The organism is Microcoleus sp. T2B6 (assembly GCF_036700475.1).
Classification (GTDB): Bacteria; Cyanobacteriota; Cyanobacteriia; order Cyanobacteriales; family Microcoleaceae; genus Microcoleus.
Window position 1 is genome coordinate 1 of sequence record NZ_JAUBOZ010000011.1, and the last position, 57,671, is coordinate 57,671.

Annotated in this window: 50 protein-coding genes (1 of these 50 running past the window's edge); 22 read left to right on the forward strand and 28 right to left on the reverse strand. The window is 45.8% G+C overall.

Features of this window, described 5'->3' with window-relative positions; genetic code table 11:
- Positions 1-79: 79 nt before the first annotated feature.
- The 3 genes from QUA00_RS07205 to QUA00_RS07215 all read right to left on the reverse strand — a co-directional run bounded on the left by QUA00_RS07205 (position 80) and on the right by QUA00_RS07215 (position 3,705).
- Positions 80-1,834: a DUF3352 domain-containing protein gene (locus QUA00_RS07205; protein WP_333409201.1), complete on the reverse strand. Its 1,755-nt coding sequence runs from the start codon at positions 1,832-1,834 to the stop codon at positions 80-82.
- A 69-nt stretch (positions 1,835-1,903) separates the two neighbouring features.
- Complete coding sequence (locus tag QUA00_RS07210; RefSeq protein WP_333409202.1) at positions 1,904-3,064, reverse strand: flagellar assembly protein H; 1,161 nt, start codon at positions 3,062-3,064, stop codon at positions 1,904-1,906.
- A 35-nt stretch (positions 3,065-3,099) separates the two neighbouring features.
- Positions 3,100-3,705, reverse strand: coding sequence for a pentapeptide repeat-containing protein (locus QUA00_RS07215; protein ID WP_333409203.1), 606 nt, complete (start codon positions 3,703-3,705; stop codon positions 3,100-3,102).
- 137 nt (positions 3,706-3,842) lie between these two features.
- On the opposite strand from QUA00_RS07215, the gene purL reads away from it, so the two are divergent.
- The 9 genes from purL to QUA00_RS07260 all read left to right on the forward strand — a co-directional run bounded on the left by purL (position 3,843) and on the right by QUA00_RS07260 (position 16,536).
- Positions 3,843-6,404 (forward strand): phosphoribosylformylglycinamidine synthase subunit PurL, encoded by a 2,562-nt coding sequence (gene purL / locus QUA00_RS07220; RefSeq protein ID WP_333409204.1) that lies wholly within the window; start codon positions 3,843-3,845, stop codon positions 6,402-6,404.
- Positions 6,405-6,653: 249 nt separating this feature from the next.
- Positions 6,654-8,480 carry a bifunctional serine/threonine-protein kinase/formylglycine-generating enzyme family protein gene (locus QUA00_RS07225; RefSeq protein WP_333409205.1) on the forward strand — a complete coding sequence of 609 codons (1,827 nt, stop codon included), beginning with the start codon at positions 6,654-6,656 and terminating at the stop codon, positions 8,478-8,480.
- A gap of 353 nt (positions 8,481-8,833) precedes the next feature.
- Positions 8,834-9,193 carry a DUF433 domain-containing protein gene (locus tag QUA00_RS07230; RefSeq protein ID WP_333409206.1) on the forward strand — a complete coding sequence of 120 codons (360 nt, stop codon included), beginning with the start codon at positions 8,834-8,836 and terminating at the stop codon, positions 9,191-9,193.
- A gap of 4 nt (positions 9,194-9,197) precedes the next feature.
- A complete protein-coding gene (locus QUA00_RS07235; RefSeq protein ID WP_333409207.1) occupies positions 9,198-9,545 on the forward strand; it encodes a DUF5615 family PIN-like protein in 348 nt (115 codons plus the stop codon).
- A gap of 214 nt (positions 9,546-9,759) precedes the next feature.
- On the forward strand, positions 9,760-11,757 hold the full coding sequence (locus tag QUA00_RS07240; RefSeq protein ID WP_333409208.1) for a bifunctional serine/threonine-protein kinase/formylglycine-generating enzyme family protein: 1,998 nt from the start codon (positions 9,760-9,762) through the stop codon (positions 11,755-11,757).
- A gap of 223 nt (positions 11,758-11,980) precedes the next feature.
- Positions 11,981-12,229, forward strand: a complete 249-nt coding sequence (locus QUA00_RS07245) for a type II toxin-antitoxin system ParD family antitoxin (protein ID WP_333409209.1) — start codon at positions 11,981-11,983, stop codon at positions 12,227-12,229.
- Positions 12,226-12,552: a type II toxin-antitoxin system RelE/ParE family toxin gene (locus tag QUA00_RS07250; protein ID WP_333106495.1), complete on the forward strand. Its 327-nt coding sequence runs from the start codon at positions 12,226-12,228 to the stop codon at positions 12,550-12,552. The genes QUA00_RS07245 and QUA00_RS07250 overlap by 4 nt, the downstream gene beginning before the upstream one ends.
- Positions 12,553-13,250: 698 nt before the next feature.
- Positions 13,251-14,717, forward strand: a complete 1,467-nt coding sequence (gene purF, locus QUA00_RS07255) for an amidophosphoribosyltransferase (RefSeq protein ID WP_333409210.1) — start codon at positions 13,251-13,253, stop codon at positions 14,715-14,717.
- 733 nt (positions 14,718-15,450) lie between these two features.
- Complete coding sequence (locus QUA00_RS07260) at positions 15,451-16,536, forward strand: DUF3474 domain-containing protein (protein ID WP_333289140.1); 1,086 nt, start codon at positions 15,451-15,453, stop codon at positions 16,534-16,536.
- 226 nt (positions 16,537-16,762) lie between these two features.
- On the opposite strand, the gene QUA00_RS07265 is transcribed toward QUA00_RS07260, so the two are convergent.
- From QUA00_RS07265 to QUA00_RS07305, 9 genes are all read right to left on the reverse strand, one after another.
- Positions 16,763-17,440 carry a cysteine hydrolase gene (locus QUA00_RS07265; RefSeq protein WP_333144908.1) on the reverse strand — a complete coding sequence of 226 codons (678 nt, stop codon included), beginning with the start codon at positions 17,438-17,440 and terminating at the stop codon, positions 16,763-16,765.
- Positions 17,431-17,793: a cupin domain-containing protein gene (locus tag QUA00_RS07270; protein WP_333144907.1), complete on the reverse strand. Its 363-nt coding sequence runs from the start codon at positions 17,791-17,793 to the stop codon at positions 17,431-17,433. The genes QUA00_RS07265 and QUA00_RS07270 overlap by 10 nt, the downstream gene beginning before the upstream one ends.
- A gap of 17 nt (positions 17,794-17,810) precedes the next feature.
- Positions 17,811-19,400 carry an ABC transporter ATP-binding protein gene (locus tag QUA00_RS07275; RefSeq protein ID WP_333409211.1) on the reverse strand — a complete coding sequence of 530 codons (1,590 nt, stop codon included), beginning with the start codon at positions 19,398-19,400 and terminating at the stop codon, positions 17,811-17,813.
- Positions 19,401-19,846: 446 nt separating this feature from the next.
- Positions 19,847-20,536, reverse strand: a complete 690-nt coding sequence (gene biuH, locus QUA00_RS07280; RefSeq protein WP_190735225.1) for a biuret amidohydrolase — start codon at positions 20,534-20,536, stop codon at positions 19,847-19,849.
- Positions 20,537-20,564: 28 nt separating this feature from the next.
- Positions 20,565-21,491 (reverse strand): ABC transporter permease, encoded by a 927-nt coding sequence (locus tag QUA00_RS07285; protein WP_333203544.1) that lies wholly within the window; start codon positions 21,489-21,491, stop codon positions 20,565-20,567.
- Between the two features lie 188 nt (positions 21,492-21,679).
- On the reverse strand, positions 21,680-22,792 hold the full coding sequence (locus QUA00_RS07290) for an ABC transporter permease (protein WP_333144901.1): 1,113 nt from the start codon (positions 22,790-22,792) through the stop codon (positions 21,680-21,682).
- Between the two features lie 226 nt (positions 22,793-23,018).
- On the reverse strand, positions 23,019-24,200 hold the full coding sequence (locus tag QUA00_RS07295) for a BMP family ABC transporter substrate-binding protein (RefSeq protein WP_333307393.1): 1,182 nt from the start codon (positions 24,198-24,200) through the stop codon (positions 23,019-23,021).
- 970 nt (positions 24,201-25,170) lie between these two features.
- The gene (locus QUA00_RS07300) at positions 25,171-25,761 is read right to left on the reverse strand and encodes a hypothetical protein (RefSeq protein WP_333307395.1); all 591 of its coding nucleotides are present in this window, start codon (positions 25,759-25,761) and stop codon (positions 25,171-25,173) included.
- Between the two features lie 238 nt (positions 25,762-25,999).
- Positions 26,000-26,389 carry a DUF1830 domain-containing protein gene (locus tag QUA00_RS07305; RefSeq protein ID WP_333140261.1) on the reverse strand — a complete coding sequence of 130 codons (390 nt, stop codon included), beginning with the start codon at positions 26,387-26,389 and terminating at the stop codon, positions 26,000-26,002.
- Positions 26,390-26,764: 375 nt separating this feature from the next.
- Here QUA00_RS07305 and QUA00_RS07310 point away from each other — a divergent pair, with 375 nt between their 5' ends.
- The 3 genes from QUA00_RS07310 to QUA00_RS07320 all read left to right on the forward strand — a co-directional run bounded on the left by QUA00_RS07310 (position 26,765) and on the right by QUA00_RS07320 (position 30,099).
- Positions 26,765-28,345, forward strand: a complete 1,581-nt coding sequence (locus tag QUA00_RS07310) for a photosystem II high light acclimation radical SAM protein (RefSeq protein ID WP_333140259.1) — start codon at positions 26,765-26,767, stop codon at positions 28,343-28,345.
- A gap of 565 nt (positions 28,346-28,910) precedes the next feature.
- A complete protein-coding gene (locus tag QUA00_RS07315) occupies positions 28,911-29,360 on the forward strand; it encodes a hypothetical protein (protein WP_333140257.1) in 450 nt (149 codons plus the stop codon).
- 139 nt (positions 29,361-29,499) lie between these two features.
- Positions 29,500-30,099 carry a hypothetical protein gene (locus QUA00_RS07320; RefSeq protein ID WP_333101970.1) on the forward strand — a complete coding sequence of 200 codons (600 nt, stop codon included), beginning with the start codon at positions 29,500-29,502 and terminating at the stop codon, positions 30,097-30,099.
- Positions 30,100-30,178: 79 nt separating this feature from the next.
- Here the strand turns inward: QUA00_RS07320 and QUA00_RS07325 are convergent, their stop codons facing one another.
- The 4 genes from QUA00_RS07325 to ntcA all read right to left on the reverse strand — a co-directional run bounded on the left by QUA00_RS07325 (position 30,179) and on the right by ntcA (position 34,983).
- Entirely contained in the window at positions 30,179-30,589 is a 411-nt protein-coding gene (locus QUA00_RS07325; protein WP_333409212.1) for a pre-16S rRNA-processing nuclease YqgF, read from the reverse strand.
- 494 nt (positions 30,590-31,083) lie between these two features.
- Positions 31,084-32,208: an SUMF1/EgtB/PvdO family nonheme iron enzyme gene (locus QUA00_RS07330; protein WP_333140253.1), complete on the reverse strand. Its 1,125-nt coding sequence runs from the start codon at positions 32,206-32,208 to the stop codon at positions 31,084-31,086.
- Positions 32,209-32,572: 364 nt separating this feature from the next.
- Positions 32,573-34,240 (reverse strand): DUF3084 domain-containing protein, encoded by a 1,668-nt coding sequence (locus QUA00_RS07335; protein ID WP_333140251.1) that lies wholly within the window; start codon positions 34,238-34,240, stop codon positions 32,573-32,575.
- Between the two features lie 77 nt (positions 34,241-34,317).
- Positions 34,318-34,983 carry a global nitrogen regulator NtcA gene (gene ntcA, locus QUA00_RS07340; protein ID WP_006634020.1) on the reverse strand — a complete coding sequence of 222 codons (666 nt, stop codon included), beginning with the start codon at positions 34,981-34,983 and terminating at the stop codon, positions 34,318-34,320.
- 328 nt (positions 34,984-35,311) lie between these two features.
- Between ntcA and fabI the strand changes: the two genes are divergently transcribed.
- On the forward strand, positions 35,312-36,088 hold the full coding sequence (gene fabI, locus QUA00_RS07345; RefSeq protein ID WP_333101974.1) for an enoyl-ACP reductase FabI: 777 nt from the start codon (positions 35,312-35,314) through the stop codon (positions 36,086-36,088).
- 405 nt (positions 36,089-36,493) lie between these two features.
- Positions 36,494-37,132 carry an imidazoleglycerol-phosphate dehydratase HisB gene (gene hisB / locus QUA00_RS07350; protein ID WP_333289160.1) on the forward strand — a complete coding sequence of 213 codons (639 nt, stop codon included), beginning with the start codon at positions 36,494-36,496 and terminating at the stop codon, positions 37,130-37,132.
- Positions 37,133-37,177: 45 nt separating this feature from the next.
- On the opposite strand, the gene QUA00_RS07355 is transcribed toward hisB, so the two are convergent.
- The 4 genes from QUA00_RS07355 to QUA00_RS07370 form a co-directional block, all read right to left on the reverse strand.
- Entirely contained in the window at positions 37,178-38,128 is a 951-nt protein-coding gene (locus QUA00_RS07355; RefSeq protein WP_333409214.1) for a PmeII family type II restriction endonuclease, read from the reverse strand.
- A gap of 34 nt (positions 38,129-38,162) precedes the next feature.
- The gene (locus QUA00_RS07360; protein WP_333409215.1) at positions 38,163-39,338 is read right to left on the reverse strand and encodes a DNA cytosine methyltransferase; all 1,176 of its coding nucleotides are present in this window, start codon (positions 39,336-39,338) and stop codon (positions 38,163-38,165) included.
- 49 nt (positions 39,339-39,387) lie between these two features.
- A complete protein-coding gene (locus tag QUA00_RS07365; RefSeq protein WP_333409216.1) occupies positions 39,388-40,227 on the reverse strand; it encodes a TdeIII family type II restriction endonuclease in 840 nt (279 codons plus the stop codon).
- Between the two features lie 132 nt (positions 40,228-40,359).
- Complete coding sequence (locus tag QUA00_RS07370) at positions 40,360-43,569, reverse strand: glycoside hydrolase family 15 protein (protein ID WP_333409217.1); 3,210 nt, start codon at positions 43,567-43,569, stop codon at positions 40,360-40,362.
- Positions 43,570-43,680: 111 nt separating this feature from the next.
- Here QUA00_RS07370 and QUA00_RS07375 point away from each other — a divergent pair, with 111 nt between their 5' ends.
- Positions 43,681-43,818: a hypothetical protein gene (locus tag QUA00_RS07375; RefSeq protein WP_333038037.1), complete on the forward strand. Its 138-nt coding sequence runs from the start codon at positions 43,681-43,683 to the stop codon at positions 43,816-43,818.
- 207 nt (positions 43,819-44,025) lie between these two features.
- A complete protein-coding gene (locus tag QUA00_RS07380; RefSeq protein ID WP_333409218.1) occupies positions 44,026-44,757 on the forward strand; it encodes a WecB/TagA/CpsF family glycosyltransferase in 732 nt (243 codons plus the stop codon).
- 293 nt (positions 44,758-45,050) lie between these two features.
- On the opposite strand, the gene QUA00_RS07385 is transcribed toward QUA00_RS07380, so the two are convergent.
- A complete protein-coding gene (locus QUA00_RS07385) occupies positions 45,051-47,378 on the reverse strand; it encodes a S8 family serine peptidase (protein ID WP_333409219.1) in 2,328 nt (775 codons plus the stop codon).
- Between the two features lie 285 nt (positions 47,379-47,663).
- The gene (locus QUA00_RS07390) at positions 47,664-48,062 is read right to left on the reverse strand and encodes a transcriptional regulator (protein WP_333140236.1); all 399 of its coding nucleotides are present in this window, start codon (positions 48,060-48,062) and stop codon (positions 47,664-47,666) included.
- Between the two features lie 327 nt (positions 48,063-48,389).
- On the opposite strand from QUA00_RS07390, the gene QUA00_RS07395 reads away from it, so the two are divergent.
- The 3 genes from QUA00_RS07395 to grxD all read left to right on the forward strand — a co-directional run bounded on the left by QUA00_RS07395 (position 48,390) and on the right by grxD (position 49,841).
- A complete protein-coding gene (locus QUA00_RS07395) occupies positions 48,390-49,013 on the forward strand; it encodes a hypothetical protein (RefSeq protein ID WP_333140235.1) in 624 nt (207 codons plus the stop codon).
- Between the two features lie 42 nt (positions 49,014-49,055).
- A complete protein-coding gene (locus QUA00_RS07400) occupies positions 49,056-49,316 on the forward strand; it encodes a BolA family transcriptional regulator (protein ID WP_333042760.1) in 261 nt (86 codons plus the stop codon).
- Positions 49,317-49,517: 201 nt separating this feature from the next.
- On the forward strand, positions 49,518-49,841 hold the full coding sequence (gene grxD, locus QUA00_RS07405) for a Grx4 family monothiol glutaredoxin (RefSeq protein WP_333140233.1): 324 nt from the start codon (positions 49,518-49,520) through the stop codon (positions 49,839-49,841).
- A 293-nt stretch (positions 49,842-50,134) separates the two neighbouring features.
- Here the strand turns inward: grxD and QUA00_RS07410 are convergent, their stop codons facing one another.
- Positions 50,135-50,389 carry a DUF6761 family protein gene (locus tag QUA00_RS07410; RefSeq protein ID WP_333146016.1) on the reverse strand — a complete coding sequence of 85 codons (255 nt, stop codon included), beginning with the start codon at positions 50,387-50,389 and terminating at the stop codon, positions 50,135-50,137.
- A 595-nt stretch (positions 50,390-50,984) separates the two neighbouring features.
- On the opposite strand from QUA00_RS07410, the gene QUA00_RS07415 reads away from it, so the two are divergent.
- Positions 50,985-51,716: a response regulator transcription factor gene (locus QUA00_RS07415; RefSeq protein WP_333140230.1), complete on the forward strand. Its 732-nt coding sequence runs from the start codon at positions 50,985-50,987 to the stop codon at positions 51,714-51,716.
- Between the two features lie 26 nt (positions 51,717-51,742).
- Here QUA00_RS07415 and QUA00_RS07420 read toward each other — a convergent pair whose 3' ends face one another.
- Positions 51,743-52,195: a 4a-hydroxytetrahydrobiopterin dehydratase gene (locus QUA00_RS07420; RefSeq protein ID WP_333140229.1), complete on the reverse strand. Its 453-nt coding sequence runs from the start codon at positions 52,193-52,195 to the stop codon at positions 51,743-51,745.
- 74 nt (positions 52,196-52,269) lie between these two features.
- Between QUA00_RS07420 and QUA00_RS07425 the strand changes: the two genes are divergently transcribed.
- Positions 52,270-52,422, forward strand: coding sequence for a hypothetical protein (locus QUA00_RS07425; protein ID WP_333409220.1), 153 nt, complete (start codon positions 52,270-52,272; stop codon positions 52,420-52,422).
- A 187-nt stretch (positions 52,423-52,609) separates the two neighbouring features.
- Here QUA00_RS07425 and QUA00_RS07430 read toward each other — a convergent pair whose 3' ends face one another.
- Positions 52,610-53,977, reverse strand: a complete 1,368-nt coding sequence (locus tag QUA00_RS07430; RefSeq protein ID WP_333409221.1) for an aldehyde dehydrogenase — start codon at positions 53,975-53,977, stop codon at positions 52,610-52,612.
- A gap of 178 nt (positions 53,978-54,155) precedes the next feature.
- On the opposite strand from QUA00_RS07430, the gene QUA00_RS07435 reads away from it, so the two are divergent.
- A complete protein-coding gene (locus tag QUA00_RS07435) occupies positions 54,156-55,076 on the forward strand; it encodes a glycine betaine ABC transporter substrate-binding protein (protein WP_333140223.1) in 921 nt (306 codons plus the stop codon).
- Between the two features lie 61 nt (positions 55,077-55,137).
- Here QUA00_RS07435 and QUA00_RS07440 read toward each other — a convergent pair whose 3' ends face one another.
- From QUA00_RS07440 to QUA00_RS07450, 3 genes are all read right to left on the reverse strand, one after another.
- A complete protein-coding gene (locus QUA00_RS07440) occupies positions 55,138-56,142 on the reverse strand; it encodes an AAA family ATPase (RefSeq protein ID WP_333140221.1) in 1,005 nt (334 codons plus the stop codon).
- Complete coding sequence (locus QUA00_RS07445; protein ID WP_333140219.1) at positions 56,139-57,332, reverse strand: ATP-binding protein; 1,194 nt, start codon at positions 57,330-57,332, stop codon at positions 56,139-56,141. The genes QUA00_RS07440 and QUA00_RS07445 overlap by 4 nt, the downstream gene beginning before the upstream one ends.
- A gap of 145 nt (positions 57,333-57,477) precedes the next feature.
- Positions 57,478-57,671, reverse strand: the 3' portion of a protein-coding gene (locus tag QUA00_RS07450; RefSeq protein ID WP_333409222.1) for a bifunctional (p)ppGpp synthetase/guanosine-3',5'-bis(diphosphate) 3'-pyrophosphohydrolase. It continues 2,080 nt past the right edge of the window; the window shows 194 of its 2,274 coding nt (coding positions 2,081-2,274); the start codon falls outside the window, past its right edge; it ends in the stop codon at positions 57,478-57,480.

Consider the following 57,671-nt stretch of genomic DNA (forward strand, 5'->3'; position numbering starts at 1 on the left):
TCTTCCTTCTTCCTTCTTCCTTCTTCCTTCTTCCTTCTTCCTTCTTCCTTCTTCCTTCTTCCTTCTTCCTTCTTCCTAACTAATTGAGCCGCATAAATATAGTAGCTTTGCGAATTCCTGTTATTTCTCCCGTACTGGTGACAGTGAGCGATCGCAAGTGGTCGAACAATGGTCTTGCCGAAAGTTCAATTAACCTCAACAGCGGGATTTGTTTTTCCCAAATTGCCCTGCTGGAGGGCCAGTCTAAATAAAAATAGCCGTCGTTAGATGGCGGTAGCGGTTCAATGCTGGTTTGAAAATCTTGATTGGCAACTAAAGAGCCTGTTTCTGCTGCTTCTAGTGCTGCGTCCATTGCTTCTACTGAAGTGGTGAAAATTTCGTATTTGCCGACGGTGGCTCGGACTCCTTTTGCCTCGGTTTCGATCGCACTTTTTCTATTATTTTCTTTACCATAATTTGGACTCGTTGTCAACTGCGTCCAAGCGGTAATTTTCTGGTTTCTGAGAGTGAAGCTGCCGATGCTGTATTCTTTGCTGCGGGCAATTTCATCGAGTTTGTCGAGATCCTTTTGGGAATCAGCAGATTTTTCGGCTGCGAAAATCCAATCGGCACTATTTGACGAATTCGGAAGCACTGCTAAAGCGTATTCTCCTTGTACCCAGTCAAATACATCCTGCGGCAGGTTGACGCCCCAAAGTTGTTGAATATCTGCCAGAGTGCGATCGACTAAATTTGAGACTTCAGCGTTAGTGGAAACCGCCGATGACAAATCAGCCCAAAAATTCCTTAAGTCGGTGCTGGCGACCGCGAAAGGACTGGCTGAGGGAATGTATTGCAAGGCTTGCACAGGTTCGGAGAGTGTTGGAGAAGCTGTGTTTTCTCGCGATGTCACTAAAGCAGTTTGAGCCAGCAATCCCCGTCGGTTGACTCCGACAGCAACTGCGAGGGAATTAAGAGAAACTTGGGGATTTTGCTCGGTTGCTGATTGCGGGAGATTGACAAATGCTAAAGCAATTCTGCCTTGAGTTAGCTGCTGCAAAGCTTTTTGATATTCCGGGGTATTGTTGAGATTTAGGTTAGCTGATTCAACGTTATTAATTGCATCTCGAATCACAATCGGGCTATTGGAAAATAAAACAAAACTTTGGTTATTCCCATAATTTAAATTACCGCCGATGGCTGCTGTTGCGAAGCTGGATGGCAACTTGGAAGTCGGCAGAGAAAACGGGTTAAAAGGCGAAAGTAAAGCAGATTTTTTCTTGGCTATGGGTGCTTGTTTATAATTAATTCTCACGCCTTTATATATTTCCGACTGCACTGTTTTATCGGCACGAGATTGTTGACGCCAGTAGGAGTCAAGAAATTTTTGGCTGCGATCGACCTTTTGGGAGGAAACAGCCAGCAAAAACCCGGCTTGTTTGCCGTTGCTGCTGTCGCCATCGAAATCAGGGTTTGTGACGGCGAGGGTAATTTCGTCACCTATCCAAGGTTGGATATCTCGACTGTAATCCAGGCCTGTATTGGCGAGGAAACTTTTTTTGATTTGCTCAAATTCTGCGTGCGATCGACTTCTTTCTTCGGGAGTGGCAAAAACTTGTCGCAATGCTTCGAGGCGATCGGGATTTACCAGCATTGAAGCTAACAAAGGTGCTTGTTTCGAGACAAACACAGCCGCAGCCGGAGTAGTTGTCGGCCCGCCAGCGAGCAAATTCAGGGGAGTGTGAGTTGTCAGCCAGTAAAAACCACCGGCACTCAAGCCTAAGAGTGCCAAGACGCCAGCAATGAGGAAAGAAAAGAACGATCGCAACTTCATCGGCAAATGACAAATTACCACAGTCTCTGATTATACACCCAGAACCCCGACTTGTTTCAAAAGCAGAGGTTATCGCCACCTTGTTAGTTTTTAAGTCGATCGATCTGCCAATCTAGCTATCAGATTTTCCAGGGATAATTGAGGCAATTCTGACAACAGTAATGATAATTTTTCTGGGGATAATCCGAGCAAATTGGGGATGAGATTAACCGGGCGTTCTTCTTGTCCTGATTGGCTGAAGCGGTTGTTCAAAACACTTTCCGCTAGCAAATTTTGGACTTGTTGGCGATCGGTTTGGGCGATCGGCAGCATAGATAATTGGACTAACAACATAGTAAACTCGGCAGTAGGTAGAGCCGATACCGGGCGCACAAAAGTGAGAGTTAGGGGGTCTAACTCCCCAAATCTGACCTGCAAGAAACTCTCTAAAATCAACCGCTGTCCTTGTTCTCTTCCTTGTTCAATTCCTTGTTCTCTTCCTTGCTCAAGACCTTGTACAAGACCTTGTACAAGACCTTGTTCTCGTGCTTCTTGTAACTTTTGTTGAAAAAGGGGTACGATCGCCATAACTAACTCCTGATCTTCATCATCCATTGTGGGATTAGTTGGTGTATTCGCTTGCAAATTTTCCTGCAAGATGTAAAGTAATTGTAGCGCATTAGCTCGAATTGAAGCATCAATGGGAAATGCAGTTAATTCCGCGATCGCCCCTTGCTGCACCCGGCCCCTACCCAACATCCGCAACCACATAGTCTCTGGAGTCCTCGGTAGCTGGTGAATAGCGATTAAGCCAACTCTCCAAACCTCCGATAAAAAATAAACTCCTCTCCCCCAGCCCTCCGACTCTTCAGGAGTCCGAAAACCAAAACTGCTTAATAAAGCCTCCGAAGCAGTAGGAGTGAGAATCCACAACATCGGTAATTGTCTTTCCTCAAAACGTTGATCTTGTCGATTAGCCCGCCGCCCCAGTTCTGCCCTACTATTTAATAACTTAACGACACAGCTAAAAATTCCCTCAGCAGTCACAGGATTGCGAAACGGTTCAATTATGGCCGCCGTTGCAGCCATTTTACCTAACAAACCCAAACTTTGGACATATTCATATTCGCTCTCAAAAGAAGTTGGTTGAAACCAAACATCAATTTCTCTAACTTCAGCAGTGACATTTTTGCTCGTTTCTACTTCTCCAAGAGGCGACAATAACTCTTGCAGGTATTCTTTTGCAAACTGATCGTGGGGAAACTTAGTCATATGATTTTAGATTTTAGATTTTAGAAGCAGGTTGTCTACCACGGCACTCCTCGCGCATCGGAAAAATCTGCATCTAGAACCGCCCCTCGATCGAAAACAGCATCAGTTAAATCAGCCTTTCTAAACGACGTTATCGACAATTTTTCTATCTGTTCAACAGCGATAAAAAATCCGATCGCAGTTAACCCAAGAATTACCCCAGAAACCAAAAATAAGACAATTCCCCTGAGAGTATCTCCCCCCAAAAATGTCACAATACCGCTAGCGCCGATCGCAGCAGCAGCCCCAGCCACAGCCCCCGCCACAATCCCAGCCTCGCACCGAGTCGCAGCAATCGCCGTCGCAGCGGTTCCGGCCACCGCCACAGCCCCCGCATCTGCCCCGGCAATCAGTCCAATCAAAGCCCCAGCCGTCGTCACTGTCACCGCAGTCACCCCAGCCCTAGCAATCAAATTTCTCACCCGCCTGCGGCTTTGTCCGGTTCGGACACCCTGAAAATTTGCCCCTCTCAAAATCGCCCCGGTGAAATTGCAGCCTCGAATGTCGCAACCGCTGAAATTCGCCCCTGACAAGTCAAGGCCTTTAAAAGAACGGTTCCGCAAGTTTTGGTTAGCAAAATTGAGATTTCGAGGTAAAGTCATTCGATTTTAGATTTTAGATTTTAGATTTTAGATTAACCAACGCATTGCGCCTGGGTTTTTAGATTTTAGATTATAGATTTTAGATTAACCAACCACAGGGCATTTAGAATAAAGCCTGTGGTTTATAACGAGTTTCCATGTCTCCCATCTCCGAATCCCCATTTTCCCCCGAACAAATTGCCGCTGAAAGACTCACACATGAAGAATATCAAGAAATCGTTCAGCGTCTCGGTCGCCATCCTAATAAAGCTGAATTGGGAATGTTCGGCGTCATGTGGAGCGAACACTGCTGTTACAAAAATTCGCGGCCACTATTAAAACAGTTTCCCACAGAGGGCGATCGAATTCTCGTCGGGCCTGGAGAAAATGCCGGCGTCGTAGACTTGGGAGACGGCTTGCAACTCGCCTTCAAAATTGAATCCCACAACCACCCGTCAGCAGTCGAACCTTTCCAAGGTGCAGCAACCGGTGTCGGGGGGATTCTCCGCGATATCTTCACAATGGGTGCTCGCCCGATCGCACTTTTAAATTCCCTGCGTTTCGGCAACTTAGACGATGCTAAAACTCAGAGATTGTTCAAAGGCGTAGTATCGGGAATTTCCCATTATGGAAATTGCATCGGAGTACCCACAGTTGGCGGCGAAGTTTATTTCGATCCTGCTTATTCCGGCAACCCATTAGTTAACGTCATGGCCTTGGGTTTAATGGAAACTCAAGAAATCGTCAAATCCGGGGCATCCGGCATCGGAAATCCCGTGCTTTATGTCGGTTCAACTACCGGGCGAGATGGCATGGGAGGAGCAAGTTTTGCCAGTGCCGAATTGACAGACAAATCAATGGACGATCGCCCCGCAGTCCAAGTAGGAGATCCATTTTTAGAAAAATCCTTAATTGAAGCTTGTTTAGAAGCATTCAAAACCGGTGCAGTCGTCGCCGCCCAAGACATGGGCGCCGCCGGAATCACCTGTTCCACATCAGAAATGGCAGCCAAAGGTGGCGTTGGCATTGAATTCGATTTAGACAAAGTTCCCGTTCGAGAAAGCGGTATGGTTCCCTACGAATACCTGCTTTCGGAATCCCAAGAACGGATGTTGTTTGTTGCCCAAAAAGGACGCGAACAGGAATTAATCGATATTTTCCACCGCTGGGGATTGCACGCCGTAGTCGCGGGGACAGTCATCGAAGAGCCGATCGTCCGAATTCTATTTAAAGGCGAAATCGCTGCCGAAATTACCGCGACTGCTTTGGCAGATAACACGCCAATTTATCACCGAGAACTGTTGACAGAGCCACCAGAATATGCTAAAAAAGCATGGGAATGGACGGCGGATTCGCTACCACAATCCACAGTTACAGGTATCGAAATTAACGGCATTTTCCAAACTTGGAATCAGATTTTGCTGACGCTTTTAGATACTCCCACCATCGCTTCTAAACGCTGGGTTTATCGCCAATACGACCATCAAGTGCAAAACAATACTGTTGTTTTACCGGGAGGCGCTGATGCTGCTGTTGTCAGATTGCGTCCGCTAGAACCCAGCCACTCTTCCCTTGCTAACGGGTTAGAAGTACACCCCCTTGCTAAGGGGGATCTACTGAGAGAAAATGCTGTTTCTCTAGCTTCCGAAAGCAAACAGGAAGAAGAGGTAATTCCTCTATTTACAAAGGCACAAGGTAGGGAAACTCCAAAAGTTTCTCCCCCCCTTAGCAAGGAGGAAGCGCCCCTGGGGATTATTCCGGGAGTTGCTGCAACGGTTGATTGCAATTCTCGTTATGTTTATCTCGATCCTTATGAAGGTGCAAAAGCAGTCGTAGCGGAAGCAGCGAGAAATTTAAGCTGTGTGGGTGCTGAACCTCTCGCAGTTACTGATAATTTGAATTTTGGCAGTCCCGAAAAGCCGATCGGATATTGGCAGTTAGCGTCAGCTTGTCGCGGGATTGCTGATGCTTGTCGGGAGTTGGGAACGCCTGTTACTGGTGGCAATGTTTCTCTTTACAATGAAACGGTTGATGCTGAGGGGAATCCTCAACCAATTTATCCGACTCCGGTAATCGGAATGGTGGGGTTAATTCCCGATTTGACCAAGATTTCTGGCCAAGCTTGGCTAAAGAAAGGTGATTTAATTTATGTGCTGGGAATTGGGGAATCATCCCAAAACTCAGAACTTCCATCTGAAAGCTCAACAATCGATACTTCTCCTACTTTGGGAGGTTCGGAATATTTAGCAGCAATTCACGGGATTGTAGCTGGGAAACCGCCAAGGATAGATTTTGAGTTAGAAAGAAAAGTGCAATCGGTTTGTCGGGATGGAATTCGGCAAGGTTGGGTATGTTCTGCCCATGATTGTGCGGAAGGTGGAATTGCGATCGCCCTCGCGGAATCCTGTATTTCTGCTAAAATGGGTGCAGAAATTCATCTCAGTTTCAATTCGGCAAATGTCAGCCGCTGGGATGAAATTTTGTTTGGTGAAATGGGCAACTGCATTGTAGTTTCAGTCGCACCGAAAAATCAAGAAATTTGGGAGTCTTACCTGGAAGAACATTTGACCAAAATGTGGCATAAAATTGGTGTAGTTTGCTGTGCTGAATCACCTTTGCGGGTTGTGACTGCTGACAATCAAGCGTTAATTGAGGTGGCGATGGGTGAGATGGGCGATCGATTCTATAATGCGATCGAGCGTCGGATTGCATCTGTCTGACAACGTGAATTTTCGATCCCCCTAAATCCCCCTTAAAAAGGGGAGTAGGGGTTGACTTTGAATACTCTTGTCCCCCCCTTCGTAGGGGCGGTGCCCCCGTGCCCGCCCTTGGCTAGGGGGGATCTCCGGGTTTAAAACACGCCCAATAACCCCAACTTCTTACAAAATTCACGATTCTTAGAAAAATCTATAACAGAAGTCCGGGTTCTTAGACACTATACAATATAAACATTATCATTCATAAAACAAATGATTTGCTGTATCAATCCCAACTGCGAAAAGCCTGAAAACCCCTACGGGCATACATATTGCATCGATTGTGGCGTCAAACTCGTACCAATTCTGCGAAGCCGTTTCCGCATGATCAAATTTCTTGGTCAAGGCGGCTTCGGCAGAACCTATTTAGCAGAAGATATTGATAAACTAAATCTACCCTGTGTCGTTAAACAATTAGCACCAAATGTCCAGGGAACTTGGGCGATTAACAAAGCGGTAGAATTATTTCAGCAAGAAGCCAAACAACTACAACAGCTAGGACAACATCCCCAAATTCCATCACTAGATGCCTATTTTGAACAAGACAACTATCTGTATCTCGTACAACAGTTTGTCGATGGTGATAATTTATTAAAGCTTTTCCAAAATCGGGGAATTTGGCAAGAAAGCCAAGTTAAGCGACTATTACTCGAACTCTTACCTGTTCTCAAGTTTATTCACGAACAAAAAATCATTCACCGCGATATCAAGCCTGAGAATATTATGCGCCGTCGCAGCGATGGTTTGTTAGTTCTCATTGATTTCGGAGTTTCCAAACAGTTGTCTGGAACAGTGATGTCGAGACTGGGAACACAAATTGGTTCGGATGGTTATGCACCGCTTGAACAAATGCAAGGGGGTGAAGCTTATGCAGCCAGCGATTTATTTAGTTTGGGGGCGACGGCTTTTCATCTACTGACGGGGGTATATCCTTTTAGTTTGTGGGTGGAACATGGTTATAGTTGGACTGCAAATTGGCAGCAACATTTGAAAAGTCCGATAGACAAGGGACTGGCATTAATTCTTTCTAAGTTGTTGGCAAAAGATATCCAGCAGCGCTATCAATCAGCAGAGGAAGTTCTCAAAGATTTTCGACGTCAGTCAATACCAACTTTTGCGCCGACACCAACTTTTGCGCCAATATCAACTCCCAAGCCGACACCAACTCCTGCGCCAATATCAACTCCCAAGCCGACACCAAATCCTGCGCCAATATCAACTCCCACGCTGACTTTACCAACTTTTGACTTTGAAGTGGTGACAGTTAATGCACGGGGTAATATAACTAACCGTCAACGCCATCAAGCACAATTTATTAGTGAAAATTTAGGTAGCGGTGCAATCTTGGACATGGTAGCAATTCCTGGTGGCAGTTTCGTGATGGGTTCTCCCAGTACGGAAACAGGACGACGTGACAATGAAGGGCCGCAGCATAATGTGAATATCCCTCCTTTTTTTATGGGTAAATATGAAGTCACTCAAGCACAATACCAAGCAGTGATGGGAAATAACCCATCTAATTTCAAAGGTGCGAAACGTCCAGTAGAAAATGTAAATTGGGATGAGGCTGTGGAATTCTGCCGTAAACTTACTCAAAAAACAGGCAAGACTTATCGTTTACCATCGGAAGCGGAATGGGAATATGCTTGTCGCGCGGGAACTACAACACCTTTCTATTTTGGTGACACAATTACGCCAGATTTAGTTAATTATAATGGCAATTATCCCTACGGTGCTGCATCAGAGGGATTTTGGCGCGAACAAACAACAGATGTGGGGAGTTTTCCGCCCAATGTGTTTGGTTTATACGATATGCATGGCAATGTTTGGGAATGGTGCAGCGATAAATGGCATCGTAATTATAGTGGCGCACCGACTGACGGAAGTTCTTGGGAAACTGGAACAGATAATGACCGAGTGCAGCGTGGTGGTTCCTGGAACGACTGTGCGGTCCATTGCCGTGGTGCCCTTCATGACGGGGGTTCGGCGGTCTATCGCCGCAGGCCCGTCGGTTTTCGCGTAGCTCTGGTTTCCGCGTAGTCTCCGGTTTTTGGTTCTGTGCTGTAGCTAAGTAGTAGGGTGCGTCGCCCGCAACCATCTACAAATCAAATCGACAATCTCGCAGCGACGCACCGCGATAGTCAGTCAATCGATTTTAGATTTTAGATTTTAGATTAAAGAATTCAAAAATCGACCTCACGGATGAATCCGGGGGCTTGTGAAGAGGATTCGGAGATTAGGCCGGGGCTGGTTTATTATGTTGTTGGTTCCGAGATAGATGGTTGGTAAAACCCGCCCCTACCGCAGAATTAAGCCTACCGAGCTTGATAACTGATAGAGATATCGCCTTAGAATATCAAATAGCTACACAATTCATAAATCCCCAAATTTATATGACAATCGAAGAATTAGAAGTACAACTCCTGGCCTTAACCGCGATCGAAAAAGCTGAGGCGATCGGCATCTTAACTCAAAGCCTGAAAAACAGCGGCCGCCCGATAACCAAAACTCCCGGCGTAATGGGCGGTGATGCTTGTATTGACAAAACTCGCATTCCCGTTTGGTTGCTCGCCAGCTATCGCAATGACGGCGCTACCGATGCTTTTATTCTAGACTGCTACCCCCATCTCAGTGCTGCTGATTTGGTAAATGTTTGGGCTTATACTGAAGCTTATCCTGACGAAATTGAGTCAGCACTTCGACAGCAAGATGATGCTGACGAAATCTTAGATACACCGGAAAATATCAAATAAACCTATGGCACGTCTCTATGCAGACGAACACTTTCCCCGACAAGTTGTGCAAAATCTGCGCTCTTTGGGCCATGATATCCTGACTGTTCAAGAAGCAGGAAATGCTGGACTACCTGATGAGGATGTATTAGTATTTGCCATCAGTGAGGATCGAGCTGTTTTGACCATCAATCGGCGCGATTTCTTTCAACTGCACAAGCTGAAACCTGACCATTGCGGTATTATTGCCTGCACGCGAGATGACGATATGCCTAGACTGAGTGCGAATATTAATGATGCGATATCTACTGCTGAGATACTGACGGGGAAAGTGATTCGTGTCTATCGTTCTGGGCCGCCGTCCATATCTTAATTGAATTTAATAATTCTATCTACAATCTCCAAGTAAGATGCAAATCTCACATATCCCCACCCTACAAATTAGACTACTGGACGCACTCCGCCTTCATAAGCGGGTTTTTTACCGAATCTACGAGAGCGAACGAAGTATTTTCATAAAAAAAAACCGGTTTCTGGGCCCCATGCGTAAGTCCTATACAATATAAACAATATCATTCCTAAAATAAATGATTTGCTGTATCAATCCCGACTGCCCCAATCCTCAAAACCCCGACGGGCAAACATATTGCATCAGTTGTGGCCTTCAACTCGTACCCATCCTGCGAAATCGTTTCCGCACGATCAAACTCCTCGGTCAAGGTGGCTTCGGTCGAACCTATTTAGCAGAAGATATTGATAGACTAAATCAACGCTGTGTCGTTAAACAATTAGCACCCGATGTCCAGGGAACTTGGGCGATTAACAAAGCGGTAGAATTATTTCAGCTAGAAGCTAGACAACTGCAACAGCTAGGACAACATCCCCAAATTCCATCACTAGATGCCTACTTTGAAGACAACAAATATTTGTATCTCGTACAGCAGTTTGTTGATGGTGATAATTTGTTGACGCTTTTCCAAAATCAGGGAATTTTGCAAGAAAGCCAAGTTAAGCAACTATTACTCGAACTTCTACCTGTTCTCAAGTTTGTTCACGAACAAAAAATCATTCACCGAGATATCAAGCCTGAGAATATTATGCGCCGTCGCAGCGACGGTTTGTTAATGCTGATTGATTTCGGAGTTTCCAAACAGTTGTCAGGAACAGTGATATCGCGACAGGGAACGCAAATTGGTTCGCATGGTTATGCACCGCTTGAACAAATGCAAGGGGGTGAAGCTTATGCAGCCAGCGATTTGTTTAGCTTGGGGGCGACGGCTTTTCATCTACTGACGGGGGTACATCCTTATGGTTTGTGGACGGAACACGGTTATAGCTGGACTGGAAATTGGCAGCAACATTTGAAAAGTCCCATAGACAAGGGATTGGAATTGATTTTATCTAAGTTGTTGGCAAAAGATATCCAGCAGCGCTATCAATCAGCAGAGGAAGTTTTAATAGATTTTCAACGTCAGTCAGGACAATCTCCCGCACCGACACCAATTCCCACAATTCCTGTGATTCCACAGCACTCTTTGCCGTTACGAACTAAGACAACAAGGCGAGGTTTCTTGCAATTAGCGGGTTTTGCTGGGGGAGGATTTGCATTAGCTGTGCTGGGTCAAAGTTTATTGAACAACAAAACTTCTTCATCTTCACCAAATCTTCCACCTTCATCCAACAAGGCGGCCCCATCTCCTAAATCATCAGCTCAAAAATCATCTCCAAAAACTACAGCCAAAAGTTCATCGCCAAAACCATCTCCCAAACCATCTCCCAAACCCGCACCAGAAACTCCAAAACCTACGCCATCTTCCAATGCTTTAAAAAGCTTTACTTTTGAAACAGTGACAGTCAACTCAACGGGGCAAATCGCTAACCGCCGTCAAGGAAAAGCACAGGCTTTTATAGAAAATATGGGGAATGGTATTACTCTAGACATGGTAGCAATTCCTGGGGGCAGTTTCGTGATGGGTTCGCCCGATACGGAAGCCGGACGAAGTAGTTATGAAGGGCCGCAGCGTACCGTGAATATCCCTGCTTTTTTTATGGGTAAATATGAGATAACTCAAGAACAATACCAAGCGGTGATGGGAAATAACCCTTCTGAGTTCAAAGGTGCGAAACTTCCTGTCGAAAAAGTAAGCTGGAATGACGCTGTGGAATTCTGCAAGCGGCTTTCTAAAAAAACAGGCAAGACTTATCGCTTACCTTCACAAGCGGAATGGGAATATGCTTGTCGCGCCGGAACTAAAACACCTTTCTATTTTGGCGAAACTATTACCCCGGATTTAGTGAATTATAATGGCAATAATCCCTACGCTGGGGCATCGAAGGGACTTTACCGCAAACAAACAACTGATGTCGGGAATTTTTCACCCAATGCTTTTGGACTTTATGATATGCACGGAAATGTTTGGGAATGGTGCAGTCATCTCGACAACGATCGAAGCGATCGCCGGGTGCGGTGTGGCGGTTCCTGGAAGGACACTGCGGTGAATTGTCGCAGTGCGTATCGTCTTAGCAATTTGGCGGGCGATGGTTACTCGGACATCGGTTTTCGCGTGGTTTTGGTTTCCGCGTAGCCGGTTGAAGCCGTAGGGTGCGTCGCCCGAAACAATCTACAAGTTCGATCGACAATCTCGCAGCGACGCACCGCGAGAGTCAGTCAGGTGCGTCGCCATCTCAAATTTGTAAATTCCACCCTTAAATCTCGCAGCGACGCACCCTACAATAACGGAAATCGATCAAACCTGGTTTATTTTCGTTAAAATATGCCAAGGTCACACATCAGGAAGGATAAAAAATATGACCCTCAATCTTCCTCTTCCCGATTCAATTCAAAATTTTATTAACGAACAAGTGGCAATCGGAGGCTACAGTAATGCAGCGGAATACATCTTGCACCTAATTCGCCAAGAACAAGCAAGATCCGCGCGGGTTGAGTCGTTATTGTTGGCTGGTTTGGATAGTGGCAATTCTATAGAGATTACCGATGATTGGTGGGAGCAAAAACGGGCTCAGTTGGTGCAGAAACTTGACCCACAGCAGCAATGACTAAACGGATTGTCATTACACCAAGAGCAAGTCAAGATTTAGACGAAAATTTTGCTTATATTGCTCAAAATAATCTTGATGCTGCATTGCGTTTTTTTGATGCAGCACGTCAGACCTTTGCGAGATTGGCTCAAATGTCGGGAATGGGTCGCCTGTATCCGGTTCAAAATCCACGGTTGGAGGGTTTGCGAAGATTGTCAGTTAGGGGTTTTGAGAATTATCTGATTTTCTATCTGTCTTTTGATAACTATATTAAGGTAGTGAGAATTCTGCACGCCGCGAGAGATTTAGAGGAAGTTTTGTCAGGAGATGAAGCTGATTGACTTTGTAGAGTAGGAAAATTTTTCAGGCTGCAAACTCTCCATCCCACCGTTAACTCCTGTCGAGATTACTTAATACTCGATCGCGCCCAAAATTGACTTTACATGGCCGCACAGATTCCCATGATAATATAGTATGTCAATCTCACAGAAAAGTCAAGCTCGATCGCCCTTAAATTCTAATATTTCAAAAAGCCCGTGAAGCAATTTTATAATTTATTTGCCATTGCACGATCGCCTATCTCTTCGTTCCCCTCTGTTGGGACGAGAGTTTGACTCTTAAGCGATTTCAAGAGACTGCTGGCGAATTTAAAAGTGGTTTCACCCCTCACCCGTAAAAATAGTGGCTCTGGACTAAATATTTAATTAACCATATAGCTATTAAGTGGCCAGAACGAAAGAAAATGCTGCATTCGTGATGTGATGGGTAACACCCTTGGCGAATTCGCCAACAGTATTTTTCAATCGCCGATTCCCGCGCCCACAATTAATCAAGGTTAATATAGGATCAGGGGGCGATCGATACTACAATGCGATTGAACGCCGCATCGCTTCTGTCTGAAATGCTACACGATTTGGAAATAATGACAGATCCGTGGCAAGATTAAGGGAATGTTAAGTTATGCGACGCCTTCGCAAACAAGATTTCCCGCTGAAACTGTCCCCCTAACCCACCTTCCCCATTAGGAACCCACCCATCTATGATTCCCAACCATTCCTTCGCGGCTGACGAGCATTCTAGCAAACCCGACAAGCCCGAGGAAGCTTGTGGCGTTTTCGGTATCTACGCACCGGGTGAAGATGTCGCCAAGTTGACCTACTTCGGTTTGTATGCCTTGCAGCACCGGGGTCAGGAATCAGCAGGGATTGCCACCTTTGACGGTGAAAAAGTACACCTGCACAAAGATATGGGACTGGTTTCCCAAGTCTTCAACGAATCGAGTTTAGGTCACTTGCCCGGTAACTTAGCCGTAGGACACACTCGCTACTCTACTACCGGCTCGTCGCGCGTGGTCAACGCTCAGCCTGTGGTTGTCGAAACTCGTTTGGGAAGTCTGGCATTAGCACATAACGGGAATCTTGTCAATACAAAAGAATTGCGGGAAGAATTGCTGTCTCGGAAGTGCGAGTTTGTCAGCACGACGGATTCAGAGGCGATCGCAGTGGCGATCGGTTCCGAGGTAGACAAGGGCAAAGACTGGCTGGAAGCAGCGATCAGTGCGTTTGCTATGTGCCAAGGAGCCTTTAGTTTGACGATCGCCACTCCCAAAGGCGTGATGGGAGTCCGCGACCCCCAGGGCGTCCGCCCGCTGGTAATTGGCATCCTCCCCACAACTCCGGTACGATACGTTTTAGCATCGGAAACTTGTGGCTTGGATATTATCGGTGCTGAATTTTTGCGGGACGTAGAACCGGGGGAATTAGTTTGGATTACAGAGGAAGGTATGGCTTCCTTCCACTGGAGTCAGCAGCAGAAGCGCAAACTTTGCATCTTTGAAATGATCTATTTTGCTCGCCCCGATAGCCAAATGGAAGGTGAAAGTTTGTACAGCTACCGCCTGCGGATCGGGCGTTTGTTGGCAGCAGAATCTCCCGCTGATGCTGATATAGTCATCGGCGTTCCCGATTCTGGAATCCCCGCCGCGATCGGCTTTTCTCAAGCTTCCGGCATTCCTTACGCCGAAGGATTGATTAAAAACCGCTACGTGGGGCGCACTTTTATTCAACCGACTCAGACAATGCGCGAGTCAGGAATCCGCATGAAACTCAACCCTCTCAAAGATGTCTTGGAAGGGAAGCGGGTAATTATTATCGATGATTCGATCGTGCGCGGTACAACCAGTCGCAAAATCGTCAAAGCCTTGCGGGATGCTGGCGCAACCGCAGTTCACATGAGAATTTCTTCGCCACCGGTGACACATCCTTGTTTCTACGGGATCGACACCGACAATCAAGATCAGTTGATTGCGGCTACTAAGTCAGTCGCAGAAATCGGCATCCAAATAGGGGTAGATTCTTTGGCTTTCTTGAGTTGGGATGGAATGCTAAGGGCGACTAACGAAGACCCGATGAGTTTTTGTTCGGCGTGTTTCACTGGTGATTATCCGATCGACGTTCCAGAAATGGTAAAACGGTCTAAGCTCATATTAGAAAAAGCTGGAACCTAGAAAATCTAAAAGCGAGAAAGCGATCGCCCGTCACTTTCCGCTATTTAGGGATTTTCAAGTTTTTCTGGTAAGTCATTGCCAGAATGTGTGTAGAAATGTTACATTAACTTAGCTTTAGCAATTCTTGCAGAATTGGTGAACTGTAGTGAACAGTCGCTTGGGTATCACTTGCGTGAAACCCAACACTCGGATTGGAGATTGGAGATTTGAGATTTGAGATTTGTGCTTGAATCTAAAATCGCCAATCTAAAATCGATGGTTTTTCCCTACACTCTCGTTCACAATTCCTGCTCGAAACGCTGTATGCTACCTGCAGACTGGAGGTAGTTCCTCCAGATGTCCACTCTCAGATGGAAGTCGCATTTCGCACCAACAACGGGCACATGAGATTTTTTCAGATAACAGGGTCGATCGCACTAATTTTTCCCACACAAGTATTCCACAAGCCAACTTGCTTGAGAATCGCGGACGGGCTATTCATGCGAACTAAAGAACTTTAGGAACCCTTGCAGAGTAAAAAGTATGGCTCCTTGCAGGTTGAATGTTACCTCACCTGTATAGGGATACAAGCCCCCGACTCATGTCCGGGAGAGCCAAAAAATTTAGATATTAGTTAAGCCCCCAGATTCATCTGTGGAGTGAATCTAAAATCTAAAATCTAAAATCTAAAATCGATTGACTGTTAAAAGAAGGCGGAATGCGGTTTCTCAAGTCAGCTTAAATCGGAAACTTCGTGCAATCAAATACTGTTCTCAATCCCGCGAGCAATCCAGGCTCATCCTCTCGTACAACAGAGTTACCTTTTACTCTTGCTGATATCAAGGCAGCCATTCCAGCCCACTGTTTTGAGCCCTCGGCATGGAAATCTCTGGCTTATTTCTTTTTAGATATTGGCATCATCGCAGGTTTGTATGCGATCGCCTACACCCTCGATTCCTGGCTCTTTTATCCAATCTTTTGGTTGATGCAAGGAACCATGTTTTGGGCATTGTTTGTAGTGGGCCACGACTGCGGACACGGTTCATTTTCTAAGAGCAAATGGCTCAACAACCTGATCGGACACCTCTCCCACGCTCCAATTCTCGTGCCCTTCCACGGTTGGCGGATTAGTCACAGAACCCACCACGCAAATACAGGCAGCTTAGATAACGATGAAAGCTGGTATCCGGTATCGGAAAGCAAATACAATCAAATGCCTTGGTACGAAAAGCTGGGACGCTTTTATTTGATGTTATTTGCCTATCCAATTTATCTATTTCGCCGATCGCCCGATCGGGTAGGTTCTCACTTCATGCCCGGTAGCCCGATTTTCCGTCCGTCCGAAAAATGGGATGTGTTGACAAGTTCCGCATCCTTGGTACTGATGGTAGGCTTTTTAGGCGCGCTAACCTATCAGTTTGGTTGGCTGTTTTTACTCAAGTTCTACTTAGTTCCCTATGTAGTGTTCGTGATGTGGCTGGATTTGGTAACATTCCTGCACCACACAGAAGCCGATATTCCTTGGTATCGCGGAGATGATTGGTCTTTCTTGAAAGGTGCATTGTCTACGATCGATCGCGACTACGGAATCATCAATTCCATCCATCACGACATCGGCACCCACGTAGCCCACCACATTTTCTCGACAATGCCGCACTATCACTTGAAGGAAGCAACGGAAGCAATTAAACCAGTGTTGGGCGATTATTATCGCAAGTCAACCGATCCAATTTGGAAGAGCTTTATTCGCTCTTACTGGGATTGTCATTTTGTCTCCGATACAGGTTCTGGAGTTTACTACGAATCACCTAACAGTCGGCGATCTGCTGAAGTTAAGTAGTTTAAATTAACAATAGAATATGCAAAAACTCGGCTTCTTAAAGAAACCGGGTTTTTCTTTTTTGCGCGTGTTTGATAATAAAATGTTCCACATCTGGAGGGGTGACAAGCCACCCCAAACCCAGAGGTCTCTTCTTTGTGGAACAGGCCGGAAAGCCTGTTACGAAAAAATATATCAGCCACTGGTTTTTACCCCAAACATCCGGGATAGCCGACAGTTTTTAAATTTAAGACTGCGATTTTTCCAAAGCTTGTATTACTACTTCAGCCTTTGCAGTCCAACCAATAATACCGCCTTGGGCGCGAATCATATCGATCGCACTCTGTTTAAACTCTGGAAAGTAGCTGGCTGTAGCATCCTCAACAAGTAAACATTCAAACCCCCGATCGTTAGCCTCACGCATAGTTGTTTGAACGCAAACCTCAGTCGTGACTCCAGTAAAAATTAGGTGAGTAATCGCTTTTTCACGAAGAATTAATTCCAAATTAGTGTGATAAAAAGCGCCCTTGCCTGGTTTATTAATTACTATTTCATCAGGCATAGGTGTCAATTCTGAGATAATTGAATTCCCCGGCTCCCCCAAAATTAAAATTCGTCCCATTGGGCCTCGATCGCCAATTTTTAGTTTACTTTGACCCCGCTTTTGCTTAGAGGGAGGACAATCAGAAAGGTCAGGTTGATGACCTTCAATAGTGTGAACAATAGGGAGATGGCGATCGCGAAATGCCTCTAACAACAGCTTTACCGTTGGTACGATCGCCTGTAGTTGGCTGACATCATTGCCTAAAGCTTCACCAAATCCCCCAAGCTCCAAAAAATCTCGCTGCATATCGATGATAACCAAAGCCACCCCGCCAGAGACTGGCAGTTCATAATCATAAGGTTGGGCAGATATTAAGACCATAACGATATAGGTTTTTCCCAAATTACTAGGACTATGCAGCCAGCTTGGCTGACAACACTGTGATTACTGTTAGGCGGGTTAATCACAAAAGTTCCGGCTTGGTGTTCGCCATTTTGGTCAGTTTGCGATCCAGTTAGTACGTAAATATGTTCAAAACCAGTATGGGTGTGCCTTGGGACACTCGCTCCCGGCTGATACCTCAGCAGAGCAGCAGCCGATCCACTTGTGTTGTCACCATAAAGTCGGTAGATTTCCACCCCATCACGAAATGGTTGCCAAGCCAACTCATTCTGCCACGCGGCGATATTAGGTAAATCCTTAAGGAGCAAAGTTTTGTTCAGTAGTTCAGTCATAGGTATTCCCAAATTGATTAGTGTCCTGCCATACTCTTACCGATCTGAACAAAATCTGCATCTGCGATCGTACTTTCATAAGTAAAATTCCCGCCACTGATTACCAAAACCCGATCGGACAACTTCAGCAGTTCATCTAAATCTTCGCTCACCAATAACACAGCTACACCTCGGTTGCGAGCCTCAATAATCTGACCGTGAATGTACTCCACAGCAGCAAAATCTAGACCAAAGCAAGGATTAGCGGCAATTAGTAACCTAATATGTTCGGAAGAGAGTTCCCGCGCTAACACTGTGCGCTGTACATTTCCCCCCGACAGATTGCCGATAGGCGTATCTGGCGAAGGCGTTTTAATTTTGAAAGTATTAATTAAGCTCTTAGCCGCCTGCCTAATTTCTTTCAGGATGAGTAAGATACTTGCTTTAGCTTGGGGAGGGCGGTCAAACGTCCGCAGCGCTAAATTTTCTGCCACACTCATGTGTGGCACACAAGCATTATGAAGCGGTTCTTCTGGTAGTGCGAAAACCTGATGTTTAAACATCTCGGCTCGTGTTGCTGTATAAACTTCGCCATTGACCAGCACATTTCCACCTGTAGCAGAACGCTGACCAGCCAACACCTCCACCAGTTCCCGCTGACCATTGCCAGAGATACCTGCAATCCCAACAATTTCGCCGCTGTGAACGGTGAGATTTACTCGTGTCAATACCTCCAGACCGTTGTCTTTATTGGCATGAAGGTCTTTAACTTCAAGGATAGGAATAGTCGTTGGGGGGGCTGTCTTTTCAACTTGTTTTGGCTCACGCCTTTCACCCATCATCATTTCAGACATATCCGAGACAGTCAGATCCTTTACCAAACCCTGACCTGCAAACTTCCCTTTACGCAGCACCGTGATGCTATCGCAAAACGCCATCACTTCCCGGAATTTGTGACTGATAATTAACACGCTTAATCTTCCAGCAGTAACTTCTGCGCGCAGTAAACCTAAAACCTCATCAGCTTCCTGCGGAGTAAGCACCGAAGTAGGTTCGTCCAAAATCAAGATCCGACTCTGAAGATATATCTGTTTAAGAATTTCTAGCTTTTGTTTTTCCCCAGCAGCTAATTGAAAGACCGGCGTATCTAGAGGAACTCGGAAAGGAGCAGTTTTCATAAAAGCCTTTAACCGATCGTACTCGGCTTTCCAGTTAATCAAATTGGGGCTATCAAAGCGGGACAAAACCAGATTTTCCGCTACCGTCATCGCAGGCACAGAGGTGAAGTGCTGGTAAACCATGCCAATGCCGTACTTATGAGCATCGCGAGGACTTGCGATCGTGCTTTCCTGTCCATCAATTAAGACTTTGCCTGAAGTAGGAGTATAGAAACCCATCACACATTTAACAAGGGTACTTTTGCCTGCTCCGTTCTCGCCCAGCAAAGCATGAAACGTCCCTGGTTTTAGCGTCATCGAGAAGTTATCAAGTGCAGTCATCGTGCCAAACCGCTTAGTCATGTTAACCACCTCTAGTTCTGGTGGTTGAATAAAGTTTTGAATTTGGAATTTTGAGTTGTCAATTTCCAGTGCTAATTTTCGATCTATAGAATCAGTTACTTCCGTCATGTTTTTGTCTCCTTTGTAAAGTTTTCAGCTTATCGGCTACTTATGAGATTTAAATTTTTAGTGAGAGCGTCGGGCTCATTTCACTGTTTTAAGTATTAACCTCACGTAGTAATATTTGCCTTCTTATCTGCGTTTATCTGAGTTTATCTGTTTTCATCTGCGGTTAAAATTTAACCCCTGATTCCTACCGATAAAGTTTCACATCACTCTTAAACTCCAATACGCTTGGGTTAAGCCCGATCCCCCCTAGCGAGCGGGCGGGCACGGGGAGTAGGGGTCGCACCGCCCCTACGAAGGGGGGGACAAGAACTTACTTAAAGTCAACCCCTACTCCCCAACAATCAGGGGGATGCTGCAAGGGATCTCCGAAGAATAAACAGTTTTAACCCAAGCGTATTGTCTTAAACTCCCGTTCCCACCTAACATAATATAACTTGAGTTTTTCCTCAAAATTCATCATTTAAAGCTTTGATAAATGCTTCTGAATCAGCAACCGTTCCAAACACTCCTCCCTGCATCTGGATCATCTTAAGTGCCGCCAAATGGTTGCCATAATCTGTTGCGCCTGTACAGTCAGATAAGAGCAAACATTCATAACCGCGATCGTTTGCATCTCGCATTGTGGTATGGACGCAGACATCGGTTGTAATGCCAGCCAAAACAATATTTTGAATGCCCTTACGTTTCAGTAGCAGATCTAGATCCGTAGCATAGAAGGAGCCTTTTCCCGGCTTGTCAATCACCGCTTCACCAGGCAAAGGCGCGAGTTCGGGAATAATTTCCCACCCTGCTTCACCTCGAACTAGAATTCTGCCGCAGGGGCCGGGGTCGCCAATCCCGGCGTTAATTTGGCGCGATCGCCACTGCTTGTTTTCTGGTAAATCTGCTAAGTCGGGCCGGTGTCCTTCGCGGGTGTGCATGATATGGAAGTGCTTCGCCCGTGCCACTTCTAAAACTTGCTTGATTGGCTCAATAGGAGCGCGAGTCAGTGACAAGTCGTAGCCCATCTTATCAACATATCCACCAATGCCGCAGAAATCAATTTGCATATCAATTATCAGCAGCACCGTATTTTCTGGGCGCAAATCGCCATTGTAAGGATAAGGATATGGTTCAGCTTCTACAAAACGTCCCATGTTTTCTTCCTTGCGATAAATTACTGTTTTATGTGCTAGTTCCTAAAGATCCAGGCGCGCCGGTCAAAGTTCGTTTTGGCGAACAAGTAATAATCATGATCGCCAGCGTCAGGATGTAGGGCGAAGCATTGAATAAGTAGTAATAGGAATCGACCCCTACTGATTGCAAGGCGGGGCCGATCGCCTGCGCCCCCCCAAATAGCAACGAGGCGTATAAGCACTGTACAGGATTCCAACGGGCAAAAATTACCAGCGCTACCGCCATCAGTCCTTGACCACTAGAGATGCGTTCTGTCCAACTACCGGGATAGTAAAGGGATAAATAAGCACCACCAATTCCAGCTAAGAAACTGCCCGCGATAATGCAGAGCATACGAACTTTATTAATAGAGATTCCCATTGCTTTTGCAGCATCGGGACTATCCCCAACTGCACGAATGAATAACCCCCAGCGAGTTGATTTAAAGAACCACTGCATTAGAGGGGCGATCGCTACACCTAACAAAAATAGGGGACAAATTTGTAGCGCTGATTGCACTGGAGGCAGATGACTCCAAGCACCCAGAGGTAAACTAGGCAACTGGGTGGCACTTGGTTGAATAAAAGGTTTGCCAAAAAAGAAAGCAATGCCGCTACCAAAAATAATCATGGCGATGCCTACGGCAATGTCGTTTACTTTTGGTTGTATGCACAGCCAAGCGTGGATAAAACCTAGTACCATGCCCGCTAGACCAGCGGCTAAAACACCTAACCAAGGCGATCCAGTCTGATAAGAAATAGCATAGGCACTCATCGCACCCGTTAACAGTGTCCCTTCTAACCCCAAATTAATCTTGCCGCTTTTTTCAGTTAGGCATTCGCCCAAACTGACGAACAAAAATGGAGCGCTACCCCGCAAAGTTCCTGCCAAGATACCTAAAGGTACTCCCCACCAACCTAATACTTCTGCTGCCATTGTTGATTCCTCCGATTTGAGATTTTGGCTTAATACCCATTTTTTATGAGGTTGGATAGAATCCGATCCCCCCTAGCCCCCCTTAATAAGGGGGGGACAAGATTCTTCTCTTTCGTCCCCCTTCTTAAGGGGGATTTAGGGGGATCGAGATATGTGCAACTTCACATTAAATTGGCTTAACGTATTGCTTAGACAGTGGCTACTGATGGCTGCTCGCTAGAAGGTGGCTGCTGAGGGCGATCGGTTGACTGTTCTTTGAAAAATGGCAAACGTCCGTAGAGCGATTCGCTATACAGAACTACCAAAAAGACCAAACCTTGGAACACTAAAACCGTTGCATCGGGCAGTCCATGTGCTCGTTGCAAGATGCCACCACTAGCCAGAATGCCGCCAAGCAGAATTGCCACAATAGTCGCAGCCAGAGGGTTGTGTCGAGCAATGAATGCAACTAAGATACCGCTGTAGCCATAGTTAGCATTAAGTGATTCGTTAGCTCGACCATGCACGGCGGCGACTTCCACCATGCCTGCCAAACCCGCACAAGAGCCAGCTAGGAAACAGATTGCCATTGTCAACTTGCCGACAGGAAGTCCGGCAATTCGAGCAGCGCGGATGTTGCCTCCTGCTGTCCGCGCTGCAAAGCCAAATGTAGTACGTTGGATCAGGAAGTAGGCGATCGCACAAGCAACCAACCCATAAATTAGGCCGTAGTGAACGCGGGTTCCTGGAATATTTCCTAACATATTCACATCAGGAATCGGGTAACTAGAAATTTTATTGACACTGCTGGGGTCACGCATCACGCCGCCGACTAAATGATTCAGCAGGGCGATCGCAATATAGTTCAACAACAAGCTGCTAATTGTCTCATTCACTGCCCGGTAATAGCGCAAAGCTCCCACTGCACCAATCCACACACCTCCACAGACAATTGCTGCCAGCGCCATTGCAATTTGGACTAACGTCGGCGGTGCAGAAGATAAAGCCAGTCCAGCGGCTACAGCCCCCAGACCCCCAACTACTAAAGCGCCTTCGTTGCCGATAATCATCAACCCCAAACGGGCAGGCAAAGCCGTACACAGGGAACTCAACATCAACGGTGCAGCCCTGATCAGGGTGTTTTGGAATGAATGCCAACTGCCAAACGCTGCTTTGTAGATTGAGGCATAGACAGCAAAGGGATTAGATCCAGCCCCAGCACAAAAAATTCCAAACAATACCAATGAGAAGAGGATGGCGGCGATCGGGATACCAACCGCTTCCAAAGTTGTACGCCAGTTTTGACGGTTAATCATCATCATAATAAAACATGAATTACTAAGAAAATGATGAGTGTTGAATGAAAAACTTGCTTGTATAGCAGTTGCCGACGGGCGTGAAATACTTTCTTAGGAATGAGAATTAAATAACTTACAATGCGTGATAGTTCTTGTGGGATGGGCGTCCCGCCCGTCCAGAAAGGGCGGGCTATAAGCCCAACCCCTACTCCCCACAAACTTCTGTAAATTATTTAATTCGCGATCCTAATTAACTCGTAACTTTGCCGATGACGCCTGATGCCAGCCAATTCATCTTTTCTAGTTCTGCGTCTTGCTGCTTGTAATCCTTACCTTCAGCAATCACAACTTTCCCGGTGTTATCTTTTATTTCCCCCTTATAAATGACCATGCTGCCATCAAGAAACTTACTCTTAGCAGCATCAGCATCTTTTTGCGCTTCGGCAGTTACGGCGCTACCGTAGGGCGACAGCTTCAAAAAACCATCCTTCAAACCACCACGTACTAAATGGGGAATGCCTCCGTTCATTAGCGTCTTGCCAGCATTAAGCATTTCAGCATACTTAGAATAGACATTCGTCCAGTCCCACTCGGCACCTGTTAAATATCCCTTGGGCGCAAGTTGGGCTTGACTCGCATGGTAGCCAGTACAGAAAATGCCTCGTTTCTCAGCCGTTTCTATCACCACTTTGGGGCTATCTACGTGACAGGTAATTACATCAACACCCTGGTCAGCCATACTATTAGCAGCATCAGCTTCTTTAACAGGCAAAGACCAATCTCCTGTAAAAATCACCTGAGTTGTAACTTCTGGCTTAATGCTACGTGCCCCTAATGTAAAGCTATTGATATTGCGTAATACTTGCGGTATGGGTTTAGCAGCAATAAATCCTAATTTTCCGGTTTTGGAAGCGTGGGCGGCAACAATGCCTGCTACGTACTCACCCTCATCAATGTAGCCAAAATAGCTGCCAACGTTATTTGGATGCTTACCTTCCTGATAAAGTCCACCGCAGTGGAAGAATTGCACCTCCGGGTAATCCTTTGCCAGTTTCAGAATATGGGGGTCAAAGTACCCGAAGGACGTAGGGAACAGAACCGTTGCCCCATCCTGTTCGATCATGTTCCTCATGGTTTCTTGTACCGCCGTAGTTTCAGGAACATTTGCTTCCTCTACGGTTTTTACCCAGGCTAATTTTGAAACCCCAGCGTTCCCTTCGGCTTGGGCTTGATTGTAGCCGTAGTCATCTTTGGGGCCAACATAAATAAATCCCATCACAATTGGCTTATCTTTTCCAGGGGAGTTTGCTTGAACCTCTTTAGCAGGAGTACATCCAGTCCAAAGGCGCGAGGTGACTGCAAACGCTGTAGTAGATAAAATCCCACGAATTACTTGACGCCGAGGTATAAACAATGACTTTTGGGTACTCATTCTCTATGTTCTCACTAAAAGTATTTAAGAGGAATTCATAGCTAAGCTGTAACGCTTATACTTGCTGGGAATTGCTAGATATATTCACGCTACATTTGCCAGCTTTTAGTCGAGCTATTCAGCAATGAGATTAAATGCGTTAATAACTATTTACATTCACATCACATCGTGAATTTAATGAAAAAGATACATGGTAAACCAAAACTAATTCTAATATAAAATTAGTTTTTGCTGGAAAGGTTCTTTTAGGAAAGTCGAATCCCCTAAAATTTAATGATGTTTATCTTATACCAATTACTTTTAGTGGTAACTTTTTTTATAAAAACTTAATAATATTGGCCAAATTGTCTCCCAAAAAGTTCGCTAGAAACAAAATTAAACAAGAATGTTCACCACAAACAAAAAATATGTTTTGAGTTCGGACAGGCAACTAGCTTTTTAGTCTTGGAGGCAACTTAAAAATAAGTCGAGGCTGAATCAAAAATAATAGAAATCGATCTTATAAAATCAGAAAAAATGTTATTGATTTCTAATAAGAGTCAATAATCCGAGCAAGTTTTATGAGGACTGAAGTCTTCACTACCAACTCTATAACGGTTCTTGTACCGGAGATGTTGCATCATTCTCAATAAGCTTTTTATGTAAGGATTCAGGTCAGTAAACTCCTTGCTGGGCAAAGACTTTAGATATGGAGCTTGATACTAAATCAATCTCTATTCTCAATAAACCACGAAAAACTGTCACTTCTCCTCGTTTATTGACAATTAACCACGAAAGACAAAAACCCTTATTTTGCCCTAAAACCCTTGCCAGACAAGCGTTGGAGCCGCAAGTTTTTAGACCTGAATCCTTACCTTTTTATGAACAGGCTTTTCGGCCTGTTCCACAAAGACTGAATTTTCTTGTGGAACAGGCCGAAAAGCCTGTTAAGCGAGAATGGTGCAAGATGTGAGTTGTAGCGGAGATAATATTACAGATTGCCTTTAAGCCCGATCGCCGTGACAATAGTCCACGTATCTACCAACAGCAGAAGCAGCGTACATCCCAGCAAAATAAGATACATCCAAGGCTGCGACAAAGGGCGGACATCTCTAGTATCAATACCTGTTTTTGCTTCCACCAAACCGACTAATTTACCAAATCCAGCCACTCGCATTGGCAACAAATAACCTTCACCCGAATGACTCAAAAAATAGTAAACTAAACCTCCTTGACCGGTCGATCGAGGTTTGAGAGCTTTTACCTCAGTCCAAGGTAGCGACCAACCCTTGCGAAACAAACGCGGAAACCACTTGGGATATGTGACTTCAATCCCTTCCTCGCTCAAAATTACCCTTTCACTGAGCACGCCGTAAAGGCCCACAGCCCCGACAACAATTCCTGCCCAGAGTGCGGCGGGAGGAACGGCTGCTTTCGTTACTTCCGACAAAAAAGGCAAGGGAATTGTCAGGGCTGTGTACAAACTCAACAGCGTGATTCTAATCAGGGGAGAAAGCCGGAATACCGCCGGCTCAAATACTGGGGCAGAAGATGGGGAAGAAGCAATAGGTTGTGCTGACATGGCTGAAAGTCGAGAAGCTGTTTAATGATATTTTTGCACAGTTGTCGAGGCAGCCAAGCACACTCAGGGAAATACGAAAAACCGGACAATATTTGCAGTTGTGAGTTTTGATCTAAAATTCATTTCAGAAACTTTGATTCTTAACTGTTGAGTTTTTACCGCTTTGCAGAAGTTGGAATTTTGAGCGCGGAGTTATCAATTAACTGACAATTATATAACTCAAAACTCACAACTCCGATTAATCGACGGCGGTTAGTGCCGGTACAGTCAAAGGTTCTGAGATTTCTCGGGATTTGGGGCGGCCGGCCATGATTGTTCGATCGCCCTGAACAGCCTCTGGGGATCTGCTAGGATGGACGTTTGAATAGGGGCCTTCGTTAATCTGCAAGCGATCGCAAGGAATTTTATCCGACAAAATTGCACTGGCCATCATCCCGGTGTGAATTTCCAATGCTGCAGCGGGCATCGCTTCAAACACTAAGCGCTGTCCGGGAAAAACTACTCGTTCAAAGTACCAGTTAGGAATGTTGGCGATGCGAGCAATCTGAATCTGACTGGTGGCGTTGACGTAGCAGCACAGAATCTTGCTGTCGGTGTCTGAGGGTACGGGGTCAAGAATTTGAGCCATAACTGCTGAGGGAGCCTTGCCTAAAAGTTTTAGTTATCTTCTCAGGCTAACACTAGGCGATCCCGCCTACTGTAAAGCCGACTACCAACTCCCTAATACATGAGAGACCGATCGAACTTAAATTAAAATTTATTCGTAAAATTATACTTTTTTTGACCCCCTGGTTAAATATTCGGTCAATCTACGCTGTATTTGCTTAAAAATTAGCTTTTTTCTGCTGCTCTCGCCGATCGACACCAACAAGCTCGGCTTTTAGCCAGTTTTAAAAAATTTAAGAATATTTAATGTCAAATTGCGAAAATTAGACATATTGTAAAGTTATATTAAAAGAATATTAACATAGCTGAAAAAGTTCCACTTTAGGATATGGCAATCATGGAAAACCGAGAAAACCGAGTCCTGTACGTTCGCCTCCCTTGCAATCCGATTTTCCCGATCGGAGTTGTGTATCTTTCGGATCACGTACACAAGCTGTTTCCCGATGTCGAACAACGCATTTTTGATTTAGGTGCCGTACCCCCCCTGGATTTCGCTAAAGCTTTGGATGCCAGCATAGACGAGTTTAAGCCGACTCTGCTGGTTTTCTCTTGGCGGGACATTCAAATTTACGCGCCCGTGGGCGGCAGAGGCGGCAACCCGTTGCAAAATGCCTTCGAGTTTTACTACGCCAAAAATCCGCTGATCAAGTTCCGGGGAGCACTCGGAGGACTGCGTTTAGCCGCGTCTTACTACACCGAACTCTGGCGCAATTTGGGACTGATTAAGCGCGGATTGAAGCGGGCCCGGAAATACCGCCCCGAAGCTCGTGCAGTGGTCGGAGGCGGTGCTGTGAGCGTGTTTTACGAGCAGTTGGGTCGCAGTTTGCCCACGGGAACTGTGGTTTCGGTGGGGGAAGGCGAAGCTTTGCTGGAGAAGTTGATTAAGGGCGAAGATTTGGCCGAGGAAAGGTGTTATGTGGTGGGAGAAACCGTGCCGCGCGCGAAGCTAATTCACGAAAAGCCAGCCAACATCGAGAAAAGTGCTTGCGACTATAACTACATCGAAACGATTTGGCCGGAATTTTCCTATTATCTACAGGATATGGACTTCTACGTGGGAGTGCAAACCAAGCGCGGCTGTCCTCACAATTGCTGTTACTGCATTTATACGGTGATTGAAGGGAAGCAAGTGCGGATCAATCCGGCGGATGAGGTGGTGGCGGAGATTCGGCAATTGTACGATCGAGGTATCCGCAATTTCTGGTTTACCGACGCTCAATTTATCCCAGCACGCAAATTCATTGATGATGCAGTTGAATTATTGCAAAAAATCATCGCCGCCGGCATGACTGACATACACTGGGCCGCTTACATCCGTGCGGATAATCTCACACCAGAGTTGTGCGATTTGATGGTAAAAACGGGGATGAATTACTTTGAAATCGGCATCACCAGCGGTTCCCAGGAACTGGTTCGCAAAATGCGGATGGGCTACAACTTGCGAGTAGTTTTGGAAAATTGTCGCGATTTAAAAGCAGCAGGTTACAACGATGTGGTTTCCGTTAATTACTCGTTTAACGTCATTGACGAAACCTTTGAAACCATCCGGCAAACTATTGCTTATCACCGAGAATTAGAGCGGATTTTCGGAGCCGATAAAGTAGAACCTGCGATTTTCTTTATCGGGTTGCAGCCGCACACTATTTTAGAAGAATACGCCTTTAAGAAGGATATTCTGCAACCTGGTTACGATCCCATGAGTTTGATGCCTTGGACAGCGCGCAAATTGCTATGGAATCCCGAACCTTTGGGTTCGTTTTTCGGACAAATTTGTTTAGAAGCTTGGCAGCGGAATTCCAATGATTTCGGTCGCGAAGTGATGGCAATTTTGGAGGAAAAACTCGGCTGTGCGGATTTGGAAGAGGCATTAACCGCGCCGGTGGAAATCAAAGATAAACAGTTGGCAGCCGTTAATTAATTACCAGGTTCGCAGTCAGGACGACCGTCCGTGAAAAAAGGGGAAATGGAAGAAAAAATGTGTTTTCTGTTTCCCTTTTTATTATTCAATAAATAGCTAAGCGTAAATAAACATTACCGTGTAATATCAAATCCGCCCTTCATCGTCCTGTATTCATCTCTCTGTTCTCTGACTCTGCGTTCTCTGCGTTCTCTGCGGTTTAATCATTCCAATGCAACCGGAATTGATATAACAGAGTCAGTTCGCGACATGGGGGCGCTTATTCCCGGTTTCTACGAAAATCAAAGGTTTAGTAACGAGAAATATATGAAGAAACCCGGTTTCTCAGATCGGCGTGGACAAGTCATAAAACCTTAAAAATGTCATAAATACAAGAGATTGCTTTCCTGCGATCGCATTGACATACTTATGTATTTTCACTGGTGTAGGGTGCACAGTTGGCACCTTACTTAAACCGACGGTGTACCCTTTTCCCTGCACCTCTCACCTCTGATATTAAATATTATTAATATCCAGCAAATATCGCTTAAGATGTAATTATATAGTTAAAGCCAGGAGTGACAAGATGTTTTATAAAGATACAGTTAAGGGCATTAAAGAAGTAGTTCTAGTTATGGCAGGCATTAGTGCGATTCCCTTCGGGATAGCTTCGCTTCACGGCTTTTTGACAGCCTCAGCAGAAGCAACTGCACTAAATCAACCCGCACCCAACACTTTGGGCAATAATCAACCGCTGCAAATTGCTCAAGTTGAGGGATGTCCGAGGGATCAAATGGTGCAATTTTTCGCAACGCCCAACTTTTCTATATACATTTGCAAAACCCAGGAAGGCGATATTTTTTACCGCGGCCTCAGCAAAATAAATGGCACCCAAATCAATGTCATGCAAGTAACAGCAGGTGATGACGGAAGTTATGAAGCGACTAACGGCAATATTATCTACTCGATTAACCCCCAACGCCTACAAGTCCGGCAGAATGGTAAGGTAATTTTGACCGAAGCTGTCATCAAGTAACACTCACTGTTATTCAACGATCGCTCTGATTAATTTAGGGTACATTTTATTAGCTGAACTCAAACAAATTGCAGATTCTTTCAAATTTAGGCATAATTATAAGAATAAAAGTCTGTATTATCAAAAAAGCTATCGGATTATGCCTTACAGTCAATTCACAATTACTAGAGCTAAAAAAGACTTTCAGTTAACTATCGTGGAGGGAACTCGGTTTTTTCCGGAGGTAGAATCAATTAATCCCAGTCCGAGATTGAGTAGCGAATTAGAAGATTTGCCTTGGACGATCGCAGTTGGTTCAGAAAAAGCCAGATCGGAAGCCATTGTCTACCCAGTTTTGCAAGAAGTCCGGCGCTTGATGAACCGCCAAATCAGTTTATTTTCGGGACGGGAATTCAATGTTGACCCCAGTTGCGAGCTCACCGGATACGTCGATTTTTTAATTAGCCGATCGCCCGAACAGCTTACCGTAGAAGCACCCGCGATCGTAGTTGTGGAAGCAAAAAAAGCCGATCTGAACGAAGGTATCGGTCAATGTATTGCTGAAATGGTAGCGGCACAGCGCTTTAACGAAGCAGCAGAACACCCGATCGCCACTATTTACGGCTGTATCAGCAGCGGCACTCAATGGCGTTTTCTCAAGCTTTCAGGAACAACAGTGACGATCGACCTTACCGATTATCCGCTGCTTCCGGTGGAAACCATTTTAGGATTCTTGGTGTGGATGGTTCAACAAGATTAGCTAGATTTAACTGATCCAGTAAAAAATAGGATTTCCCACGAAACCCAAAGTTTTTAGAACTTGCTTGAAAACCTCGCTGTCAACTGTCAACTGTCAACTGTTTGTTCAAATATCTTTCAATTAGGACGATCGCCACTATATCATCTACTGGCTTCGGTGGCGTCCGCATTCCCTGGGGAATCAAGCGAGAAAGGCCCGTCGGAGGGTACATTTGCCAGTAGCGTTCCCTAGCTTCTAAACTGCTGTACCTCTCGTCCACCTGAACAATTTTGAGCGCAGGCGACAAACTCTGCGTCAGTTTTTGTTTCCAACTCTTAGAAGTCGTTTGATCTCCGAGCACCAATAACTCAATGGGAAACTGTTCGCACAAAGATTGAATAGTAGATATCGCTGCTTCCGACTGCACAACTTGATGGTAGCAGACGCTTCTGTCTCTACCCATGACGGCGATGCCGCACTTGTCTTTACCCGGATCGAAACCTAAAATCATATTTATGAGTTCTGTGTTAATAAGTTTGTAGTTGCGCTGTTGTAGTCGAGGAAACCCATCGCCAACCTATATCTAATCTGGCACTTGCATTCTTGAATGTCTCAAAATCTTTGCGGGCGATCGTACTTATTTTGCTTGACTTTTTTGCAGGAGTGACATATTATATCATCATGGGAATCCGTGCGGCCATATAATGCCTAAAATCAGAAACCTGGTTTTTGCCACAATCTTTACTCCCCCGTTTTAATTTATCGAAAAAACCCGGTTTCTTTGACTCCCCGCGCAAAAACCCGGTTTCTCTCACCCCTGTGCAGGCGGTGCGTCGCTGTGAGATTGTCGATTTGATTTGCAAATTGCTGATGGCGACGCACCCTACTATTTTGAATCGCGTGTAAAGATGAGTGCAAAAAAAAATTAAAGTGCGCTGACGCACGCAAAAGGGTAAAGAGGAAAAAGGGAAAAGGGCTAAAGGGCTAAAGAGTAGAGAAGAGTCCTCACAGGGAAGACGGGGAGGAAGGGACAGCCAAAGCAACCGCAACACGAAAACCCCCGTCCAAGTACGAGTTGCCCGCAGAGCGGAAGTAGCGGCTTGCAGCACGGCAATGGACCGCACGGTACCAACACGAACCCCCACGCAGCACCCGGTAATCACTTGTTCCAGTTTCCGAAGAACTTCCGTCAGTCGGTGCGCCGTCATCGTTACTGGGCCACTTATCGCTGCACCATTCCCAAACCTCACCGTGCATATCATAAAGTCCAAAGGGATTCGGAGGAAAACTCCCCACATCCATTGTGTGTGCGCGATTAAGTCCCTTCGGTTCACCACCAAAGGGATAATTCCCATCATAATTAGCTAAATCTGTGGTAATTGTCTCGCCAAAATAGAAAGGTGTTGTAGTTCCGGCGCGACAAGCATATTCCCATTCAGATTCCGAAAGTAAGCGATAAATCTTGCCTGTTTTTTCAGAAAGTTTCCGGCAGAATTCTACAGCATCATGCCAGTTTACACTTTCTACAGGACTTTTTTCACCCCTAAAGAATGATGGAATATTTCCCATCACTGCTTGCCACTGTGCTTGGGTGATGGGGTATTTTCCTACATAAAAAGTCGGTACTGTTACTTGATGCTGCGGACGTTCGTTATCGAGCCTAGCTGATTCTGTTGCTGTCGAACCCATCATAAATGTGCCGCCAGGAATGTAAACCATGTCTAGTACAACTCCATCACCTAAGTCTTCAGGGAAGTAATGAGCAAAAGACTTTATGCGACTGTTTTCTGTTCCGTCAGCATCGACTGTGATGACCTCAAATTCAAATGTAGGAAAATAGTTTTGTAACTGTCGTTGAATCTTTTCCTCGTTTCGATATTTCAGCAGTGAATAGGCAGCACATTTCACCTGCATTGATTCATCCTGCAAAGCTTGCATTATCACATCTAAGCCAGCTTCTCCATATTTGAGTGCTTCGGAGAGTGCGGCGGTTCTCACTTCGACAATGGGTGAGGCTAATCGGCTTTTAACACCGGCTATGCCTCCCAGTACCGCAGCATTGACAGGAATTGAATTTTGACCGCCACGGACGGCATCATATTCTCTGGGTTCATTTTGATTCTCTGACATTACACCGCACGCTCCTGCATTTTAATTGAGCAAAATTTTGTTTTGTGATGCCAATATCTCAGGGTTCGATTCTTAGTTTTTCTACTTTGCTCTCTTAGCGGTGCGGTGCGTCGCTGTGAGATTATTGGTGGTGCTTCCAGATTTTTGGTGGCGACACACCCTACTAATTGGGTGCGGTGCGTCGCTGTGAGATTGTTGGTGGTGCTTCCAGATTTTTGGTGGCGACGCACCCTACGATTGCTATATATATGGCGGCACGGATTCCCATGATTTAATGATATGTCAAGGGCGCGAAAAAGTCAAGCAAAATTGTAATTCGATCGCCCAAAATTTTTGCTCAAATTCGATATGTCGATCGCACTTATTATTTAACTTTCACATCTGGGCCGCCCGGTGGTTGTTGTCCGGTGCGGAAAACAACGGCTCCGTTTTCACGAGCAACTAAATCTATTTTAAGCGGGCCGGCAATGTAAGTGACATCTGCGGCGATCGCCTGAACATCCAGCGGTTTATCGTACTGCTGCAACCGCTCGATAAAACCAGCTAAAGTTTCAACCTGATTGTCGGCCACTTGGACTCTACCGCCGACAACACCGATCAGGCGAGCGCGAAATTGACAAGCTTCTATCAATTGCAGCAACTGCTGCCGCACCTGTTCGTCGGTCAAAGTCACCGGATCGACAGCAACCCCTGCAATCACATCTCCAGCCCGGAACACAACTCGATTTATTTCTGCTTCTGCAAATACCTTAATTAGCTTTTCTTCCCGCAGGTAATTAGCACCAGCGACAATTCGCACCACGTAGTCTTGACCGTCTTTAATCTGACTAATTAGTTGATCGATTTCTGCTTTAGTAATTTGAATAACCTGGTCCCTAACCTTGGTATTTTCCGGCTGCATCAGTCCGACGGTGGTTTTATTTGCTTCTTGCAAAAGCCGATCGATCGCGCCACTTGCCATACCGGGTTCGATAATGCGAACGACGCCAGCAGCTAAAATTTGACCGCGCCTGATGGCAACTGTACCCTCGCGGATTGCCTGAAAGTCGCGTTCCAAAATTTGCACTTGTTGCTGCAAGACAGTTTGTTGCTGTTCGAGTTGAGCTTGTTGCTGTGCCAAGGTTTCTAGGAGTGCTTCCCTCTCGGCAATTACTTTGTCGCGCTCGACAATTATTCGATCGCGCTCGGCCAGATTTTGCATTCGCTGGGCAATTTCCTTGTCTCGCTGGGCAATTAGTTCGTTGCGATCGACAATTTCTCGATCGCGTTGGGCAATTTCTCGATCGCGCTGGGCAATTTGAGTTTTTACCTGCTCTCGCTGCTCGATTAACTGTTGGCGCTCTTCTTGCAGTTGGGCGATTTCCGAGCCTAAAGTCGTTTTTTGAGCAGAAACTGTTTTCAATTGGTTCTCGGTGCGATCGAGCTGAGCTTGTGTAGTCGATCGAATCGTTTCCACCAGTTTCAATTGTTCTTCGGTGCGGGATTTAGCTGCTTCCACACTGCTGAGCTGTTCTTCTGTCTTAGATTTAGCCGCTTCTACCTGACTTAACTGCTCTTCAGTTTTAGACTTGGCTGCTTGCACGCTGTTGAGCTGGGCCCGCAGCGAGTTTAATTTTGTTTGCGTCCGAGCTTGCTCGGCATTAGCTGCTTGGAGGGATTGATTAATTTGCTCCAAATTGGCTCTAGCTTGCGCTTGAGCGGCTCTGGCTTGAGCTAATTCAGTTTCAACTCGATTTTTTTCTTCAGTGGCTTGGTTGATTTCTCTGCGGGCGTTGTTGAGCCTTTTTTGAATCTCGTCTATTCTAAAAACTCCCGTTCGCAGCGGCTTGCTAGTAGCAAACAAAATGCCCAGAGTAATTGCTGACAGGATGCTGCCGGCCATCACTGTCACAACAACAGCAGTATCGCGGGGGCGAAGTTTGAACAAACTCAACCTTGCCTTGCCGACTTTCGTCCCAAGGCGATCGCTGACAGTGGCGATCACACCCCCCAACACTAAAATTACAAATACCAGGATGTATCCAGCAGTCATTCCGATTTTAGGTTTTGGATTTTGGATTTTGGATTGAATCTAAAATCCAAAATCCAAAATCCTATACTTTCTCGGCATCAAGTGAATTGCTGGCTTAAAGCCACCGGGTTGTGGACTGTGATCTTTTTCTTGTGGATCGAGATCATGGTTTCTTGCCTGAGATCGCCCAGCAAACGAGTCACCGTTACCCGCGTCGAGCCGATCGCTTCGGCGATCGCTTGGTGGGACAGCTTCAAATCAATCGTAATCCCCTCTGTACCGGGCACGCCAAAATCCCGGCACAGAATCAGCAAAAAGCTGACGAGTCTCGATCCCATATCTCGGTGGGCCAGCGTTTCGATCATCATCTCGGTTTGCAAAATCCGAGACGACAGTCCCCGCAGCATCACCATCGATAATTCCGGGTCTTCCTTAAGCGCTTTCTCGACTTGTTCGATCGGCAGCGAGATCAATTCCACCGGCGTAAAGGCTACCGCGTGGTAAAACCTGTCCGATCGGTGTCCCGTAATCAGAGACAGCACCCCAAATACGCTATTTTCGCGCAGGAGGGCGACTGTAATTTCTTCCCCTGCTTCGTACACCCTGGAGAGCTTCACAGCACCTCTAATGAGAACGTAGACGCGCTCAGCCGGGTCTCCAGGGAAAAAAATTGTCTTGCCCCGTTCAAAGGTTTCCACAATGGGTGGAAACGCCCCGCCGCTGATTTGGCGGAACACGGCTGCTAGCGGTCTATCATGCGTCACGACTAGATCCTTTGTACTAATCAATACTTTATAACTTGCGGATTAACCTTATTGAGTAAATATACTGCCCAACCTCCAATATGCAAGGATTCGGTTACTTCCATCTAATATTAAGGTAAACACACGCTGTATGATTAAATCTAGCCCTTCTCTTAACTTTTTCAATTCCCCCCCATGTAGCTCCACAGCAAAATTAATATCAATTGTGTCTCAATTGTGTCTCAATTGTGTCTCAATCAGTTAAATCTGAATCAGTTGTGTCTAAACTGGCGGGGTTGTCGCATAGAGCGAATGAGAACGGTGCTAGTTGCTTCTAGAAGAAATACAGATGATAGATTTGACCGGAAAAAATGCTCTTGTTACGGGCATTGCCAACAATCGCTCGATCGCCTGGGGCATCGCTCAGCAGCTCCACAAAGCTGGGGCCAACCTCGGCATAACTTATTTGAAGGACGAGAAAGGCAAGCACGAGCGTAAAGTCGCTGAACTGGTGGAACCGCTCAATCCCAGTCTGTATTTGCCCTGCAATGTCCAAGACGAGAGCGAAATTGAGTCTACTTTTAAAACCATCGCCGACAAGTGGGGCAAGTTAGATGTCCTAATCCACTGTCTGGCTTTTGCTGGCAAGGACGAACTTTCGGGAGATTTCACCAACACTTCGCGCCAAGGTTTCTCCAATGCTTTGGATATTAGCGCTTACTCGCTGGTGCGGCTTTGTGCTGCTGCTAAACCGCTGATGGCCGAGGGTGGCAGTATTGTGACCCTGACTTATTTGGGCGGCGTCCGGGTAGTTCCTAACTATAATGTGATGGGAATTGCTAAGGCGGCTTTGGAAATGAATGTTCGTTATCTGGCTGCTGAACTCGGCCCGTTAAATATTCGGGTAAATGCGATTTCTTCTGGCCCGATTCGGACTCTGGCTTCGTCAGCAGTTGGCGGTATTCTGGACATGATCCACCACGTTGAGGAAGTGGCCCCGCTGCGGCGGACGGTGACTCAGCAGGAAGTGGGAAATGCTGCGGCTTTTCTGTGCAGCAATCTCGCTAGCGGGATTACGGGTCAAGTTTTGTATGTCGATGCTGGTTACGAAATCATGGGAATGTAACGGTAGTCGAGAGTTTTGAGTTATGTAGGGGCGGGTTTAGACAATAAAATTTAACTTTAACAAGTAAGTTTTATCTCGCATCTTCTTGCACCATTTTCAAGAACCTGTAGGGGCGGGTTCACCAAAAACTTTCTCCGGTGACAGACAGGTTAAATAAACCCGCCCCCACCTCGCATCTTCTTGCACCATTTTCAAGAACCTTACGGGGCGGGTTCACCAAAAACTTTCTCCGGTGACAGACAGGTTAAATAAACCCGCCCCCACCCACCAAAAATCCCTTGATTGACATTGGTATCTGATGTCAGTTGTATGCAGAACAAGCCCCTCGCTTGAGACTCAACACTAAAAAAATCCCGTTCTCAAATTACTAATTATCAATAACTAATGAATGACCAATTGCGAATTATGGAGATAATCGATCGCCCTTCTGTGCCTCCTGCAACTTCAGTTCAACCAGCTAGGGCCGCCTTGGTGAAACGCACGACACTGGAAACGGATGTCACTGCCAGCCTCAATCTCGACGGTGTGGGAACTTGCAAGGCATCTACGGGGATTCCGTTTTTAGACCATATGTTGCACCAGATTGCTTCTCACGGATTGATCGATTTGGACGTGCAGGCGATCGGGGATTTGGAGATTGACGACCACCACACGAACGAAGATGTGGGGATTACCTTGGGCCAAGCCCTAGCAAAAGCTGTCGGGGATCGATCGGGCATTTCTCGCTTCGGACATTTCATCGCACCTTTGGATGAAGCTTTAATTGAAGTAGTGCTAGATTTTTCGGGACGGCCTCACTTAAGTTACAGCTTAGAAATTCCCAACCAGCGGATCGGAACTTACGATACCGAATTAGTGAGAGAATTTTTTTCGGCGGTGGTGAACCACACTCAAATGACACTGCACATTCGACAGTTGCAGGGCGGGAATTCTCATCACATTGTGGAAGCGGCGTTTAAAGCATTTGCGCGAGCTCTGCGGATGGCGGTAGAAATCGACCCCCGGCGGGCTACTCGGATTCCGAGTTCTAAAGGAGTTTTGTAGTATGTGGTTTGTAGTAGCGTTTGGGCGCTACTACGAACCAGTCAATCAAAATATATCTGCTATATAGTTAAAAACACCTTGACTTCCCTCGCCGTACTTTCCGATAAATTCAGCGATGATTCGATCGCTACACCTTTCTATAGCTTCATCAATAGAACTTTGCGCTAAAACTTGACTAGCTGACTGACGCAAAACTTCAAACAGATTCACAGTATAGCGAGTATCTTCACTAACAAAATCCCACAGTTCTCGACCGATTAAAGTTATCATTTCCGAATTGGGCAAAATTTGCTTCAGTAAACCAAGTGTTACAGTTTTATTAGTTCTTTTGCCGTAAGCTATACCAATATAAGCGCGATCGCCCTCCTGAATTTTTTCCTCAATTTTGGCAGCCCAATATACTATCTGGTCTTTATCCATATCATTCGGGCCACTTTTTACCTGTATCCAGCATTTCTCGCCATCACTGGTAGTTTTAATTGCGTCCCATCCAGACTCTTCCGGTGGAATTTCTGCACTTTCAGAGCAAGATATCAATAGTTTTTGAATAAACAATCCCATTGAAGTGACAATATACCTAGTAGCAGTCATATAAACATTAAGCCTGACAACTTCTTCGGGAGTGTCCAGATTTAACGCCCTAATTAAAAATGGGTTGGGATGAATTTTCCCTAAAGTCAGATTTTCAACCATAACTAGCTGTCGCCCAGTAAAATCTCGACAAATGCTGGCTAAAAAATTTTCAGCCATAGTAAGTTGCAGCGACAGTTGGCCTGAAGATATAAATGCTAAAATGCGTTCAATCTCATCGGGAGTAAATCTCAGGCCTCTTTTGCCCGATATGCTGCTGATGCCGTTTATAAGTGTTTCTGCTTCTAAGTTAATAAATTCTTCTAACTCCGCAAAGTGACCGGCTAAAGATTGAGACTTTCTGGCCGGCAGTCCTACTTCTTTTTCTAAAACAAATGCTAATAATTCATGAAGTTGCTCTGACACTTTTATTTCTCCTAAACTCTGTTTTAAATATTAGTTAATTAAAGAGAGAAAGCTGTTGAATAATTTCTCGTCCTTGGACTCGATCGCCCTTAATTACCTGACAAAGGTATTGACCGATCGCCTCTCCCAATAATACCGGAACTGCATTCCCAATTTGCCGATATTTAGAAGCAGTCGATCCATAAAAAACCCAATCATCTGGAAACGTCTGAATTCTGGCGCACTCCCTTACACTCAAAGGACGCAATTCATCGGGATGACACATATCTGTAGCCTTTTGATGAGGACTCGTGGTGACAGTAGGCGACGGTTTATCCCATGCCAAGCGCCGATAAAAACCCACTTTACCGCCTTCAGATTTATAAGCTCCTCCCATTGCTTCTTGTTGTAATTCGCTGGGTAAATGCCTCCAGTTTTGACCTGCTGTTAACAGGCGCAAATACTTGAGGCGACTTTCTGAGTAAGGGATAAATTCTGGCTGAGAATCTACTAAATCTTTTAATCCTTCTCTAAGCGTCAGCCATTTGGGTTTTTTACCAGTACCTTTCTGACTGTAATTTGGGAGCGGCAAAGTAACTGAATCATTACCTTTATAACCAATAAAGATTACTCTTTCTCTAACTTGAGGAACGCCGTAATCAGCAGTATTGAGCAAATCATACACAACTTCATAACCAATGCGTTTCATCTCTGCCAAAATCACTTGTAAAGCTGCACCGGGCATTTCATCAGCTTCTAACAGGGGGTAACCTAAACCTCTGCGATCGTGAGGTCGATGTCGAAGCGGAGCTGACAGCAATCCCTTAACATTTTCCATGATAAAAAAGCGCGGTTTTATTTCGTCAACAATGCGTATGAAATCCATAAATAAGCTACCGCGCGGATCGCCAACAGACCCCCGTTTTCCGGCTGTGCTGAAAGGTTGGCACGGGGGGCCACCAGTCACTAAATCTACTTCATCAGCGCGCAGAGGTCTATCTAAACCTAAGATTTGTCCGCCTTCTTGTAATAGAGTTTGGGCGCTGACTTGGCAAATATCTCTCGGTACAGCAGATAAGGATAAATGAGGACGATTTAGAGAGATTGTTTTGGTAGCATCCGGTTCGATTTCTACTAAACTTACTGTCTGAAATCCTGCTTTTTCTAGACCTAAATCTAAACCGTATGCTCCAGCAAAGAGGCTAATAGTTATCGGTTTGTTGTTAATCACAGGTTTTTGCCTCAAGACTAGATATTGCTGGAATGAAAATTGTACTTTACTAAAATCCAAAAGCAAGAGCATCAAGCATATGCTTACCCTTCTCCCGCCCAACTTCTTGATATATATCCAAAAGTTCTTCGTAGGCAGTCTCTCCCCCTATAATATTCCAAAACTCATGTCCCATAATGACAGCTTGTTCAAAAGGCGTATACTTCCTTGCCACTGACCATTTATAATCTGAACGATTTGGCCCGTAAGGATTGTAAGCCATAGCATAATAACATTGAGCAGCGGGGCGAGACTGTCCGCAAAGTAAATGAAATCTCAGCAGTCGTTGAATTACCTCCAAACATTGTCCTTTGTTGGGTTTTGAGCCTTTAATTTCAAAGAAAAATTTGCTCCCGTCATGGGATAGCACGTACAAATCTGCTTTGGCAGATCGCCGAACTAAATGGTTAGTTTTTTGAGCCTCCAGAACAGCTTCTATCATTTCTTCAAAAGCAGGTTTATTTGTGTTTTTGTCTGCTGACTGCTCAAATAGTGCTATCTGACGCTCAATTTCATTAATAGCCTCTATGCTAACTTCGCCAGAAATTTCATAGCTTCTGCTTGCTTCTTGGTGATGTTCCAAAGCAATGAGTTTGGCACATTCTTCATAGGTTGTGCCCAAGCGGCTGATGAAAGCTCTTTCAAACTCGTTAATTCTGAGCAACTCTGACGGGACGATCGCAGTTTGTAATAGTTCCGATTGTTCTGTAGAGGATGGGGAAGATAAATGTGTTGCTGGAATATCAAGTTTCGGTATTAGCCGTCCTCTGTATTCATTGACAAGATTTTCGATGAAAACTTCTAAGTATGCTTTGATTATGACGCGGGTAGTTGAGCTAATGGCTGACATTATTTTACTGCAAACATTCTGTTGACTAGACTTGTGACAAAACTGTGAGACAAAATCAAGCTTACTCCCTTATTTCTTAGTCCGCGTAGGCGGACTTCGTTTGTGTAGTTGCGGTTTCAACCGCCGAATGATCTATCCAAACTTCGTCAAGAATCGGAAAGCATCGAGTACATGACTCGCGCAAACGTAAGGCGAAGTATTGTAAAAAGCTTGCCAAGCCGCCGCTTTATCTTCATCGTATTTACCCGCTCTTTCCGGGTTTTTTCCTTGCCAATTCAGCCGCACTGCGTGACCGACTAATACATCTAAAACGATGTATTCTTCTACTTGCAATTCTGGGTTGCGCTGGGCGATCGCCGCCAACTCCATCAGCGCCTCAATATTGACTTGCCGGTATTCGGGTGCGACAATTTTATTCAGCAAATGCTCAATTTGTAGCGCGAAATTCTTTTCGCCCGGCGTCATTTCCGATAAAATGATATGGCTATCTAACCGATTCCGCCGCTCTAATTTGTCGCCAATTATCAAGCCTTTGCAGTGCCGCAGCAGTCCCCAAACACTCGGATAAAAATCCTTCGGTACGCGATTGACAGTACCTTCCATTTGCCGCTTCCGGCGCCATCCTCCCCCAGGCATGGTTGGTTCTTCAGAAACTGGCGCTACTACCCATTCAATATCTTTTTCCGGCTGTTTGACGCGCAGGGATTCTTGCTGTTTGAGGATTTGATTCATTTCCTCGTATTCCGTCAACACTTGGCGCAGGCGATTTTTGATTTCAAAGGGACTTAGCTGCATTAAATATTCGTAAGCTTCATTTTGCGTAACTCCTAACTCGCGGGCTAATTCGCTTGTTAAGAGCAAAATAAAGTAGCTAACTCTCAGCGTCAGCAGGCCTTTAAATAACTGGGGTTCGGCTTTAATTAACAAGCCGAGGTAGATGAGAACTTCTTGAGTTAGAACTCGATCGCGAATGTCTTCTCCACAGAATTGGCGAATTTTGTCCATCACTTCCGTGTAAGAGCCCGGCCGCGAAATTATCGCATCTTCGCTGTAGGCTTTCCCCACAGCAATCTGTTTTTGCCGTACCAAAATGTCTGTCACCGCATCGGATAAGCTGATATCAACTTTGTCCAGCAAACCTGCGGCATGGCGGATGACTGCCCATTGGATTTTTGATTGCGAACTTTCTCCAGCTTTTGTATAAACTTCGTTGATCAAATCCACAACTTGCACAGTGGTTTCCGCACCTCCAAATCCTGTATCAAAATTTAATCCTTTGAGGCGAACTAATGTGTGCAGCAACTCAATTTGTTCGTACAAATTTTCTGAATCGCGCAGGCTAGTTAGCAAGAATTGAGTATTAGTTTCGCACTCTAATTTAAATTCTTGCGTATGACCCAAAGGCCAAGTTTTTTCAGGATGGTAAGTTAGATAGCTGCGCGTTTCTACTGCACCTGTCACCGGAGATTCGGTAAATTCAAAATCGTGCATGGAATCAATTCTTTCGGTGCCAGCGGTCAGCATTAACTGCTTAAGATTTCCGAGTTTAACTGGCGTGTTGTTGCAGTGTCCATCCCGGAATTCTTTCATTAATTCTAACAACGCTTCCCGACCGGTTTCCAGCATCGTGTGAGTCAGCATCAGCGTTACCGTAGGGCGTCCCAACTGATACCAGTGGTGGTGAATGTGAGCTATTTCGCTTTTGATTTGAGCTACTAAAAAATGGTAATCTAAAGTTAAGTAAAACTCTTGTCTGTTCAAAAATGAGGGGAGGAATACGATCGCCTCTTCGCGAATTTTAAACACCCGAGAAGTTGTTAAACTCCGCAGACGGCGCACGGGGCGACCGGTTAAGCCTAATGGGTCGTTGCGTCCAATTTGCGTGTAAATAGCTGATAATTCTTTAGTCTGGCGGACTTGAATAGGTTCTACCTGTTTTGGAGTTTGCGCCGCAATGCCGTTAGCTGCTAATTCTGCTTGCAAATCTTCGTCTTCAGCTAACAGTGCAATTTGCACTAAAGGTTCTCTGTGTTGGCCCACTGACAGGTGCCTTCCCAGCGGGTCAATATCGCCCACTGCGATTAATCCTTCATTTAGCAATTGACCGAGAAAATACAAACTTTGCGCCCAAACGAGGGGAATATTTTCATTGGGCAAGCGCTGCTGGCTGCTGGGATTTAGCTTTTCTGCTTCAATATTTTCGGCGGGGACGTAGTACAATTCTGGTAGTAGCGGCAAACCAGAGCGATCGACTGCTAGAGATTCCAAACGCTGCTGGTACTCCTGCACTTGGGCTTGATTTCCCTGAAATATGCCGTCCAACAATAAATAAGTGAAAAATAGCGGCCACTCGCATTCAATGTGCTCGAACTGCCTTAATTCTGTGGGTTCGTAGTGCAGGCGATCGGCATCTTCTAAAACTGTTTGGTGTCCGTCCCGCAGAAACCGCTTGCAGCCGTAATTTCCTTGCAATTTGTCAATAATCTTATTCCGAGTCCGTTCTATTAATTCTCGGTCTTCCACAGCAAAAGCCGGAAAACTAATCACACTCAATAAAGCGGCATCTACTTCTTTTGAACTAGATTCGCGAGGCAAAAGCGATTCCAAAGTTATGCGACTTCTGGCAATTTCGTCGGGCAAAACGTGAATCACCGATGCTTGAGAGCCTTTAATTCCGAACAAATCCAACCCATTTATTGCTTCCAGCGCTGCTTTTGCCATACCAACTGAACTGGCGTTCAATTCTGCATTGCCTCGATTGATTTTATGACCTCTTTCCCAAATTCCGTAATCCGGCGTGCGGTAGGCTCTACCGATGTAGTAAACTAAATTTTGCACGAAATTGACTTCATCAATTGTAAAAATTACGTGCAGCCCGGAAGCCGTCATTTGAGCAAGAATTAATAAGAATATAGATGTAGCGTCTAACTGTAAATGTCCCCACTGGTCATCACCGACAACAATACTTCCAGTTTGAGTATTGTATTTAGCGTGCAGGGCATCTAGCGGCGACTGAGTATTTTTAAAATGTTCTACTTTGCTCGATTGCTGCATCATCGCAAACAGCAAGCCGCGCATCAGTTTGACTGTGCTGTGTTCGAGTTCAAATGTTCTGCCCTGATCGCCATCTATTTTGCGGTAAGCTAAACCCAAACCCCAAACTGCGAGAATGCTGTACACGTTGTCGCGCACCCAGGCATCGGTGTAGTCGCCGTGGGCGTTAACGGCGGTACTCGCCGGCAGCAAACCTGTAATTGGGTTCTGGCGCTTGAGGATGATGGTTTTGATTTGCTCGTAGTAATAATCTAACCTGGTTTGCCGCTGGTTTTTTGCGATCGCCATTTCGTTTTCCTGCTTTTTCCTGATGCGAGTAGATTTGGGGTGAATAGACTTTTAAATATATCAGAGATTAGATTATTTCTCAAGTTATCCAAACACAAAAAGGTAATTGCCATGTCTACCCAAAACCACAATAACAACAGCGTCCCTTTCGTGAAAGTTGTCTACTCTACAGTGAAAATTAATGGTAAAATTGAGCTAGTACCGATGGAATGGTACGCAGACGGCTCTGTCAAAAAAATCGAACGCTAATGCTCGATCGCACTTGGCGGGCCAACTCTAATGAACTGGCGCGACCCGTCGCTTACAAAAAAACCGGTTTCTGGGCCACCGAACGATGACTTAACAGACTTTTGGTGGCACAAACCGGGTTTTTTGCGACCAAAACTGCTCTAGCGTCGATCGCCAATCTCAGCTAATTTAAATAACTAGGTGTGTAGGAATCTCAAAGAAAAAAATATGGATGGATCGCGCCCGCAATTTTCAGTGCTGGGACTACCAGTTCACATATTAGATGATTATGCAGGTTGGCTGATGCAGCGCCTGCATCAAGGGTTAGGAAGTCATGTGGTGACTTTGAATGCTGAAATGGCGATGCAAGCCGAGCAAAATCAGGCATTAGCGGATGTAATCCGCAAAGCGGAACTCGTGATTCCCGACGGTTCGGGAGTGGTGCTGTACTTGCGGCTGCGTGGCAAACCGGCCCAGCGCTATCCGGGGATTGAATTAGCAGAATCGCTGCTGCAACAAGCCGGAAAATTGCCTGATTCGGAACCACTATTTTTCTTTGGAGGTTCCCCTGGAGTGGCGGCTGCGGCGGCCCAAACTTGGCAGCAAAAAGTTAACGGATTGTCGATTGCTTCTCAACACGGTTATCTTTCCGCCGATGAAGAGAAAGACTTCCGTGAAAGCCTCAAACAAATGCAGCCCAAACTAATTTTTGTAGGCTTGGGAGTGCCGCGCCAAGAATTTTGGATTGCCGAACACCGACACCTTTGCCCTGGTTCGATTTGGGTGGGAGTTGGCGGCAGTTTCGATATTTGGGCGGGAACAAAAACCCGCGCGCCGGCTTGGTTTTGCGACAATCATTTAGAATGGCTGTACCGGCTTTATCAAGAACCTTGGCGGTGGCGCAGAATGTTAGCTTTGCCACAATTTGCCTTGAAAGCTTTGGGGGATTTTCGAGGGTAAGTTAATAGCATCAATCTTCTGTCTGATTCACAATCCTCTCGATCCCCCCTAACCCCCCTTAACAAGGGGGGGACAAGAATTGAGTCACAATCCTCTCGATCCCCCCTAACCCCCCTTAACAAGGGGGGGACAAGAATGTCGTCAAAATTTTCCTTATTAAGGGGGATTCGAGGGGCTCTAGACTCGACTACAAGCGACATAAATCCTGTTATTTCTTGAGTCCGCGCAGGCGGACTTTGTTTGTGTAGTAGCGGTTTCAACCGCCGATTCTAATCAATACGAACCTATTGCCATTAGACAATGTAAGGAGAATCGATCGCCTTTGCCCGATTAGTTGCCACCAAAGTCTGGTAAATCAAAACCGAAATCTCAGCGCGGGTAATGTCCCGAAGTGGCGAAAGCCAATCGCGGGAAGGATAATTAACTACAATCTTCAAAGCAGTTGCTGTGCCGATCGCACTCAAAGCATAATTAGGAATTTGAGAGCGATCGGTGTAAACTTTCAAAGAATCAGGATTGCCGCCCTTAAGTTCCAAACCGTTAACCAAAGACACGATCGCGTCAGCCTTAGTCAAATTCAGATTCGGGCCGAACTTCAAGCCGGGAAACCCCGCCAAAAACCCCCCCCGATTTGCCCGTTCGATCGCACTTCTCGCCCAAAAAGTAGCAGAAACATCAATAAAATTTGTAGCCGGCACCCTGGGAATCGGACTAAACGCACTCACCAACAGCGCCGCATATTGAGCACGGTTTAAACTCTCATCAGGCCTAAAAGAACCGTCAGGAAAACCGGTAACTATATTCGCCGCAGCCAAAGCTTCAATAAACTTCTGTGCCCAATGTCCAGAAATATCACTGAACACCGCACCCCCGATATTCGGATTGCCGCCGCCCTTTCTCACCGCAGCTTGCACAGCTTTAAAAGCATTCACTTTCCCGTAACCAAACCAATCGCTGCGGCCGTTGTTAGGATCGTAATTTCCCATGCGATTGCCCAACTGGGGATCGGGATCGGGATCGACAATTTTCTCAGCAGTTTGTTCGAGAATTCCCCGCACTTCCCGCGCCGTCAAACGGGGGTTAGCCGAAAGTATCAACCCTGCAACGCCAGCGACTACTGGAGTGGCGCTGGAAGTACCGCCAAAAGTATCCGTATAGTCCCCCCAGTCGTAGCCCCGATCGCCCACTCGATCGGCAGTAAACACCCCCAAACCGGGCAAATACTGCGTCACCTCCGGCGGCGTGCTGATATATCCGGTTTCTGGCAACCAAGTTCCCGGCGGCGCGTTGTTGCTGGGGGCGCAAACCGAGATGCTGGTACCCCAATTGCTGTAGGCTGCTTTTTTGTTGAGGGAAGTGGAAGCGCTGACGGCAATTACGTCTGGGTGTACGGCAAATCCGTTTAGCCATCTAGTTTGACCCTCCACGACGTTGTTGGGCCAGCCTTTCTCGTTAACAGTACCGTTGACTGGGCGGTTGGCATTCCCCGCTGCGAACAGAATAACGCAGCCTCTGCCGCCCCGCCCTTGGGTTGCTGCTTTGGTGATAACGGCACTCTGCCGCAGGGAAAGGGGATAGTAAACTGCCGCAGGCCCCCAACTGCAAGAAATGACGGCGGCACCTTTTTCGATCGCCCAATTAAATATTTTTTCGACAGAATTGTCATCGAGAAAACCACTGGTACGGATGGGCATCAGGGCGCATCCGGGGGCGACGCCGACAATGCCTTTGCCGTTTTCTTCAGCAACGGCGACGCCGGCACAACTTGTGCCGTGGTTGTCTGAGTCGGCGACTGGCATCGGCGAAGTGTCGCCCTCTTTTAAATCGATGGCTGAGACGATTTTGCCTTGGCCTTGAAAATCTGGGTGGGTGATGTCAACTGCATCGTCGGCGATGGCAATTACGATCGATCGAACTCCGCGAGTCATGTTCCAAGCTGGTTCTGCATAAATTTGAGCACCGCCGACAAGTTCCTTGCCGCCTTTGTTGTTGAGATACCACTGTTTGGGATAAAGCGGATCGCGGGGCGTATAATGCTGCTGCGTCTCTACTAAAATGTTGGGTTCTGCTACGAGAACTTCTGGATATCTTGTCAGGCGGTTGGCAATTTTGATCGGGTTTTCTGTTGCTTGTTTTGTGACTTCGCAGACGAAAGTGTTGGGAATTCCTTCTACTGGCCGGACTATTTTTAAAGCTGCTGCATTGGCGATCGCAGTTCGCGATTGTTCGTCTACTTGTTCGCCAAATTGAATTGTAATTTGGTCTGTCAGGTAAAAGAATGTACTCGGATTGTTCGCGGGGCAATAGACGTGGCTGGCAAAAGCTACGGCATCGCTGGCGCGGGCTGCTTGCATTGCTGCTTCTAGGCTAGAGGGCGCAACGAGATATTCTTCGAGATTGCTTTGGCCGATGCGACGGGTGAATTTTGCCCCAGTTGTTGCAGTCCAATCGTTTGAGGTTGATGCTGTTGATGAGGGGCGGACTGTAAAGCGATCGTCCGCTTTTGACAGCAGCAATTCATCGCCGCCGCGCTGCAAAATCAGTGGGAGACTTTCATCGGGAACTCCGATACCTTGATAATTTTGTAAGGTATTTGCGGAAAGTTCGATCGGTTGTGTCATCAGAAATGCCTTTGTTTAATTTTAACCCAGTCTTACTATATTCTCGCTTAACAGGCAGGATGCCTGTTCCACAAAGACTGAATTTTCTTGTGGGGAGTAGGGTTGGGCTTCTAGCCCGCCCGTAAAAGGCTTATTAACAATGATTCAGCCAATCCCTCAAACTCACATCTTGCACCATTGTCAATAAGCCTTTTCTGAACAGGCAAGATGCCTGTTCCACAAGAAAATTTATCTTTTGTGGAACAGGCATCTTGCCTGTTAAGCGAGAATGGTGCAACATCTCAGTCAGATAAACACACCAGGATTAACATTAAAAAATTCTCCCAGCGCCTTAGCTTGGGCTTTGCTAATCGCCCGTTTACCATTAACCACCTCAGAGACTACTCCTTTGGAACCAATCACACCCACCAAATCGGCTTGTTTGAGTTCGCGAACTTCGATGAAATGCAATAGAACATCCCGGGGAGTCACTTCTGGATCTGGGTAATATTTTGATTCGTATTCTTCGATCAACAGCCCCCAGAGACTCAGTAAAGTTTCTTCTTCTACTGTTAATTCTTCTTTAGACATCAGAAAATCGACTTCTGCGAGGGCAAGATCATTATCTTCTTCGTTCAGGATTGGCTTAGGCTGAGATTTAGCCAGCAGTTGACCGTAAGCTGTTCTTTCAATTGCCATATTCATGGTGCGTTCGATTGTTGAATTAGATCGGGACTTACCCATCAAAACCATTGAAACCGGGTTTTCCACCATTTTTAAAGTCTCAAAGGCAGTATTTAGGTAAAAAAAACCCGGTTTCTGCGTCCCGGACTAGATTGCCGGGATCTGTCCAATCCCCCGCGATTTCCTTGTTCAATCCAAAATCTAAAATCCAAAATCTAAAATCCAAAATCGATCGCACCCTTTGACATTTCAACAAATTTGGTTTACACTTAGCCGGTTGCGATCGCCAATGGTAAGATCGGCTCAAGCTAAATATTTTTTTAAAGCGCACAGGCGCAAAGTAATTTCATGGTATACTCTGGAACTGTTTGTTGGCTTCGCTCCACTGCCCGGATTACGATCGGGGCGATCGCAGCTTTTACCCTATTGCAACCGATCCAAGTCCAAGCACAACAACCTTCTGGGCCAGAGAACCAACCCCAAGTCGAGCCCGCCGACGACCCCACAGACCCCAACAATCTTCGCCCTCTGACGCAAGACAGCAGTCTGCTGAGCGTCCCAGGAGGTCAGCGTTTGATGACAGAAGCCAGCAGTGCTATTTCCTCTCAGAATTACGCACTGGCTACTCAAAAACTCCAAGAATCCCGCCAAATTTTCAATCAACTGTCCAACTTCTACCAACAACTGGGTAGCAGTTTTGCCGGAATTGACATCCGATTGGCCGAAAGCCACCGCACCAAAGCTGTAGAAACAGCCCAAATGCGCGACGAAGCTACCTACCGGCTGGCGTTGGTACACCGGGCGCAAAATAAACCGGAACTGGCTGTGCCCCTGCTGATTCAGATTATTCGCTCGCAGCAGCCAACTCGCGACTTGGGCAAGAAAGCTTACCAGCAGTTACTGGAATTGGGTTTTGTGGATTCGCCCTTTCCCCGACCTGCCAGCAGTCAACCGAGCTCATCGACAAAATAGTTCCACTAAAATCTAAATTACAGCCGTTTATCACAGAAACCAATGGTTACACCGTCTCAAGTAGCAGAAATGATTAAGGCAGGGTTGCCCGACGCTAAAATACAAGTTGACGATTTGACCGGTGGCGGTGACCACTACCAGGCGAGAGTCGTCTCTGCAGCCTTTGAAGGAAAAAGCCGAGTACAGCAGCACCAAATGGTCTACGGCGCTCTCAAACAGGCAATGGCTAGTGAAGCTATCCACGCTTTGGGCTTGGAAACCTTAACTCCCGCAGAATGGGAAGCGAAAAGTCAAGTTGCTTAATTGTTGCTCGGCAATTGGGTATCACAAGTTTGTGCTTCTGTCAATAGTTGCTTGAAATACAACTGCTGCACTTACGCACAAAAACCAAAGAAACCGGGTTTTTTAACCGGAATCTATGGCTGTAACGAAAGATTTTCGTAAAAAACCCGATTTCTGCGTCAGTCAACGTTTAAAAATTTTCAAACAATATTAGGAGCTACCATGACTACAGCAGCACATGAAAGAATTGACGAGTTGGTTAAGCAAAACAAAATCATGGTGTTTATGAAGGGCAATAAGTTAATGCCCCAGTGTGGTTTTTCTAATACTGTGGTGCAAATTCTCAATACTTTGGGAGTGCCTTACGAAACTGTTGATGTTTTGGCAGACCAGGAAATTCGTCAAGGCGTTAAAGAGTATTCCAACTGGCCGACAATTCCCCAAGTTTATATCAACGGCGAGTTTATTGGTGGCTCGGATATTATGATCGAGATGTATCAAAAGGGCCAATTGCAAGAAGTTGTAGAAGTGGCTTTGGCTTCTTAAATTAGACAGAAAAAACATTTCCCCGACTTCTTAAAGAAGTCGGGGAAATAACAGCAATCGCGTTTTACGTTGAATTAGGTTGATTTACTTAATTATTCGTTACCAGGCAAAGCCTAAAAACGCAATGCAGTCGGCTACACCTCGAATTTTTAGGCTCCCAAAGCGAGGCAGAGCCTGTGGACATCGGTTCCGAGGCATAGCCAGGGAACCAGTAAAAATTCCAAACTCCCAATTCCCAATTCCCAATTCCCAATTCCCAAATCATCAAGGGTTTATCAAACCGAATTTGCTATTTAATAGTAGTCTGATTCAGCCTGTGTCTGTGTCTGTGGCATTGCAAAATTGGAGGGGTCGTGAATGTAACGCGCTGCTTCTTCCTCTAGTCTGTGAATCAGATAGGGTTCCAGGCCGTTGGAATGCCGCAGGGCTGCTAAATAGCCGTCTAAGTAAAGCCGCAGGTCATCGAAGCGATAACCTCTATTCCACATTTCGACGAGGGCGTCGGTGAGTTTTTGGTAGTGCCGGATTGTTTGGGTGTCTTGTAGCATGGTATGAGCTTGAAATCCTTTGTGGTTTGTATAATGACGGCGGGATTTAGGAACGGCCTCGATTGATGCTGAGTGGCTCAGCTTGAGGCTATTTCTAAATAAAACTTTTTACCCTGCTCAACAGGCTACCCTCCATAAAAAATTTCACTCGTTGCAATGCAGTTGCTCGACTTTTTGCGCGCACCTAGATAATTCGCTGTGCGTTTAATGGAGTCGGGATGTGGCTGAATTTGACGGTCAAAGTGGCTGAGTGTTCCGGCTACCGAGCGAACGGTTGGAGGAATTCTAGTTTCACTTGCGCGATTTGTCAACCTCCTGGGAATGGGGGCTGGGTCGGGGGGATCGCTTTTGGCAGGCGGTTGGGGCATGGGATCGATCGGCTTTACACTGTCTTATTTTCATTGTAAGCTTACCGCCAGAATGATTTCACCTTTCTGCAGGCTGACCCTGCCAAATTAACCTAATCTTTAAAATTCGTACCCTAGATATGTCCGCTGCTTTAAACGCAGCTAATGCTTGAGTAGCGATGGTTACAAAAGCTTGACAAAAGCTCTGTTAACCTTGTAGCAATTAGTGATATGGGAAGCTCGCCTCTGTGGAATCTGCAAGTATTTCAATTGTTGAAGGGAATCCGCACCTGCGATCGCTCTTGGGCTGGCATCTACAGCAAGTCGGTCACTGGGTGCACCAGTCAGCGGATATCAGTCACGCTAGGGAAATATTTTTCAGCCGCCAGCCAACCCTAGTCATTCTGGATGCCCAATTGCCGGATGGGGACGGTTTGGAATTTTGCCATTGGCTGCAACAGCAGCAGCAGTCGCTGATTTTGATGCTGTCGGCGCGGAATTCGGAATCGGATATTGTTGAAGGTTTGAAGGCGGGGGCAGACGATTACCTGACTAAACCCTTTGGGATGCAAGAGTTTATGGCCAGGGTGGAAGCTCTGATGCGCCGCAACCGCACGATGCTACCGCCGGCGACGCTGGAGTGCGGGCTGCTGAAAATTGATTTGGTGCAGCGCCGAGTCAGGTTGTACGACGAACATATTGAGCTGACTCCCCAGGAATTTAGCCTGCTGTACGTGCTAGCTCAAGCTGGAGGAGTGCCGCTGTCGCGCTCGGATTTGCTGCGTCGGGCCTGGCCTGATGCGATTGATAACCCCCGGACGATCGACACTCACGTACTCTCTCTGCGTAAAAAAATCGAAATCGACCCGCGACAGCCGAGCCTGATTCAAACTGTACGGAATGTCGGCTACCGACTGAATCTGGAGTTGTTGAATAATGCCAATCAACATTCACCCGTGCCCAGAGCGGTGCTTTCTTAGACTACGATCGGTCTATAAGTCTGATTTTATTTTGGGAATTGATTGGCGATCGCATCGGTTTTCGCCGCCATAATAAAGTCATTGCGATGCAGTCCAGAAATCTCGTGAGTCCACCAAGTAACGGTAACTTTTCCCCACTCGGTTAACAGTGCGGGGTGATGTCCTTCAGTTTCTGCTGCTTCGCCGACGCTGTTTGTAAAGGCGATCGCACTTTTGAAATCCGGGAATTCGTAGGTGCGTTCTATTTTGGGAATGCCATTTTTTTCGATCAAATTCCAGTCGGGAATTTGAGGTTTTAGCTGGACAATTTCGTAAGCTGTGAGGCGGGCAGAGTTTGGGCTGCCGGCGGCACAGCGTTCTTTTGCTAAAGGTTCCATAAATTGCTGTTTAGCGATCGGATTATCAAAGATATTATAGACATTTCTAATCTGAATTATTTTGAACGGCAACTGTCCTTTAGGATGGACATCTTGCACCATTTTCAATAAGCTTTTTATGGGCGGGTAGGATGCCCAACCCTACTCCACACAAGAAATTCACTGGGAGCATCTCAATGAAAGCAGTCAAGCTAGAAATTGGAGTTAGGAGTCAGGAGTCAGGAGAAAAGAGTCAGAAGGAAGAAGTCAGGAGCAAGAAGAAGTGTTTTTACAAATATGAAATGCTCCCAATTCACTCTTTGTGGAACAGGCATCTTGCCTGTTATTGAGAATGGTGCAAGGTAGACATTGCGATCGAAATCGTTCATAAAACTGATGAGCAATCATTTAAAATTTAGGGAAATAATCGTTCACCGTGGAATCGCTTAACCGATCATATCAGGAAGGGGCGGGTTGATTTGGCTATCTTGCTGATATTGTAAACGTTGGTGAACCCGCCCCTGCAAGTGCGATCGCTCAACCGATAATTTTCTTAATCAAATCCAACTTACCTAGATAGGGAGCGTACCGCCATTTTAAGTCAAGTAAAAATGACTTTTGCAGCACGCTTTTTTGATGAGAAAAAGTGTCAAAACTTGCTTTTCCGTGATAGGTGCCGATGCCGCTGTCGCCAACTCCGCCAAAAGGTAAACTTGTTACTCCGACTTGCATAACTGTGTCGTTTATGCAAACTCCGCCGGAAGAAGTTTCCCGCAAAACTCGCTCTTGTTTCTCTTTATCCTTCGAGAACAAATACAAAGCTAGGGGTTTGGGACGGGCGTTGATTTGGGCGATCGCCTCCCCGAAATCATCATACTCCAAAACTGGCAAAATCGGCCCGAAAATCTCATCCTTCATCACAGGCGCATCCCAGGAAACCTTGTCGATAACCGTCGGTGCAATATATTTATCTTCGGGGTTTGTTTGACCGCCGACGACAACTTCTCCGTCTTTGATAAACTCTGCCAAACGTCCTAAATGATGCTGATTGATAATTCGGGAATAGTCGGGACTTTTCTGCGGGTCGTCGCCGTAAAATCCGTGAATAGCTGTTTTAATTGCCTGCATCAAATCGGGTTTAACTTTTTTATCAACTAACAGGTAATCTGGAGCGATACAAGTTTGACCGGCATTGATGAATTTGCCCCACGCAATGCGTTTAGCAGTGTATTCAAGTTGAATATCTGAGTCTACAATGCAAGGAGTTTTGCCGCCCAATTCTAATGTCACAGGTGTCAGGTGTTTGGCGGCGGCTTCCATGACTATTCTACCGATTTTTGTGCCGCCTGTAAAGAAGATGTGGTCGAATTTTTCGGCTAATAATTGTTGGCTGATTTCGACTCCTCCTTCGACGGCCGCTACATAGGCGGGATCGAAGGTTTTGGTAATCATGTCGGCGACAACTGCCGACGTGTGCGAGGCGATTTCTGAAGGTTTGAGGATGGCGCAGTTGCCGGCGGCGATCGCCCCGACCAAGGGTGATATCATTAGCTGAAATGGGTAATTCCAAGGCCCGATGATTAAAACAACGCCCAAAGGTTCTGGGTAAATGCGGGCCGATGCTGGGAATTGATCGATCGAAGTAGGCACTTTTTTCGGCTTTGCCCACGATTTAACGTTTTTGATGGCATAATTAACTTCTGCGATCGCAGCAATTTCAAAATAAGCCTCGTACTCCGGTCTGTTCAAATCAGCCTTGACAGCATCCACAATCCGTGATTGATTGGAAACGATCGCACTTTTAAGTTTTTTCAGTTGTTCGATCCGAAAATCCACATCTTTCGTTTTCCCAGTCGCAAAAAATTGCCGCTGCTGCTGGATAATATCGCTGACGCTGATTACCATTTTTTGTCCTCCATGTCTATAAATAAATGTTACAACAGGAAAACGGAAGTTGGGTAAAGTGCGATCGGTGTTAGATCCTCGACTTATTGAACAAGTCGGGGGTCTGGCCTTTACAAATCATTGAGAAATGCTATAAATTAGAAGCTAATAATTGTGGAAATGACAATGGAGTTCGCTTATGAAAATATCTAAGAACGATTTTTTTTTCTATTCCTGCTGGCTGCTTTGCTTGCTTGCAGTAGCAGGATGTACCTCTAAGCCCGAAAAGCAAGTTGTTATCTGCTCGAAAGACTTTACCGAACAAGCCATTCTCGCAGAAATTTTAGCACAGCACATCGAAGCTAAAACAGATATCAAAGTAGAACGAGAACTGAATCTCGGAGGTTCGCTTTGCCATGAATCCCTAACAGCAGGTAAAATCGACTTGTACGTCGAATACACAGGGACTGCTTACGCCAACCTGCTCAAACAGAAACCGATTTCTGACCCCAAAAAAGTCCTCGATTACCTCAAACAAGAATATCCCAAACAGTTTAAAGCAGAATGGACGGAACCGCTGGGATTTAATAACAGTTTTGCGATTATTGTGCGGGGAGACGATGCCAAAAAACTCAATTTACAAACTCTCTCGCAACTTGGGAAAGCTGCACCTAACCTCCGGGCTGGTTTCGGCCCAGAATTTAACGAGAGAGAAGATGGATTTCCCGGATTGGCTAAAACTTACGGGATTAAGTTTCGAGAACAACCGAAGGAATTGCTGTTAGGATTGCTTTATCAAGCGCTGCAACAAAAAGAAGTAGATGTGATTGCTGGTAATACGACGGATGGTTTGATTCAAAGTTTAGGTTTAGTAGTGCTCAAAGATGACAAGAACTATTTCCCGCCCTACGAAGCAGTTCCGGTTGTGCGATCGCAAATTTTGGAAAAATACCCGGAATTGCGTCCAGTGTTCGCAGAATTGGGCGGGAAAATTTCCGAAGAAGATATGCGTAAACTAAACTATCAAGTTGACGGGAAACAGCAGGAAGCCGGACAAGTGGCGCGGGAGTTTTTGCAGCAAAAGTTGGGCGGTTCCCAGCCCGCACCTAGCGCAAAGTAATCGGCAGTTTCTCTCCTAAAAGTTCACTTTATATCCGTAGCAGCTTACTTAAAAGTTGGAATTATAAATTGGTAAGTATTGGGATTTCTACGGTTTCAGCAATTTTATGAGCTAGCTTTTTAAAGTCTAGGTAAACACTTTGCACGGCCTGGACGTGAGAACCAATTGCCCCATCCGCAGGTTTGAGGTGGAACATAGGTTTATGGGCTTCTTGAGCAAGCGGCATCAGACTCTGATTGTGTTTTAGCAAAGCTAAACAGTGAGGATCTTCAGCGATGGAAAGCGTGCTATTTTCCGATTCATTGAGCACAGCTTCCCGATAAATATTAGGAATCCGTGCAATCCATCGCTGATAAGCTTTCACTGGGCGGTCTAGCCGTACCGAGTGTTGCAGGACAATATAACCAACAGGTTGCATTTGACCTTGAGGAAGCTTTAAATCAGGGGCAGGATTTTTCTCTAATCTTTCTAGCCATTCTTGCCGCCAGCGTCTGAGAGTTGGGCCGAGATTTTTCAATCCTTGCAGTGAGAATAAATCCGGTGATAGAGGAACTACTACATAGTTAGCTGCAATCAAAGCGGCCCGGTTAATCGCTCCTAAATTCGGGCCGATGTCTGTCAAAACTACATCAGCTTGATGAACTGTTGCTGCTTCTTGCAAGAGTCGCCAAAAAGCAGAGATGACCCGAAAAGAACGCTCCTTGCGATCGGTGCACCCGGGCCATTCTGCTGAGAGCTCATCTTCAAATCCAGAGAGCAATAAATCTCCTACCAAGAGTCCCAATCTTTCTTCAATCTGCTCTACTTCTGGAGTAGCAATATCACCAATTCCTCTAATTAAAGGTTGTACGCAGCGAAAAACTGTGTTAGGTCGGTTATTGCCTTCCCACAATTCTTCTAAACGTTCTTCATCTAGAAAAGCAGCAGTCAGATTGGCTTGGGGGTCTAAATCTGCTGCTAGCACCCGCAGTCCTAAATTGCGATACATCCAGGCTAAATGATAGACTAGCGAAGTTTTACCGACGCCACCTTTATTATTGAAAAAAGCAATAATGGGTACTGTCACGGATGCCTCCTAATAATTACTAAAACATGAGCATCTTCGACAACAAACTCCGGTGGTGGGCTGCCATTTTTTTGCAGTGAATTGCGAGCTATGGCGATACCAATTCCAAACCTTTGTACATAACCAAGATTTTTTAAGGCTTCTGCTAAATTTGGATTTCGGTAGTCAGTGATTCCAGGCATACCAAAATTTTGCCGATTAACTTGTCCAAAGGGCCCGCCGGGGTTTTGAATTTCAATGCGATCGCTAAACCAGGTAATTCTTACTGGTGCATACGTCCCTTCATAGGTGCGGTGCAAGAGCGCATTTCTAGCAAGCTGTTGCAATGCTACTAACGGGTAATCTGGCTGCTGGATTTCCACTGACTGAGCGGTAATATCAGAAGCTACTGAGATATGAGATTGCAGTATTTCATCTAACACTCTCAGCATCATAGAAAGTGGCCCAGCAATTTCTTTCTGGTCTTTAATGGGGTCAGTTAGCTCAGTTCCCTCAATTCGCAAAAATTGAATATAAGCCCCAGGTATCAATTGCCGGGGGTCTTTTCCTACTACCAATATACCTAAATTTGTTGGCTGAATTGACGGTAAAGTGCTAATAAACCTTACTGATGCTAATTGGTGTTCGACGGTTCTTTGATTTTCTTCTAATATGTCAATAGGCAATGTTGAAGGTAGATATTCCTGTTGAAATAAAGTTAAATTTAAGTCATCTAGTGTCCCGGAAGGCAAAGATTGAATATCAAAAGGTAAATCTCTGGAACGCCGTTTTTCTGAGAGACGGCGCTCTTCTTCGGCTGTGGCAGTAGTGCGGCGGGGGCCCACCCGTACCCAGATTCGCCCGTCATAGCGGACAGGGGGTGCATCTGATGGTTCTACAATGACTGCTACTAACTCGCATCCCGCAAGCGTTCGCTTTTGCACGGTTATCGCGGGAAAAGGCAGTATATTTCCATCTGAACGCATATCCGAGAGGGTTAGTAAAAGTTGATCGGTGATGCTCAAATTGGCACAGCTTCCATCATCATTAACACCTATAAATAGTACCCCTGGCTGTTGGTAGTTTGGCAAGTCGTTGGCAAAAGCGCATATAGCCTGACGGAGTTTACCTTTATCAGATATTGAGGCCTTGCGCTCTACTCGATCGGATTCAATGTCTTTGAGGAGAGTTTCTAACTGACTGTCATCCATGCTTTAACTTATTTCTCGTAAATAATTCTTACTGCTTGGTAACAGCAGACTGCGGCTAGTTGGGGAATTGTTAAGAGTTTAAAGAGAAAAGTTTGTTTTCAATTACTACTTACCAATTTCCCGCACCAGCCGCTAAATTAAATTTCTAATTCCCTTCACTCAGCCTCCGCAAATTCAAAATATCGCTCATCTTTTTAATTTGCATACAAGTGCGCTCGAACTGTTGTTTATCCTGGATATCCATGCACAAGTCAATTAAGGCCGGCAATCCGGGGTAGGTTTTGACTTGAGCGCTGCGGACGTTCACTTGGTTGTCCTTCAAATGCGATAAAACATCAT

What these genes read in the sequence shown, in the direction of transcription:
- QUA00_RS07210 (WP_333409202.1), bottom strand. Translation starts at nt 3,064, where the DNA reads ATGACTAAGTTTCCCCACGATCAGTTTGCAAAAGAATACCTGCAAGAG.
- QUA00_RS07215 (WP_333409203.1), bottom strand. Translation starts at nt 3,705, where the DNA reads ATGACTTTACCTCGAAATCTCAATTTTGCTAACCAAAACTTGCGGAAC.
- purL (WP_333409204.1), top strand. Translation starts at nt 3,843, where the DNA reads ATGTCTCCCATCTCCGAATCCCCATTTTCCCCCGAACAAATTGCCGCT.
- QUA00_RS07225 (WP_333409205.1), top strand. Translation starts at nt 6,654, where the DNA reads ATGATTTGCTGTATCAATCCCAACTGCGAAAAGCCTGAAAACCCCTAC.
- QUA00_RS07230 (WP_333409206.1), top strand. Translation starts at nt 8,834, where the DNA reads ATGACAATCGAAGAATTAGAAGTACAACTCCTGGCCTTAACCGCGATC.
- QUA00_RS07235 (WP_333409207.1), top strand. Translation starts at nt 9,198, where the DNA reads ATGGCACGTCTCTATGCAGACGAACACTTTCCCCGACAAGTTGTGCAA.
- QUA00_RS07240 (WP_333409208.1), top strand. Translation starts at nt 9,760, where the DNA reads ATGATTTGCTGTATCAATCCCGACTGCCCCAATCCTCAAAACCCCGAC.
- QUA00_RS07245 (WP_333409209.1), top strand. Translation starts at nt 11,981, where the DNA reads ATGACCCTCAATCTTCCTCTTCCCGATTCAATTCAAAATTTTATTAAC.
- QUA00_RS07250 (WP_333106495.1), top strand. Translation starts at nt 12,226, where the DNA reads ATGACTAAACGGATTGTCATTACACCAAGAGCAAGTCAAGATTTAGAC.
- purF (WP_333409210.1), top strand. Translation starts at nt 13,251, where the DNA reads ATGATTCCCAACCATTCCTTCGCGGCTGACGAGCATTCTAGCAAACCC.
- QUA00_RS07265 (WP_333144908.1), bottom strand. Translation starts at nt 17,440, where the DNA reads ATGGTCTTAATATCTGCCCAACCTTATGATTATGAACTGCCAGTCTCT.
- QUA00_RS07270 (WP_333144907.1), bottom strand. Translation starts at nt 17,793, where the DNA reads ATGACTGAACTACTGAACAAAACTTTGCTCCTTAAGGATTTACCTAAT.
- QUA00_RS07275 (WP_333409211.1), bottom strand. Translation starts at nt 19,400, where the DNA reads ATGACGGAAGTAACTGATTCTATAGATCGAAAATTAGCACTGGAAATT.
- biuH (WP_190735225.1), bottom strand. Translation starts at nt 20,536, where the DNA reads ATGGGACGTTTTGTAGAAGCTGAACCATATCCTTATCCTTACAATGGC.
- QUA00_RS07285 (WP_333203544.1), bottom strand. Translation starts at nt 21,491, where the DNA reads ATGGCAGCAGAAGTATTAGGTTGGTGGGGAGTACCTTTAGGTATCTTG.
- QUA00_RS07290 (WP_333144901.1), bottom strand. Translation starts at nt 22,792, where the DNA reads ATGATGATGATTAACCGTCAAAACTGGCGTACAACTTTGGAAGCGGTT.
- QUA00_RS07295 (WP_333307393.1), bottom strand. Translation starts at nt 24,200, where the DNA reads ATGAGTACCCAAAAGTCATTGTTTATACCTCGGCGTCAAGTAATTCGT.
- QUA00_RS07300 (WP_333307395.1), bottom strand. Translation starts at nt 25,761, where the DNA reads ATGTCAGCACAACCTATTGCTTCTTCCCCATCTTCTGCCCCAGTATTT.
- QUA00_RS07305 (WP_333140261.1), bottom strand. Translation starts at nt 26,389, where the DNA reads ATGGCTCAAATTCTTGACCCCGTACCCTCAGACACCGACAGCAAGATT.
- QUA00_RS07310 (WP_333140259.1), top strand. Translation starts at nt 26,765, where the DNA reads ATGGAAAACCGAGAAAACCGAGTCCTGTACGTTCGCCTCCCTTGCAAT.
- QUA00_RS07315 (WP_333140257.1), top strand. Translation starts at nt 28,911, where the DNA reads ATGTTTTATAAAGATACAGTTAAGGGCATTAAAGAAGTAGTTCTAGTT.
- QUA00_RS07320 (WP_333101970.1), top strand. Translation starts at nt 29,500, where the DNA reads ATGCCTTACAGTCAATTCACAATTACTAGAGCTAAAAAAGACTTTCAG.
- QUA00_RS07325 (WP_333409212.1), bottom strand. Translation starts at nt 30,589, where the DNA reads ATGATTTTAGGTTTCGATCCGGGTAAAGACAAGTGCGGCATCGCCGTC.
- QUA00_RS07330 (WP_333140253.1), bottom strand. Translation starts at nt 32,208, where the DNA reads ATGTCAGAGAATCAAAATGAACCCAGAGAATATGATGCCGTCCGTGGC.
- QUA00_RS07335 (WP_333140251.1), bottom strand. Translation starts at nt 34,240, where the DNA reads ATGACTGCTGGATACATCCTGGTATTTGTAATTTTAGTGTTGGGGGGT.
- fabI (WP_333101974.1), top strand. Translation starts at nt 35,312, where the DNA reads ATGATAGATTTGACCGGAAAAAATGCTCTTGTTACGGGCATTGCCAAC.
- hisB (WP_333289160.1), top strand. Translation starts at nt 36,494, where the DNA reads ATGGAGATAATCGATCGCCCTTCTGTGCCTCCTGCAACTTCAGTTCAA.
- QUA00_RS07365 (WP_333409216.1), bottom strand. Translation starts at nt 40,227, where the DNA reads ATGTCAGCCATTAGCTCAACTACCCGCGTCATAATCAAAGCATACTTA.
- QUA00_RS07370 (WP_333409217.1), bottom strand. Translation starts at nt 43,569, where the DNA reads ATGGCGATCGCAAAAAACCAGCGGCAAACCAGGTTAGATTATTACTAC.
- QUA00_RS07375 (WP_333038037.1), top strand. Translation starts at nt 43,681, where the DNA reads ATGTCTACCCAAAACCACAATAACAACAGCGTCCCTTTCGTGAAAGTT.
- QUA00_RS07380 (WP_333409218.1), top strand. Translation starts at nt 44,026, where the DNA reads ATGGATGGATCGCGCCCGCAATTTTCAGTGCTGGGACTACCAGTTCAC.
- QUA00_RS07385 (WP_333409219.1), bottom strand. Translation starts at nt 47,378, where the DNA reads ATGACACAACCGATCGAACTTTCCGCAAATACCTTACAAAATTATCAA.
- QUA00_RS07390 (WP_333140236.1), bottom strand. Translation starts at nt 48,062, where the DNA reads ATGAATATGGCAATTGAAAGAACAGCTTACGGTCAACTGCTGGCTAAA.
- QUA00_RS07395 (WP_333140235.1), top strand. Translation starts at nt 48,390, where the DNA reads ATGGTATACTCTGGAACTGTTTGTTGGCTTCGCTCCACTGCCCGGATT.
- QUA00_RS07400 (WP_333042760.1), top strand. Translation starts at nt 49,056, where the DNA reads ATGGTTACACCGTCTCAAGTAGCAGAAATGATTAAGGCAGGGTTGCCC.
- grxD (WP_333140233.1), top strand. Translation starts at nt 49,518, where the DNA reads ATGACTACAGCAGCACATGAAAGAATTGACGAGTTGGTTAAGCAAAAC.
- QUA00_RS07410 (WP_333146016.1), bottom strand. Translation starts at nt 50,389, where the DNA reads ATGCTACAAGACACCCAAACAATCCGGCACTACCAAAAACTCACCGAC.
- QUA00_RS07420 (WP_333140229.1), bottom strand. Translation starts at nt 52,195, where the DNA reads ATGGTGCAAGATGTCCATCCTAAAGGACAGTTGCCGTTCAAAATAATT.
- QUA00_RS07425 (WP_333409220.1), top strand. Translation starts at nt 52,270, where the DNA reads ATGAAAGCAGTCAAGCTAGAAATTGGAGTTAGGAGTCAGGAGTCAGGA.
- QUA00_RS07430 (WP_333409221.1), bottom strand. Translation starts at nt 53,977, where the DNA reads ATGGTAATCAGCGTCAGCGATATTATCCAGCAGCAGCGGCAATTTTTT.
- QUA00_RS07435 (WP_333140223.1), top strand. Translation starts at nt 54,156, where the DNA reads ATGAAAATATCTAAGAACGATTTTTTTTTCTATTCCTGCTGGCTGCTT.
- QUA00_RS07445 (WP_333140219.1), bottom strand. Translation starts at nt 57,332, where the DNA reads ATGGATGACAGTCAGTTAGAAACTCTCCTCAAAGACATTGAATCCGAT.